At 62.2% G+C, this 57671-nt stretch carries 50 protein-coding genes, 3 tRNA genes and 3 rRNA genes (2 of these 56 only partly in view); 26 read left to right on the top strand and 30 right to left on the bottom strand.

Annotation, left to right across the window (positions count from 1 at the left end):
* A protein-coding gene (locus FTO74_RS01765) for a DUF4097 family beta strand repeat-containing protein (RefSeq protein ID WP_162536603.1) crosses the window boundary here: on the top strand, window positions 1-728 show its end. 913 nt of this gene lie to the left of the window's left edge; the window shows 728 of its 1641 coding nt (coding positions 914-1641); the start codon falls outside the window, past its left edge; it ends in the stop codon at window positions 726-728.
* 729 nt (window positions 729-1457) lie between these two features.
* On the opposite strand, the gene rrf is transcribed toward FTO74_RS01765, so the two are convergent.
* The 6 genes from rrf to FTO74_RS01735 all read right to left on the bottom strand — a co-directional run bounded on the left by rrf (window position 1458) and on the right by FTO74_RS01735 (window position 9127).
* A 5S ribosomal RNA gene (gene rrf, locus FTO74_RS01760) occupies window positions 1458-1574 on the bottom strand.
* 170 nt (window positions 1575-1744) lie between these two features.
* Window positions 1745-4676 (bottom strand): 23S ribosomal RNA (locus FTO74_RS01755).
* A 395-nt stretch (window positions 4677-5071) separates the two neighbouring features.
* Window positions 5072-5147 (bottom strand) — tRNA-Ala (locus FTO74_RS01750).
* 34 nt (window positions 5148-5181) lie between these two features.
* Window positions 5182-5258: transfer RNA gene (locus tag FTO74_RS01745), tRNA-Ile, on the bottom strand.
* Between the two features lie 328 nt (window positions 5259-5586).
* Window positions 5587-7086 (bottom strand): 16S ribosomal RNA (locus FTO74_RS01740).
* Together the 16S, 23S and 5S rRNA genes with 2 tRNA genes alongside form the textbook arrangement of a ribosomal RNA operon.
* Window positions 7087-8374: 1288 nt before the next feature.
* Complete coding sequence (locus FTO74_RS01735) at window positions 8375-9127, bottom strand: MarC family protein (protein ID WP_255462445.1); 753 nt, start codon at window positions 9125-9127, stop codon at window positions 8375-8377.
* 113 nt (window positions 9128-9240) lie between these two features.
* Here FTO74_RS01735 and FTO74_RS01730 point away from each other — a divergent pair, with 113 nt between their 5' ends.
* The 14 genes from FTO74_RS01730 to FTO74_RS01665 all read left to right on the top strand — a co-directional run bounded on the left by FTO74_RS01730 (window position 9241) and on the right by FTO74_RS01665 (window position 23903).
* Entirely contained in the window at window positions 9241-10197 is a 957-nt protein-coding gene (locus FTO74_RS01730) for a branched-chain amino acid transaminase (protein ID WP_162536602.1), read from the top strand.
* A gap of 502 nt (window positions 10198-10699) precedes the next feature.
* A complete protein-coding gene (locus FTO74_RS01725) occupies window positions 10700-12157 on the top strand; it encodes a M20 family peptidase (protein WP_162536601.1) in 1458 nt (485 codons plus the stop codon).
* Window positions 12158-12323: 166 nt separating this feature from the next.
* A complete protein-coding gene (gene tldD / locus FTO74_RS01720) occupies window positions 12324-13778 on the top strand; it encodes a metalloprotease TldD (protein WP_162536600.1) in 1455 nt (484 codons plus the stop codon).
* A 4-nt stretch (window positions 13779-13782) separates the two neighbouring features.
* Entirely contained in the window at window positions 13783-14091 is a 309-nt protein-coding gene (locus FTO74_RS01715) for a hypothetical protein (protein ID WP_162536599.1), read from the top strand.
* Window positions 14092-14162: 71 nt separating this feature from the next.
* Window positions 14163-14471 carry a hypothetical protein gene (locus FTO74_RS01710; RefSeq protein WP_162536598.1) on the top strand — a complete coding sequence of 103 codons (309 nt, stop codon included), beginning with the start codon at window positions 14163-14165 and terminating at the stop codon, window positions 14469-14471.
* A 10-nt stretch (window positions 14472-14481) separates the two neighbouring features.
* Complete coding sequence (locus tag FTO74_RS01705) at window positions 14482-14973, top strand: DUF1493 family protein (protein WP_162536597.1); 492 nt, start codon at window positions 14482-14484, stop codon at window positions 14971-14973.
* A 1-nt stretch (window position 14974) separates the two neighbouring features.
* A complete protein-coding gene (locus FTO74_RS01700) occupies window positions 14975-16366 on the top strand; it encodes a TldD/PmbA family protein (RefSeq protein WP_162536596.1) in 1392 nt (463 codons plus the stop codon).
* 97 nt (window positions 16367-16463) lie between these two features.
* On the top strand, window positions 16464-17231 hold the full coding sequence (locus tag FTO74_RS01695; protein WP_162536595.1) for an electron transfer flavoprotein subunit beta/FixA family protein: 768 nt from the start codon (window positions 16464-16466) through the stop codon (window positions 17229-17231).
* Window positions 17228-18193 (top strand): electron transfer flavoprotein subunit alpha/FixB family protein, encoded by a 966-nt coding sequence (locus tag FTO74_RS01690; RefSeq protein WP_162536594.1) that lies wholly within the window; start codon window positions 17228-17230, stop codon window positions 18191-18193. The genes FTO74_RS01695 and FTO74_RS01690 overlap by 4 nt, the downstream gene beginning before the upstream one ends.
* A gap of 241 nt (window positions 18194-18434) precedes the next feature.
* A complete protein-coding gene (locus FTO74_RS01685) occupies window positions 18435-19355 on the top strand; it encodes a hypothetical protein (RefSeq protein ID WP_255462444.1) in 921 nt (306 codons plus the stop codon).
* A complete protein-coding gene (locus FTO74_RS01680; protein ID WP_162536593.1) occupies window positions 19349-20029 on the top strand; it encodes a class I SAM-dependent methyltransferase in 681 nt (226 codons plus the stop codon). Before FTO74_RS01685 ends, FTO74_RS01680 begins: the two co-directional genes overlap by 7 nt.
* Before the next feature lie 51 nt (window positions 20030-20080).
* Complete coding sequence (locus FTO74_RS01675; protein WP_162536592.1) at window positions 20081-22153, top strand: M1 family metallopeptidase; 2073 nt, start codon at window positions 20081-20083, stop codon at window positions 22151-22153.
* 26 nt (window positions 22154-22179) lie between these two features.
* On the top strand, window positions 22180-23298 hold the full coding sequence (locus tag FTO74_RS01670) for a hypothetical protein (RefSeq protein WP_162536591.1): 1119 nt from the start codon (window positions 22180-22182) through the stop codon (window positions 23296-23298).
* A 56-nt stretch (window positions 23299-23354) separates the two neighbouring features.
* Entirely contained in the window at window positions 23355-23903 is a 549-nt protein-coding gene (locus FTO74_RS01665) for a phosphoglycerate mutase family protein (RefSeq protein WP_162536590.1), read from the top strand.
* On the opposite strand, the gene FTO74_RS01660 is transcribed toward FTO74_RS01665, so the two are convergent.
* Window positions 23855-25414 (bottom strand): Ppx/GppA phosphatase family protein, encoded by a 1560-nt coding sequence (locus FTO74_RS01660; protein ID WP_162539637.1) that lies wholly within the window; start codon window positions 25412-25414, stop codon window positions 23855-23857. The genes FTO74_RS01665 and FTO74_RS01660 overlap by 49 nt on opposite strands.
* 165 nt (window positions 25415-25579) lie before the next feature.
* On the opposite strand from FTO74_RS01660, the gene FTO74_RS01655 reads away from it, so the two are divergent.
* The 3 genes from FTO74_RS01655 to FTO74_RS19615 all read left to right on the top strand — a co-directional run bounded on the left by FTO74_RS01655 (window position 25580) and on the right by FTO74_RS19615 (window position 29444).
* Window positions 25580-27448 (top strand): glycosyltransferase family 39 protein, encoded by a 1869-nt coding sequence (locus FTO74_RS01655; RefSeq protein WP_162536589.1) that lies wholly within the window; start codon window positions 25580-25582, stop codon window positions 27446-27448.
* Window positions 27449-27537: 89 nt separating this feature from the next.
* The gene (locus FTO74_RS01650) at window positions 27538-28878 is read left to right on the top strand and encodes a glycosyltransferase family 39 protein (protein WP_255462443.1); all 1341 of its coding nucleotides are present in this window, start codon (window positions 27538-27540) and stop codon (window positions 28876-28878) included.
* Window positions 28879-28907: 29 nt separating this feature from the next.
* The gene (locus FTO74_RS19615; protein WP_255462442.1) at window positions 28908-29444 is read left to right on the top strand and encodes a hypothetical protein; all 537 of its coding nucleotides are present in this window, start codon (window positions 28908-28910) and stop codon (window positions 29442-29444) included.
* A gap of 172 nt (window positions 29445-29616) precedes the next feature.
* Here FTO74_RS19615 and FTO74_RS01645 read toward each other — a convergent pair whose 3' ends face one another.
* The 7 genes from FTO74_RS01645 to FTO74_RS01615 all read right to left on the bottom strand — a co-directional run bounded on the left by FTO74_RS01645 (window position 29617) and on the right by FTO74_RS01615 (window position 36218).
* Window positions 29617-30804, bottom strand: coding sequence for a glycosyltransferase (locus FTO74_RS01645; protein WP_162536588.1), 1188 nt, complete (start codon window positions 30802-30804; stop codon window positions 29617-29619).
* Between the two features lie 399 nt (window positions 30805-31203).
* Window positions 31204-31752, bottom strand: coding sequence for a peroxiredoxin (locus FTO74_RS01640; RefSeq protein ID WP_162536587.1), 549 nt, complete (start codon window positions 31750-31752; stop codon window positions 31204-31206).
* Window positions 31753-31899: 147 nt separating this feature from the next.
* Complete coding sequence (gene lpxI / locus FTO74_RS01635) at window positions 31900-32742, bottom strand: UDP-2,3-diacylglucosamine diphosphatase LpxI (RefSeq protein ID WP_162536586.1); 843 nt, start codon at window positions 32740-32742, stop codon at window positions 31900-31902.
* A 62-nt stretch (window positions 32743-32804) separates the two neighbouring features.
* The gene (gene zwf / locus FTO74_RS01630) at window positions 32805-34172 is read right to left on the bottom strand and encodes a glucose-6-phosphate dehydrogenase (protein ID WP_162536585.1); all 1368 of its coding nucleotides are present in this window, start codon (window positions 34170-34172) and stop codon (window positions 32805-32807) included.
* A gap of 89 nt (window positions 34173-34261) precedes the next feature.
* Window positions 34262-35077 (bottom strand): acyl-ACP--UDP-N-acetylglucosamine O-acyltransferase, encoded by an 816-nt coding sequence (gene lpxA, locus FTO74_RS01625; RefSeq protein WP_162536584.1) that lies wholly within the window; start codon window positions 35075-35077, stop codon window positions 34262-34264.
* Window positions 35074-35595, bottom strand: coding sequence for a 3-hydroxyacyl-ACP dehydratase FabZ (gene fabZ / locus FTO74_RS01620; RefSeq protein ID WP_162536583.1), 522 nt, complete (start codon window positions 35593-35595; stop codon window positions 35074-35076). The genes lpxA and fabZ overlap by 4 nt, the downstream gene beginning before the upstream one ends.
* 194 nt (window positions 35596-35789) lie before the next feature.
* The gene (locus FTO74_RS01615) at window positions 35790-36218 is read right to left on the bottom strand and encodes a helix-turn-helix transcriptional regulator (protein WP_162536582.1); all 429 of its coding nucleotides are present in this window, start codon (window positions 36216-36218) and stop codon (window positions 35790-35792) included.
* Between the two features lie 236 nt (window positions 36219-36454).
* On the opposite strand from FTO74_RS01615, the gene dnaK reads away from it, so the two are divergent.
* The 5 genes from dnaK (at window position 36455) to FTO74_RS01595 (ending at window position 41180) form a co-directional block, all read left to right on the top strand.
* Entirely contained in the window at window positions 36455-38368 is a 1914-nt protein-coding gene (gene dnaK / locus FTO74_RS01610; RefSeq protein WP_162536581.1) for a molecular chaperone DnaK, read from the top strand.
* A 132-nt stretch (window positions 38369-38500) separates the two neighbouring features.
* The gene (locus tag FTO74_RS19345) at window positions 38501-38671 is read left to right on the top strand and encodes a hypothetical protein (RefSeq protein WP_174242204.1); all 171 of its coding nucleotides are present in this window, start codon (window positions 38501-38503) and stop codon (window positions 38669-38671) included.
* Window positions 38672-38694: 23 nt separating this feature from the next.
* Window positions 38695-39582, top strand: coding sequence for an Fpg/Nei family DNA glycosylase (locus tag FTO74_RS01605; protein WP_162536580.1), 888 nt, complete (start codon window positions 38695-38697; stop codon window positions 39580-39582).
* Window positions 39583-39663: 81 nt separating this feature from the next.
* Window positions 39664-39837 (top strand): hypothetical protein, encoded by a 174-nt coding sequence (locus FTO74_RS01600; RefSeq protein WP_162536579.1) that lies wholly within the window; start codon window positions 39664-39666, stop codon window positions 39835-39837.
* A gap of 98 nt (window positions 39838-39935) precedes the next feature.
* The gene (locus FTO74_RS01595; protein WP_162536578.1) at window positions 39936-41180 is read left to right on the top strand and encodes a J domain-containing protein; all 1245 of its coding nucleotides are present in this window, start codon (window positions 39936-39938) and stop codon (window positions 41178-41180) included.
* 93 nt (window positions 41181-41273) lie between these two features.
* Here the strand turns inward: FTO74_RS01595 and FTO74_RS01590 are convergent, their stop codons facing one another.
* From FTO74_RS01590 to FTO74_RS01540, 11 genes are all read right to left on the bottom strand, one after another.
* Complete coding sequence (locus tag FTO74_RS01590) at window positions 41274-42311, bottom strand: type II secretion system protein (protein ID WP_162536577.1); 1038 nt, start codon at window positions 42309-42311, stop codon at window positions 41274-41276.
* A gap of 1 nt (window position 42312) precedes the next feature.
* Window positions 42313-42999 (bottom strand): hypothetical protein, encoded by a 687-nt coding sequence (locus FTO74_RS01585; protein WP_162536576.1) that lies wholly within the window; start codon window positions 42997-42999, stop codon window positions 42313-42315.
* The gene (locus tag FTO74_RS01580) at window positions 42996-43709 is read right to left on the bottom strand and encodes a hypothetical protein (protein WP_181955717.1); all 714 of its coding nucleotides are present in this window, start codon (window positions 43707-43709) and stop codon (window positions 42996-42998) included. The genes FTO74_RS01585 and FTO74_RS01580 overlap by 4 nt, the downstream gene beginning before the upstream one ends.
* Complete coding sequence (locus tag FTO74_RS01575; RefSeq protein ID WP_162536575.1) at window positions 43706-44353, bottom strand: PilN domain-containing protein; 648 nt, start codon at window positions 44351-44353, stop codon at window positions 43706-43708. The genes FTO74_RS01580 and FTO74_RS01575 overlap by 4 nt, the downstream gene beginning before the upstream one ends.
* The gene (locus tag FTO74_RS01570) at window positions 44353-45528 is read right to left on the bottom strand and encodes a hypothetical protein (RefSeq protein ID WP_162536574.1); all 1176 of its coding nucleotides are present in this window, start codon (window positions 45526-45528) and stop codon (window positions 44353-44355) included. The genes FTO74_RS01575 and FTO74_RS01570 overlap by 1 nt, the downstream gene beginning before the upstream one ends.
* 32 nt (window positions 45529-45560) lie before the next feature.
* Window positions 45561-47198, bottom strand: coding sequence for a GspE/PulE family protein (locus FTO74_RS01565; RefSeq protein WP_162536573.1), 1638 nt, complete (start codon window positions 47196-47198; stop codon window positions 45561-45563).
* A 213-nt stretch (window positions 47199-47411) separates the two neighbouring features.
* Complete coding sequence (locus FTO74_RS01560; RefSeq protein ID WP_162536572.1) at window positions 47412-48611, bottom strand: type II secretion system F family protein; 1200 nt, start codon at window positions 48609-48611, stop codon at window positions 47412-47414.
* Between the two features lie 85 nt (window positions 48612-48696).
* Complete coding sequence (locus FTO74_RS01555) at window positions 48697-49938, bottom strand: TlpA disulfide reductase family protein (protein ID WP_162536571.1); 1242 nt, start codon at window positions 49936-49938, stop codon at window positions 48697-48699.
* Window positions 49925-50389 carry a hypothetical protein gene (locus tag FTO74_RS01550; protein ID WP_162536570.1) on the bottom strand — a complete coding sequence of 155 codons (465 nt, stop codon included), beginning with the start codon at window positions 50387-50389 and terminating at the stop codon, window positions 49925-49927. Before FTO74_RS01550 ends, FTO74_RS01555 begins: the two co-directional genes overlap by 14 nt.
* Window positions 50386-50736, bottom strand: coding sequence for a PadR family transcriptional regulator (locus FTO74_RS01545; protein WP_162536569.1), 351 nt, complete (start codon window positions 50734-50736; stop codon window positions 50386-50388). The genes FTO74_RS01550 and FTO74_RS01545 overlap by 4 nt, the downstream gene beginning before the upstream one ends.
* Window positions 50737-50861: 125 nt before the next feature.
* Window positions 50862-51242, bottom strand: coding sequence for an iron-sulfur cluster assembly accessory protein (locus FTO74_RS01540; protein ID WP_162536568.1), 381 nt, complete (start codon window positions 51240-51242; stop codon window positions 50862-50864).
* 161 nt (window positions 51243-51403) lie between these two features.
* On the opposite strand from FTO74_RS01540, the gene FTO74_RS01535 reads away from it, so the two are divergent.
* Both FTO74_RS01535 and FTO74_RS01530 read left to right on the top strand, forming a co-directional pair.
* A complete protein-coding gene (locus FTO74_RS01535; protein WP_162536567.1) occupies window positions 51404-51571 on the top strand; it encodes a hypothetical protein in 168 nt (55 codons plus the stop codon).
* Window positions 51572-51760: 189 nt separating this feature from the next.
* Window positions 51761-52036 (top strand): hypothetical protein, encoded by a 276-nt coding sequence (locus tag FTO74_RS01530; RefSeq protein ID WP_162536566.1) that lies wholly within the window; start codon window positions 51761-51763, stop codon window positions 52034-52036.
* Between the two features lie 132 nt (window positions 52037-52168).
* On the opposite strand, the gene gnd is transcribed toward FTO74_RS01530, so the two are convergent.
* A complete protein-coding gene (gene gnd / locus FTO74_RS01525; RefSeq protein WP_162536565.1) occupies window positions 52169-53635 on the bottom strand; it encodes a decarboxylating NADP(+)-dependent phosphogluconate dehydrogenase in 1467 nt (488 codons plus the stop codon).
* 214 nt (window positions 53636-53849) lie between these two features.
* On the opposite strand from gnd, the gene FTO74_RS01520 reads away from it, so the two are divergent.
* Window positions 53850-53934: transfer RNA gene (locus tag FTO74_RS01520), tRNA-Leu, on the top strand.
* A gap of 33 nt (window positions 53935-53967) precedes the next feature.
* Here FTO74_RS01520 and FTO74_RS01515 read toward each other — a convergent pair.
* The 4 genes in view from FTO74_RS01515 to dapF are tightly spaced (at most 32 nt apart) and all read right to left on the bottom strand, a layout consistent with a single transcriptional unit that may run on beyond the window.
* Window positions 53968-54684: a lysophospholipid acyltransferase family protein gene (locus FTO74_RS01515; protein WP_162536564.1), complete on the bottom strand. Its 717-nt coding sequence runs from the start codon at window positions 54682-54684 to the stop codon at window positions 53968-53970.
* A 32-nt stretch (window positions 54685-54716) separates the two neighbouring features.
* Window positions 54717-56138, bottom strand: coding sequence for a UDP-N-acetylmuramate:L-alanyl-gamma-D-glutamyl-meso-diaminopimelate ligase (gene mpl / locus FTO74_RS01510; protein ID WP_162536563.1), 1422 nt, complete (start codon window positions 56136-56138; stop codon window positions 54717-54719).
* Window positions 56139-56159: 21 nt separating this feature from the next.
* Window positions 56160-57098, bottom strand: coding sequence for an LD-carboxypeptidase (locus FTO74_RS01505; protein WP_255462441.1), 939 nt, complete (start codon window positions 57096-57098; stop codon window positions 56160-56162).
* On the bottom strand, window positions 57095-57671 hold the 3' portion of the coding sequence (gene dapF, locus FTO74_RS01500) for a diaminopimelate epimerase (RefSeq protein WP_162536562.1). 227 nt of this gene lie beyond the right edge of the window; only the last 577 of its 804 coding nucleotides appear in the window; its start codon lies beyond the right edge, outside the window; the stop codon is at window positions 57095-57097. The genes FTO74_RS01505 and dapF overlap by 4 nt, the downstream gene beginning before the upstream one ends.

The raw sequence follows: 57671 nt of genomic DNA, 5'->3' as shown, positions 1-57671 counted from the left end.
TCACGGGCGATGCCACGGCTCGCATCAACCACAGCGATTCCTCTTTCTCCGCCCACAACATCACCGGCGGCGTCTCGCTCAAGGGCCATGTACAGGACCTGAACCTCACCGCCATCAGCGGGCAGGTCTCCCTGGAGGGAGATTTCTACGGAACCACCCACCTCGAGCAGGTCCAAGGAGCGCTCCGCTTCCATACCAGCCGCACCGATCTCCAACTCGCCCGCCTCGATGGCGAGGCAGAGATCAGCTCGGATGCAAGCCTAAGCGTCGACCGTGCCGCCGGGCCGACCCTGCTGACGACCCGCAACCGGAATATCACACTGGACCACATGGCCGGCGACGTGACAGTCACAAACAGCAATGGCTCCGTCGACGTAACCAGCGCACCGCCGTTGGGAGATGTGAAGATCGAGAATCGACACGGCTCAGTAAATTTAACCCTCCCCGATCACCTGGGCTTTACAGTCGATGCCGAAACGACGGACGGCTCACTGCAAAATGAGTTTGGGCTCCCCGTGAACGAGGCGGGACACCAGTCAAGCCTGACCGGCACGGTCGGCAAGGGAGGCCCCAGGATTAAGATCACGAGCAGCCACGGGGATATCGACCTGCGCAAGGCCCTAATTGCCCCACTTCCTCCCCACCACCACCTCAGCCCCCAACTCCTCCAGTCGTCAAAGCACCAGTCCCTCCTACGACTCCCCCGCACGAGCCCTCCCGGAAAGTAACCATTACCCCACAGGGCGTCACAGTCGAAGTCAAATAAGAAATTGTATCTCCCAGATAGATAAAGACTTGGCAATACCTTCGAGATCTCCCATTCCCTCATTGGTCTTTGCCTGTTTACTTGTTTGTCCTGCAGGAGCTGGGCCTAGGAACCTGCTTCTGTCTTTGCTTGTTCCCTTGTCATTGCCGCTGCTTTTGCCTTTATTGCTTCTTCTGCAGTTGTCATTGTTTCTGGGGCAGGTCCGGGCCATAGCCGGATATCAAAACTCACCATCAATGCGGGCCTTAGCCCTCGAGGAATGCTTTCCTCACCCCGGCCACAAATCCAGGGGTCTCATGTCTCGTCTCTGAGAGACGTTTTTGGACGATGTGCAACCACCTTCTAGTTCACAAAATGGCCTTATGCCACAGGGTCCGACCACCGAGACTACATTACCCCTGCATCTTTGCAATGGTAGTTCGGAAGCCAGGTGAGCGTCGGCAATCAAGGGACAATCAGGGAGCAGCCTTTGGGATAGCAATCAGGTTTACAACGAAAGCGGTTCCGCTCAAGCAAGGGATCTCAACATCGAGCCGGGTCTCCGGCCTCCTAGACGATCCACCTTGGATCTTGCCCCGAAGACCACAGAGCAAGGTTCTCAGATCCGAGTATGGTATGCGGCCACATCACAAAAAACGAATTGTAAACGCAAGAAAGCCCACCCGGTTAGGGGTGGGCCTCTTCGATAATATGCCGGCGATCACCTAATCTCCCACACACTTACGCGTGCAGTACCATCGGCCCAACGAGGCTTAACTTCCGTGTTCGGGATGGGAACGGGTGTGACCCTCGCGGTAAACTCACCGGCAAACTTGAGAACATCGCTCTTAGCGATCTTCCACAACTGAATAGATTGGGATTAGACGTCTTACGTTGTTGCGTAGTTTCTTCCAAAAGATATAACTACAAAGCTTGTATTGAGTTTCCTCAGAACAATGGACTGAATCGTTAGATTCATCACTGCGCAGAGTAAATTCTATGGACAAGCCGAACGGGCGATTAGTACTGGTAAGCTACACGCATTACTGCGCTTCAACCTCCAGCCTATCAACCAGGTGGTCTTCCTGGGCCCTTCATTACCCTTTTGGGTTGGGAGATCTCATCTTAGAGCGTGCTTCCCGCTTATATGCATTCAGCGGTTATCACAACCGAACTTCGCTACCCAGCCGTGCCCTTGGCAGGACAACTGGAACACAAGAGGTTCGTCCATCCCGGTCCTCTCGTACTAAGGACAGCCCTCTTCAAATCTCCTACGCCCACAGCAGATAGAGACCGAACTGTCTCGCGACGTTCTGAACCCAGCTCACGTACCACTTTAATAGGCGAACAGCCTAACCCTTGGAACCTTCTACAGCTCCAGGATGTGATGAGCCGACATCGAGGTGCCAAACCGAAGCGTCGATATGAACTCTTGGCTTCGATCAGCCTGTTATCCCCGGCGTACCTTTTATCCGTTGAGCGATGGCCCTTCCATACAGAACCACCGGATCACTAAGGCCTGCTTTCGCATCTGCTCGACTTGTAGGTCTCGCAGTTAACCACACTTATGCCTTTGCACTCGACGGCCGATTTCCAAACGGCCTGAGTGTAGCTTCGCGCGCCTCCGTTACAATTTAGGAGGCGACCGCCCCAGTCAAACTACCCGTCTTACTATGTCCCTCTCCCCGATCAGGGGAGCAGGTTAGAATCACAACAATCGCAGGGTGGTATCTCACCGTTGGCTCCACCAAACCCAAAAGTCTGGTATCAAAGCCTCCCACCTATCCTGCGCAGCAATTGCCGTAACTCATAGTAAAAGTATAGTAAAGGTGCACGGGGTCTTTTCGTCTAGCTGCGGGTAACCGGCATCTTCACCGGTACTACAAGTTCGCCGAGCAACTCGTTAAGACAGTCGAACGATCGTTACTCCATTCGTGCAGGTCGGAACTTACCCGACAAGGAATTTCGCTACCTTAGGACCGTTATTGTTACGGCCGCCGTTCACCGGGGCTTCAATTCAAAGCTTCGCCTTGCGGCTAACCTCTCCTTTTAACCTTCCGGCACCGGGCAGGAGTCAGCCCCTATACGTCGTTTTTGACTTTGCAGAGACCTGTGTTTTTGTTAAACAGTCGCCGTTCGCGTTTCACTGCGGCCCACCAGAGGTGGGCGACCCTTCTCCCGAAGTTACGGGTCTAATTTGCCGAGTTCCTTAACAAGCTTTCACTCGAGCGCCTTTGGATATTCTCCTCGTCTACCTGTGTCGGTTTGTGGTACGGTTCCCAATCTCTCTCCTTAGAGGTTTTTCTTGGCACCATGAAATCAGCTGCTTTCAGCCATACGGCTTACTGCTTTACGCCTCACTGTTAAGACCAGACGGATTTGCCTATCTGATCCAGCTTACGCGTATCGAACCCCATAGCCATAGGAGGTCCAGCTTATCCTTATGCGTCACCCCATCGTGATAACGAAAAATCGGGAGTTCCGGAATATTAACCGGACATCCATCGTCTACGCCTTTCGGCCTCGACTTAGGGACCGACTAACCCTGAGCGGATTAACCTTCCTCAGGAAACCTTAGACTTTCGGCGTGAAGGGTTCTCACCTTCATTATCGCTACTTATGCCGGCAGGGTCTCTTCTCTAATGTCCACGTATCTTCCCAGTTACGCTTCATCCACGAGAGAATGCTCTCCTACCACGTCATTTCTGACATCCGCAGCTTCGGTATACAGTTTTAGCCCCGTTGTATTGTCGGCACCGGACCCCTTGACCAGTGAGCTATTACGCTTTCTTTAAAGGATGGCTGCTTCTAAGCCAACCTCCTGGCTGTCTGAGGGTTCCGACTTCCTTTCCCACTTAACTGTAATTTTGGGACCTTAGCTGGCGGTCTGGACTGTTTTCCTCTCGACTGTGAAGCTTAGCCCCCACAGTCTGACTGCCGTACTGGTTGTGATCGGCATTCGAAGTTTGGTTGGATTCAGTAAGCCGGAAAGCCCCCTAGTCCATCCATGTCTCTACCACCGATCCAAATCATACGACGCTAGCCCTAAAGCTATTTCGGAGAGAACGAGCTATCACGGAATTTGATTAGCCTTTCACCCCTACCCTCAGCTCATCCGAGCTTTTTTCAACAAACACCGGTTCGGTCCTCCAGTGAGTGTTACCTCACCTTCAACCTGGCCAAGGGTAGATCATCCCGCTTCGCGTCTATTCCTGCCAACTTAACGCCCTATTCAGACTCGCTTTCGCTGCGGCTCGCTCACGCTTAACCTTGCTGACAAGAATAACTAGCCGGCTCATTATGCAATAGGCACGCGGTCAGACATTCCCTTACGGGCATAGTCCTCCCACTGCTTGTAGGCACACGGTTTCAGGTACTTTTCACTCCCCTCAATGGGGTGCTTTTCGCCTTTCCCTCACGGTACTGGTTCACTATCGGTCAGAAACGAGTATTTAGCCTTACGGGATGGTCCCCGTGGATTCAAGCAGGGTTTCTCGTGCCCCGCCTTACTCAGGTACCTGCTTCGAGTCTGGATCGCTTTCGCCTACGCGTCTGTCACGCTCTTTGGATCCCCTTTCCAGAGGATTCAGCTAGCAACCAGATTGGTAACTCTACTGTTGCAGGCCCTACAACCCCCGATACACCTTGATGCAACGGGTTTGGGCTGTTCCGATTTCGCTCGCCACTACTCTCGGAATCGAGGTTTCTTTCTTCTCCTGGAGGTACTGAGATGGTTCACTTCCCTCCGTTCGCTTGTTCCAACCTATGTATTCAGTTGGACATACCTGGGTTTTGCCCAGGTGGGTTTCCCCATTCGGAAATCTCCGGATCAACGCCTGTGTGCGGCTCCCCGAAGCTTATCGCAGCTTGCCACGTCCTTCATCGCCTGTTTCTGCCAAGGCATCCACCGTGCGCCCTTAGTAGCTTGACCATAGAATTTACTCGCACGCAGCAGTGAAACAACCACTACATCGTTTGCAAGAATCGTAGTCTCTGTGTGTGTTGTCTCTTTCGAGACGTCCATTATTCGCCGGTACAGCAGACATAAGCCAAATGTTATGACTTACTCCCTGTACGAATATTCTAAAGACACTCAATAACTGACAGCTTCCTTCAGTATCAACCTGAAGGCGTGCTGCTCAGCCTTGTAGTTATATTTACCCAATCTATTCAGTTGTCAAAAATCGTAGAGCAGATCGCATTGCTGCGTCACTGCTTTATCGCGCCCTTAGGCGGCTTGAGCTTCCGCTCAAGGTTCAACCTCGGATTTGGCCGTGGTTCAACCTCAAGCAGATTGCTTGATTCGTTGCCTCTTCGAGATGGTAATGGTGGAGCTGACCGGGATCGAACCGATGACATCCTGCTTGCAAAGCAGGCGCTCTCCCAACTGAGCTACAGCCCCATCGCTATCCAGTATATCTGATAGTTAAGATAAATGGTGGGCCTGGGTAGATTCGAACTACCGACCTCACCCTTATCAGGGGTGCGCTCTAACCAACTGAGCTACAGGCCCGGCTGCCCATCGGGATTCAACTCCCCGCTGGATCGGCTTGCTCTGTCGTCGGTCTTCATTTTACTGCAGACCGACATTTGAGCTCTCTCGAAAGGTTTCGAGGACACAGTTGAACATGCAGAGCGGCTACGCCGCTCGGGACCATCGTTGTTGACCTAAGATCCGAAGATCAAGTGCGAAAAAGAGAAGGTTTAGTTCAGGCTCATCTGGATTTGCCGAAGCTTATCCAGATGGTACTCGGCAACGTCACTCTAACTCGGGTGATCGTGAGATCAGAGCCGTCTGCGTTCGCAGATCGTTTTGAGTGTGCCGAGACGTTCTCTCTTAGAAAGGAGGTGATCCAGCCGCAGGTTCTCCTACGGCTACCTTGTTACGACTTCACCCCAATCATGAATTACACCTTGGGCGGCTGCTCCCTTGCGGTTAGCGCACCGACTTCTAGTGCAACCCACTTTCGTGATGTGACGGGCGGTGTGTACAAGGCCCGGGAACGTATTCACCGTGGCATGCTGATCCACGATTACTAGCGATTCCAGCTTCATGGAGTCGAGTTGCAGACTCCAATCCGAACTGAGGCCGGCTTTTTCCGATTAGCTCACCCTCGCGGGGTTGCAGCGGTTTGTACCGGCCATTGTAGCACGTGTGTAGCCCTGGACATAAAGGCCATGAGGACTTGACGTCATCCCCACCTTCCTCCCCGTTATCCGAGGCGGTTTCGTCAGAGTGCTCAACTAAATGGTAGCAACTGAAGATAAGGGTTGCGCTCGTTGCGGGACTTAACCCAACATCTCACGACACGAGCTGACGACAGCCATGCAGCACCTATATAGCGGTCTATTGCTAGACGCCGACGTTTCTGCCGGATTCCACTACATTTCGAGCCCAGGTAAGGTTCTTCGCGTTGCGTCGAATTAAACCACATGCTCCACCGCTTGTGCGGGCCCCCGTCAATTCCTTTGAGTTTCAGCCTTGCGACCGTACTCCCCAGGCGGATTGCTTATCGCGTTAGCTTCGGCACGGCAGGATTGGGTACCTGCCACACCAAGCAATCATCGTTTAGGGCTAGGACTACCAGGGTATCTAATCCTGTTTGCTCCCCTAGCTTTCGTGCATCAGCGTCAGTTATTGTCCAGTGAGCCGCTTTCGCCACAGGTGTTCCTTCCGATATCTACGCATTTCACCGCTACACCGGAAATTCCACTCACCTCTCCAATACTCAAGCCCGGTAGTTTCTCGTGCAGGCTATGGGTTGAGCCCATAGATTTCACACGAGACTTGCCAAACCGCCTACGCACCCTTTACGCCCAATAAATCCGAACAACGCTTGCCCCCCTCGTATTACCGCGGCTGCTGGCACGAAGTTAGCCGGGGCTTCTTCTATGGGTACCGTCATAATCTTCCCCATCGAAAGGAGTTTACGTACCAAGATACTTCATCCTCCACGCGGCGTTGCTGCGTCAGGGTTTCCCCCATTGCGCAAAATTCCCCACTGCTGCCTCCCGTAGGAGTCTGGACCGTGTTTCAGTTCCAGTGTGTCCGTGCGCCCTCTCAGGCCGGATACCGATCATCGCCTTGGTGGGCCATTACCCCGCCAACTAGCTAATCGGCCGCGAACTCCTCTCCAAGCGCATTACTGCTTTGACTCGTAAGTGTTATGCGGTATTAGCCCAGATTTCTCTAGGTTATTCCCCACTCGGAGGTAGATAATTCACGTGTTACTCACCCGTGCGCCACTTTACTCAGGGCCGAAGCCCCTTTCTCGTGCGACTTGCATGTGTTAGGCACGCCGCCAGCGTTGATTCTGAGCCAGGATCAAACTCTCGTTTAATCTTGGTTTGCATGCCATCCAGCGACAGGGGTCGGGATGGTTATCATGCGCCCCCGAACTCGAAAGTTCCGGAGGTTTATAACTAGTGAGAATGACTAAACCAGATTTCGCATCATCTCACGACTGGCATGTTCAACTATGTTGTCAAAGATCCTGACTCATCTCGCCTAAGCGGTGAGTTTTGGATCAAGGACGATCGGGCTGAGCCACGATTGTGTCCTCGAACTTGATTGCGCTGTTTGCGTCTTTACTTGCCGCTTACTCGGTCTACATAACCTGATAACTCACAAGCTATCGGGCGAATCACTCAACCCATCCGAGCCGCTCAGCGGCGCTTGACGTTTAGCACGAACTTTCTAAGAATATCGAACTTCTTTATTCTTGTCAACCCTTTATTTTCCGCCCTCTCAAGCTCGAGAGTAACGATAAAGGAATCAACCAGGCTCGTACAGCGACTGCAAATATCATAACGGCGTAGTTTGCCGCGGGACACTAAGCCCCTTAGCTCCGAAGAGCGCTATCGACAAGCGATAGTGAACCGTGAGGTTCAGTACATCCAATCAACTGCAGTGGCTTGGGTTTAGATCTTGGAGGACGTAGCTCTCACTCGCGATCTTCACGCTTGGACTGCGCTTCAACTTGCTTCATCGACCCGCCATAATCAAGGTCAGCAGCGAAGCTCATTTCTTCAACTTTATTAGTGTATCAAGGTTTGGTAAATCTTGCAACCTCGATACTTACTTCGAAAATCTCAGCTTAGCTTTATTTACCAGCCACACTTAGTGTGCTATTCGCCAAGTTACTACTTACTGCAATTTTTCAATTCTATCAAAGCTTCGTAAGTCTTGCAAGCTTGATACTTACCGGCTTCGCTTTACCTTTATCTATCCGCCACACTTAGTGGCCAGGCGCTTAGCTCATTACTGCTTTACTGCAACTTTTCGATCTTATCAAAGCTTAGTGAATCTTGCAAGCTTGATACTTTGTTTCCAACTACTTACTGCCTTATCGCTTCAGGTCCTGTCCGCTTCCGCGCAGGTCGCTCCTGTTTGCGACTTCCTGAGATTATCAGCGACCACGGCTTCATGCAACCTTAACGCTGTGAATAAGCGGCACTTACCTGTTCAAATCGCGAAATCTCCAGCAATGAAGCGGGTTCCAGAAAGCAAAGAATTTCACCGTTTCCGTTCCATTACGGACAAAGAAGCTCAAACAGCGATAAAACCCCCTCGCGCCGAGTCACTTTAGTACTGCACGAAGCTGGCTTTCTTACTTCAAACAAGCTGTTTCACTCCGCAGGATGAGCAATCACGCCGAGGTCCGCCATTCCGTTGACGAAGTACTGCACCGCCAGAGCCACCAGCAACAGCCCCATAATGCGGATCAGGATACGAATCCCCGTCTCCCCCAGCGCATTGGCCACACGGTCCGAATTCCCTAGCACCAGATAACAGACCAGCGCCGTAATGAAGATAGCCCCAAGAATCGCGATCAACTGCCAGCTGGTCTGCGCCTGGCCAACCAGCACCATCACACTAGTAATAGACCCCGGCCCGGCGAGCATCGGAATACCCAACGGCACGATGCCCGCGTCTTCCTTATGGGACGCCGCCTCGGTGTCACCGCCGGTCTCCTGCGTGGGGGAGCGCTTGGCCGCCAGCATATCCAGCCCAATCAACAGCAGAATGATGCCACCCGCGATCTCGAACGCAGGCAGAGTAATCCCAAATAGATGGAAGATGTACTGGCCCGCGACGGCAAAGGCCGAGAGCACCACCCATGCGGTGATGCTGGCCTTACGGGCCATCCCCCGGCGGCGGCGCGGATCGACCCCGGCCGTTACGGCAAGAAAGGTAGGCAGCGCAGCGAAGGGATCGACCAGGAAGAAGATGGAGCTGAGCGCCAGCAGAGAGAACCGCACATAGATGGAGTGCTGGATTCCGTACAGGCTGACCCCGTGCGGCTCAAAGGCCATCGCAAGCCCGGCCGGAGAGACAGGCAGGTGCTGCATTAGCAGATCGGCGATAGCAAAGGCAGCCACACCGTAATTGTTTCACGCGGCAGCCTATCTCCCGTGCGGCATAATCGCGAAATCCCCGATTTCTCGCTCCTTTGCGCCTTATAATCATTGGCGAACCCTTCAGGAGTTTTTCCATGCCTATACAGACGACCTCTCATATCTGGCACAATGGCCAGCTCATTCCCTGGGATAAAGCTCAGATTCACGTGATGTCGCACGTAGTCCACTACGGCTCATCCGTATTCGAAGGCATCCGCTGCTACCCGCAGCCTGCCCCTGCCGGCTCCACCGAGCCCGGCGCTGCCGTCTTCCGTCTGCGCGAGCACATGCAGCGTCTGCTCGACTCCGCCAAGATCTACCGTATGCCGCTCGGCTACACCGTCGACGAGCTGGTCGACGCCGTCGTCCAGGTGATCGAGGCCAACGGCGTCTCGCCCTGCTATATCCGTCCCATCGCCTTCCGCGGCTACGGCGAGATCGGCGTCAACCCGCTCAAGTCGCCGGTTGAGGTCTACATCGCGAACTTCCCCTGGGGCAAGTACTTCCACGGCAACGAAGGCGCGGACGTCTGCGTCTCGAGCTGGAGCCGCCTGGCCCCGAACACCATGCCTTCGATGGCAAAGGCCGGTGCCAACTATATGAACTCGCAGCTCATCCGCATGGAGGCCGAGGTCAACGGCTACTCCGAGGGCATCGCGCTCGACGTGAACGGCTACCTCTCCGAGGGCTCGGGCGAGAACCTCTTCATCGTGCGCGGCGGCGTCCTGTACACCACGCCGCTGGCCAATTCGGTGCTGAACGGCATCACGCGCAACTCGGTCATCTCCATCGCCCGCGATCTGGGAATCACGGTTGTCGAGCAGGCCATGCCGCGCGAGATGCTCTACATCGCCGACGAGGCCTTCTTCACCGGCACCGCCGCCGAGGTCACCCACCTGCGCTCGGTCGACCGCATCCTGGTCGGCGACGGCAGCATCGGCCCGATCACCCAGAAGATCCACGCCGAGTTCTTCGCGCTGGTCAACGGTACCAAGCCTGACCGCTACAACTGGCTGACGCCGGTGACGCTCAAGGTCCCGGTCACCGCCTAATCGCTGCAAATCCCAAAGCGCCCTCTGCCGATCACTCCGGCCGAGGGCGTTTTTTGCTGTTGCCTCTGCTTTTGCTGTTGCCCGTTCTTTTGGTTGTCATTCAGGAGCGAAGCGGAGGAATCTGCTTCTGTCGTTGCCGTTGCCGTTGTCGTTGCCCTTGTTCTTGCTGTTGCCTCTGGGGTAGGTCCGGGCTTTAGCCCGGACATCAAAACTCTCCACCAATGCGGGCTTTAGCCCCCAAGGTATGCTTTCTTCCCCCCATGCACAACTCTCGGATGCCCATTCATCAGCGGCCCTGATGGGCGGCTATACCACCTCCCGGCCTTAAAAACCCAACCCGGATAAGACGGATCAAGGCGGATTAAAAACAAAGAACCTGCCGTTGCTTGTTCTATCCGCTCTTATCCGTTTTGATCCGTCTTACCCGCGTTAGGCTTTTCTTCTACCCAGCCGCCCCCATTCCCCATAGACTGTTACTCATTCCGAATCGGCAGGTACGTCTATGAAGCGACTGGTCTCCCTCCTTCTTCTGGTGATCCTTGTACTGGCCCTGATCGCGCTTACCCGCGCCGCCCTGCTGAAGCCGCAGTCCATCCCCACCGCCTCCATGACGCCCATCGCGCTCGACAACGACGGCGCCATCAAACGCTTCATCGGAGCCATCCAGATCCCCACCGAGTCGAAGTCCGAGCAGCCGCCCGACCTCGCCGTCATGCAGCAGATGCACTCCTACCTGCAGCAGAGCTTCCCCAAGGTCCACGCCACATTGCAGCGCGAGGTGCTGCCCGACGGCGCACTCCTCTACACCTGGAAGGGCAAAGACCCGTCCGCCAAGCCCGTTATCCTGATGGGCCACTTCGACGTGGTCCCCGCCGCCGCCGAGACCCTCTCCCAGTGGAAGCACAGCCCCTACTCTGGAGACGTAGCCGACGGCTTCATCTGGGGCCGCGGCACCATCGACGACAAGATCCACGTCCTCTCCCTGCTCGAAGCTGCCGAGACCATGATCGGCAAGGGCTTCACTCCATCGCGCACCATCCTCTTCGCCTTCGGGGACGACGAGGAGAACGGCGGCAGCCATGGCGCAGTCAACATCGTAAAACTGCTCCAGCAGCGCGGCGTCCAGCCCGAGTTCGTCGTGGACGAGGGCGGCATGGTCGTCACCGGCGCGACCCCCGGCCTCACGATGCCGCTCGCTCTCATCGGCACCTCTGAAAAGGGCATCCTCGGCCTGACCCTGAGCACCACCGGCACCGGCGGCCACTCCTCCGAGCCTCCACCCCACACCGCCATCGGCCAGCTCAGCGCGGCGATCACCAAGCTGGAAGCACACCCCATGCCCGCCTCCCTGCCCAGCGTCCTTACCGACCAGTACGCCGCCGTCGCTCCCTATCTGCCCTTCTCGAAGCGCCTGCTCCTGGCTAACCTCTGGCTCTTCAAGCCGCTCATCATCAGCCAGGGCCTCAAAAACCAGACGCAGGCCGGAAACTTCCACACCACCACCGCCGTGGACATGATCAGCGGCGGCTTCAAGGACAACGCCCTGCCCACCAGCGCCCGCGCCGTGGTCAACTTCCGCATCCTGCCGGGCGACACCGCCGCCACGGTCACCGATCATGTCCGCAAGGTCATCAACGATCCCGGCGTCTCCGTTAGCGCGGGCAGCTTCGCCCAGCGCGACCCCAGCCCCATCTCGCCGCTCGACTCGGCTGGCTACCGCACGCTATCCACGACGATCCACCAGCTCTTCCCCGAAGCCGTCATCGTGCCCAACCTGCTGAACGCCGCCACCGACTCCAGCTACTACACCGTCCTGACACCGAACGTCTACCGCTTCCTGGCGCTCGAGATCGACACCTCCGTACTGGGGCAGATCCACGGCATCAACGAGCGGGTAGCCCCTGACAAGTACCTGAAAACAGTTCAGTTCAACGCGCAACTGCTTAAGAACATTCAGTAAAGCCTCTGTCCTGCCGGGCGGGCCTCCTGCGCAGAGAGCGCTTGGAAGAAATATGCTCGCTGCCGACCAGCGGGAGACCCTCAGGAGATCACTCACCCATGCCTCCCCAAGAACGGTACAAAGTACAGAGTTGCCGCAGCCCCCTGCGAAGCCTATCATGGACGTAATGACCTTGCCAGTGCCGGACCTTACTCCCGACCACAAACGCTACTTTATCGATAAGCTGGGGGTCTCGGAGCGGCTGATGGAGCGCTGCCTGGGCGAGGCGCTCTCCGCCGGTGGCGACTACGCCGACCTCTACTTCGAATCCGTCACCTCCACCTCACTCGGCATCGACGAGTCCCTCGTCAAAACCGCCAGCCAGGGCATCAGTGTCGGCTGCGGTATCCGCGTCGTCTCGGGCGAGCGCACCGGCTTCGCCTTCACCGACGACCTCTCCAGCGAGCGCCTGCTGCGAGCGGCCCGTACCGCGGCCCTCATCGCCAGCGGCCCGGCCAAGGAGCTGGTCAGCGGCTTCCGCCACACCGAAACCCCGTCGCTCTACCCCATCGCGGGCGTCGGCTCCGACGGCGAGATCGCCGCTAAGCTCCAGCTCATCCAAAGAGCCGATAAAGCCGCACGAGACTTCGACCCGCGCATCACTCAGGTCCGCGCCAGCATCAACGACGAGCTGCGCCGCATCCTGGTCTGCGCCTCCGACGGCACCTACGCCAGCGACACCCAGCCCCTGGCCCGGCTGAACGTCTTCGTCATCGCCAAAGACTCGCAGAACACCGCCCGCGGCACCTCCGGCGGCGGCGGCCGCGTCACGCTCGACTTCTTCGAAGGCCCCAAGAGCCCCGAGCACTTCGCCCGCGAGGCCGCCCGCACCGCCCTCTTGCAGCTCGGCGCAGCCGAAGCCCCTGCCGGTGAGATGGAGGTCGTCCTCGGCCCCGGCTGGCCCGGCGTGCTGCTGCACGAGGCCGTCGGCCACGGACTCGAAGCCGACTTCAACCGCAAGAAGACCTCGGCCTTCGCCGGTCTGATCGGCCAGCAGGTCGCTTCGTCGAAGGTCACTGTCGTGGACAACGGCACCATGCCCAACCGCCGCGGCTCCCTCAACGTCGACGACGAGGGCGTGCCCACGCGCGAGACCGTGCTGATCGAGAACGGCATCCTCAAGGGCTTCCTCTCGGACAAGATGAACGGCAGCCTGATGGGTCAGACCAGCACCGGCTCGGGCCGTCGTGAGAGCTACCAGCACATCCCCATGCCCCGCATGACCAACACCTACATGCTCAACGGCGACGATGTCCCCGAGGACATCATCAAGAGCGTGAAGCGCGGCCTCTACGCGGTCAACTTCGGCGGTGGCCAGGTGGACATCACCAACGGCAAGTTCGTCTTTTCCGCGAGTGAAGCGTACCTCATTGAAGACGGCAAGGTCACCCGGCCGGTGAAGGGCGCAACCCTGATCGGCAACGGTCCGGAGGCGTTGAAGTACGTGTCTATGGTTGGGAATGACCTGGCCTTAGACGAGGGCATCGGCACCTGCGGCAAGGCGGGGCAGAGCGTGCCCGTCGGCGTAGGAATGCCCACAATCAAGCTCGACCGCATGACGGTCGGGGGAACGGGACGATAAGCAAATGGCAGCCGAGCGCGAGAAGATCTACGAGTGTGAAGTGAAGCGCAAACGGCTGAAGACGGGCGGCGGCTACGAGCCCTTCTGGAAGGTCAAGACAGTCGCCGTGGCCCTGTCCGACAGCGACACCGAGTTCCGCTGCAAGGACTGCTTCGGCGAGGTAAAGCTGCTGGGCCGCAACAGCAAGACCGGCACCGCTCCCTACGTCGAGCACAAGGCCCCTGCCGACTCCGAGTTCTGCCCCAACGGCCTGCTCTTCAAGAAGGCCACCGACGGCCGCGAGCCCAAAATCTCCGCACATCCGGTCGAATAAGCCCGCACCAGACCTTACAGAAAAGAACCTCCAGCGCAGCATCTCCACAACACGTCCCAAGGGGGAAATATATGGCAGTCGAACGCGAGATGATCTTTGAGTGTCAGGTAAAACGCCGCCGTGTCCGCGCCACCGGAGGCTACGAACCGTTCTGGAAGCTCAAGTCCGTCATTGAGGCGATCGAGGACAGCGACACCGAGTTCCGCTGCAAGGACTGCTTCGGCGCGGTCAAGCTGAACGTGAAGACGATAGCCGAAGGCTCGGTCCGGCACATGAAGCACAAGCTCCGCACGGACTCCGAGTACTGCGTCAGTGGCCTGCACTTCCGCGCCGCCACCGACGGCCGCCAGCCCCGCATTTCGCAGACCCCAGTCCGGTAAACAACTGAGCGTGAAAGAACCTGAACATATTGAGACCCGCATCAAGCAGATTGTGGCCGCCCAAATCTCGACCTCACCGGACGAGATTCATGATTGGGACACGATTGACCACAGCCTTGGTTTAGCAGGTGACGATGTGGATGAAATTTTCAAAAGCATCGCGGACGAATTCAACGTGGACTTCAGCGAACTGGACAATCTCTGGCAAGAATATTTCCTGCCAGAGGTCTCTCCTTCAGGAAGTCATATGATCGTCGTCCTTCTTGCAAGCGTGCCGGGTTTTATCGTTGCAATGCTCACTCGGGTCATCCGAAACAACCTTCCCCATTCTGCTTTTGTATCTATATGGATTACTGTTTCCGTAGCTTCTACGTTTGCCTGGGGTTGGGTAAGCCGCGTAAGAGAGAAAAAATCTCCTCCAGTAAGGCCCCAGATTTCGATAGCGGATCTTGTGGCTGCAGCGCGTACTGGCAAATTGGATCTTCACAGGAGTAACTCCTAGCATGTTCTCAATCGAGCAAACGACTGACCTCAAAACCCTGGCCACCGACGCCCTGAACCGCGCTCTCCACGCCGGGGCCACCGACGCCGAGGCAGTAGCCTACGAGGGCGACGAGTTCTCCGCGCTCGTCCGACTGGGCCAGGTCGAGACTCTCAAGGAGTCCGGCTCCCGCGCCATCGGCCTGCGCGTCTTCATCGGCCAGCGCGTCGCCAGCACCTCCTCCTCCGACCTCTCGCCCGAGGGCATCGAGAAGCTGGTCGAAGGAGCGATCATGCTGGCCAAGATCACCAGCGAAGACCCCTACGCGGGCCTGCCCGAAGCTGGCGAGTTCGGCCAGTTGGCTGGCGATCTCGGCCTCTACTTCGAGGACGTCAACGAGCAGCCGCCCGCCGAGCGCATCGAGATAGCCCGCCGCTGCGAGGCCGCTGCGATGGCCTACGACACCCGCATCCAGAACTCCGGCGGCGGCGACTTCGACACCGCCACCTCGCACAAAGTGCTGGTCAACTCGCGCGGATTCGCGGGCCAGTACCGCCGCTCCTACTGCGGCTTCTCCGCCGCCCCCATCGCCATCGACGAGCACGGCAAGATGCAGCGCAACTACTGGTACTCGAGCGCCCGCACCACACGCCTGCTGGAGTCGCCGGAGGAAATCGGCCGCATCGCCGCACAGCGGACTTTACGCCGCATGGGTGCCCGGCAGGTCAAGACGCAGCGCGTCCCCGTCGTCTTCTCGCCCGAGATCTCCCGCTCCATCATCGGCAACATCTTCGAAGCCGCCAATGGCGATTCCATCTACCGCCACGCCACCTTCTTCGACGGGATGCTCGGCGAGCGCGTAGCCGGAGAAAACATCACCGTCATCGACGACGGCACGCTCCTCTTCAACAAAGACGGTCTCTCCGTAGGCGGCTTCGGCACCTCACCCTTCGACGGCGAGGGTCTGCCCACACGCCGCACCGTGCTGGTCGAGCGCGGCATCCTGAAGAGCTACGTGCTGAACAGCTACACCGGCCGCAAGCTCGGCCTGCCCTCTACCGGCAACGCCTCAAGGGGCCTCGCGGGCAACCCCGGCATCGGCGCGGGCAACTTCTACCTGGAAGCAGGAACGCTCACGCCGGAGGAACTGATCGGCGACGTAAAGGACGGCCTCTACGTCACCGAGACGATGGGCTTCGGCGTCAACATGGTCACCGGCGACTACAGCCAGGGCGCCAGCGGCCTTTGGATCGAGAACGGCGAGCTGGCCTACCCGGTCGAGGAGATCACCATCGCCGGAAACCTGAAGGACATGTACCAGAACATCTCGGCCATCGCCAATGATCTGGTCTTCCGCGGCTCCAGCGCAGCCCCCACCATCCGGGTCGAGGGCATGACCATCGCCGGGTCCTAACCGGCGGCGAGTTAGCCAGCAGTAAAGCGGATGCGCTACACTCTCGCACTGAACGGCCATTCACTTTTCCGGCCGCCACTGTGGGAGCGAACTTCGCATGAAGATCATCGTAGCCATCAAGCAGGTTCCGGAGCGTGACGCCCAGATCGCCATCGCGCCGGATGGAAAGTGGATCGACGAGGACGACCTCGCCTACACGATCAACGAGCCGGACGCCTATGCGCTCGAAGAGGCGTTGCAGCTAAAGGAAAAGACCGGCGAGGGCGAAGTAGTCGTCCTCTGCGCCGGGCCTGAGCGCGTCACCAGCACGTTGCGCGAGGCGCTGGCCAAGGGCGCGGATCGCGCGATCCACGTCGAGTCCGACGATCTCGGCTCTCTGGACACACTGGGCGTCGCCCGTATGCTGGCCGATGCGATCCGGGCCGAGTCACCCGACCTGATCCTGACCGGGCTGCAATCCGACGACCTCGGCCTCGGCCAGACCGGCGTCGTGTTGGCCGAGTTGCTCGGCATCCCTCACGCCACCATCATCATGCAGGTGGAAAAGACCGACACCGGCCTGCTCGTGAAGCGCGAGCTGGAGGACGGCTGGTTCCAGCACGTCGAGATGCCGCTGCCCGCGCTGCTGACGATCCAGTCCGGCGGCAACAAGCTGCGCTACGCCACGCTGATGGGGATCAAGAAGTCCAAGGGCAAGGAGACCACGACCGTAACTCCAGCGGCTGCAACCGTGGCTCCGGCGGTCGTACTGGAGCAGGTATACCTGCCGGAGAAGCAGAAGAAGACCGAAAGAATCACCGGCTCGGCGGCGGAGATAGCGGCCACGCTAGTCGAGAAGCTGAAGTTCGAGGTGAGAGTGATATGAGCGGCATACTCGTCATCATGGAGCAGCGAGCAGGCGCGTGGAGCCGCATGAGCTTCGAGGCGCTGGCGGCGGCCCAGCAACTGGCCACAGCCCTCGGGCTTCCCTGCTCGGCTGCAGTCATCGGAGCCTCCGCATTAGCCGGGGAGCTGGCTACGCATAAGCTGGCAGAGGTCTACTCGGTCGAGCACAATCTCCTCAGCGTCTACACCGCCGATGGCTACGTTATCGCGCTGGAGCAGTTGGTACGGCAGCTCTCCCCGGCCTACGTCCTCTTCCCCCACACCTATCAGGTGCGCGACTTCGCCCCCGCACTCGCGACCCGCTTCGGGCAGGTGCTGATCTCGGACGTCATCGCGATCAAGGAAGGCCCGGTCTTCGTGCGCCAACTGCTCCAGGGCAAACTAAACGCAGACTACCGCCAAGTTGGCACAGGCCCTTGCTTCGTCTCTATCCAGGCAGGCTCCTTCCGCGCCGATGCCGTGGAATCCGGCACAACCAGCATCCATCGGTTTCAGCCGCTCCTCGATGCCGAGCAGATTCGCAACAAGCCTGGCCAGCCCTTCCGCGAGTCCGCCCAGACAGTCGATCTCTCCGCTGCGCCGGTCATCGTCTCGGTGGGTCGCGGCATCGGCGAAGAGGAGAACATCTCCATCGTGCAGGAGCTGGCCGACGCCCTGGGAGCCGAGCTGGCCGCCTCGCGCCCCATCTGCGACAACGGCTGGCTCCCCATGGAGCGGCAGGTCGGCAGCTCCGGCCAGACCGTCGCCCCGAAACTCTACCTCGCGGTCGGCATCTCGGGCGCGATCCAGCACCTGGTCGGCATGAAGGGCTCGAAGACCGTCATCGCCATCAACAAGGATGAGAACGCACCGATCTTCGAGGTGGCCGACTACGGCGTGGTGGGAGATCTATTCGAGATCGTCCCCGCCCTGACCAAGGCCGTGCTCGCCGCGAAGTCGTAAAACCAGGGAGACCCACGCGAAGCGTCCAAGACCGCACGAAGTGCCGCCCGCCCGGCGCAAGGGCGCCCTTGCCGTTGCCTGTTTTCCTGGTTGTCATTCAGAAGCGCAGCGGAGGAATCTGCCGTTGCTGTTGTTCTTGCCATTGCTTCTGGGATAGGTCCAGGCTTTAGCCCTCGAGGTCTGCCTTCCTCACCCCAGCCCCGACCATCCCCCGCCTCCAAACCTCTCCTACAATAAAAGCGTGGCACTCCTCGCACCATCAACCCGCGCTCACCACCGCGCCCCTGCGACGCAGCGCACCCCACGGCTCGCAAGGCCCCTGATCCTCTGGCACCTCTGCTCCCTCGACGCCCCCACAGTCGCCGCGCTGTGGACCGCCTTCATCGCCCACTCATCCGGCATCTCCCTGCCGGTCATGGCTCCTGTGGCGATGGCGCTCGCCGTCTGGATCCTCTATGCAGCCGACCGCCTGCTCGACGCGCGCCTCCTCAACACCCTCCCGCTAACCCCACTCACCGAGCACACCGACGAGCTTGAGGCACGCCATCTCTTTCACCATCGCCACCGGACGCTCTTCCTCGGCGGCATCGTGCTCTGCTCGCTCGCCCTGGCCCCGCTGTTACTGCGGATTCCCCCTGCCGCCCTGCGTCTCTACCTCGTCGAAGGCGCGCTGCTGGTCGCATGGTTCCTACTCATCCACGCAACACGCAGCTCCCTCCGGCTACCGAAGGAGCTTGGCGTGGGCGTCTTCTTCGCCGCCGCCGTCTTCATCCCCACGGTCGCCCGCGGCCCGCAGCTACGGCTCGAGCTGCTGCCCCCCGCGCTGCTCTTTGCGGCGTTATGCAGCCTCAACTGCCTGTTCATCTACGCGTGGGAGCACGAGCAAAGCGTCGCCCCGGATCGCGCCCATCCCACCACCCGGCTCGCCCTGAGCCATCTCACCTGGCTCTCCGCCGCACTTATCCTAACCAGCGCCACCCTCGCAGTCTGGCAGCGCGCCGCAGGTATGCTCTGGACACTCCCCACCGCCTGCGCCCTGTCTCTCGGCATGCTGCTCCTGCTCCACGCGAATCGGAGCCACATCCACCGGACGAGCCTCCGCGCCGCCGCCGATCTGGCTCTCCTGACACCGCTACTCCTACTAGGCACAGCCCGGTGGTAGAACCCAACTTCGACCTCATCGCCCGCCCCTACCGCTGGCTCGAGTACCTCACCCTGGGCCGCACGCTCGAGCGCGCCCGCGAGCACTTTCTCCCACGCCTCACCACCTCCACCCAAGCCCTCATCCTCGGCGACGGCGACGGCCGCTTCACCGCCCGCCTGCTCCGTCAGAACGCCTCCATCCGCATCGACGCCGTAGACATCAGCGCCGCCATGCTCCATCTGCTGCGCCAACGCGCCCAAACCAGCCGCCTCACCACGCACCACACCAGCGCCCTCACCTACGCCCCCAGCAGTACTCCCGACCTCATCGCAACCCACTTCTTCCTCGACTGCCTCACCCAGCCTCAAGTGGACGAGCTAACCGCCTGTCTCGCCGCCACACTCCCACCCACAGGCCGCTGGCTGGTCTCCGACTTCCGCATCCCAACCGGCCTCATGCGCGCACCCGCATGGCTCCTCATCCGCAGCCTCTACGCGGCCTTCCGCCTCCTGACCGGCCTGCGCACCAGCGCCCTGCCCGACCACTCCGCAGCCCTTGAACGCTCCGGACTCACCCGCATCGCTATGCATCGCTCTCTCTTCGGACTCATCACCAGCGAGCTGTGGCAAAAAGACCTTGTCCTGCCGGACGGGCCGCCTGCGCGGCGGGCGGGCGTTCACACGCCTTCTTAAAGCTTCGCGTGGCCCTCCCGTTGGTCGGAAGAAAACATCTACAATCCCTGCATGGCGAGACTCCTCCTTTCCGCGCTCCTGCTGGCCGCCGCCCTTCCCCTGCACGCCGGAAGCATCGCGACCAACTCCGCCACCCCACTCTCACCCCGCGTCGTCGACTACACCATAGACGCCAAAATCGACACCACCCACAAATCGCTCGACGCCACCGAGACCCTGACCTACCACAATCTCACCGGCCAAACCCTCACCACCTTCCCCTTCCACCTCTACCTCAACGGCTTCCGCCCCGAGGCCAGCTTTACCTCCGAGACCCACTTCGGCGGCGGCATCCGCGACTCCGACGCCGACGACGAGTACCCCAAAGAGAAGCTCGGCAGCATCACCATCTCGCACATCTCCGCCGACGGCCAGGGCGACCTCGCTCTGCACTTCATCGCGCCCGACGACGGCAACCTCAACGACCACACCGTAGCCGAGGTGAAGCTGCCCCACCCGCTCGCCCCCGGCGGCTCCATCACCTTCCACATCACCTTCCACGACCAGTTCCCGCTCTCCGTCGCCCGCAACGGCTACAAGCGCGACTTCCTGATGGGCGGCCAGTGGTACCCCAAGCCCGGCGTCTTCTGGCATGGCGCCTGGAACTGCCACCAGTACCACGCCACCACCGAGTTCTTCTCCGACTTCGCCACCTTCCACATCTCGCTCACGCTGCCGAAGAACTACATCGTCGGAGCCTCCGGCGTACCCACCGGCGACACGCCCCAGGCGAACGGAACAAAAACAGTTACATACTACGGAGAGGACATCGGCGACTTCGCCTGGGCTGCCAGCCCCCGCTTCCAGGTCACCACCGGAACCTACCTCTCCTCCATGGGGCCGGTCGAGATCCGCGTCCTCGCCCACGCCTCTCACCCCCACGCCGGGCCGCGTTATCTGGCGGCCGCGCAGGCCAGCATGAAGCAGTTCGAAGCCTGGTACGGCCCCTATCCCTACAAGGTCCTCACCGTCGTCGATCCTGAGCCGGAGTCCGAGATCGGCGGCATGGAGTACCCCACGCTTATCACCGGCGACACCGGCAACTTCGACTTCACCCATGAAACAGAAGCTGTTACAGAACACGAGTTCGGCCACCAGTACTGGTACGGCATGGTCGCGACCAACGAGTTCGAAGACGCGTGGCTCGACGAGGGCATCAACCAGTACACCGAGGGCAACGTGATGGCCGCGATCTACGGGCGCAATACGTCTTTCCTCGACCTCCCCTGGGCCAGCGCGTCCGACTACGCGCTCTCGCGCGTGCAGTACCTCAGCGCGCCGGATCTCGACCCCGTCACCCGTCACGCGTGGCAGTTCCGCGACGCCGCCTCCTACGGCGACATCACCTACGGCAAGACCGCGATGCTGCTCAAGACGCTCGAAGGCATCATCGGCGCGGATACCATGCGCGAGGCCATGCACGTCTACTTCATGCGCTATCGCTTCACCCACCCCACCACCGAAGACTTCCTCCAGACCATCGAAGAGGTCGCCGTCAAGAACGGCCGCGCCACCCGCAGCATCGCCGACCTTACCCACAACGGCAGCATTACCCTGCTTCCGCAAAATGTAACTTCTTCAATACTAAATGCATCTGTACCGAAGCCTCTTCAATCCATCGCCGGAACGCCTCCCCCGCTAGCCGGTGCCGGATCGAGCCTCCGCTCGTTCTTCAATCAAGCCATCTACGGCACCGAGGTGCTCGACTACGCGATCGACGGCATCGACTCCGGCCCCGAACGCTGGTGGCTTCCCAACACCAAGCAGAGCAGCTTCCGCAGCACGGTCACGATTCGCCGCAGGGGAGACTTTATCCTGCCCGTGACCCTCGAGGTCCGCTTCAGCGACGGCTCCAAGCTCCGCGAACAGTGGGACGGGGCCGACCGCTGGAAGACCTTCACCTACCTGCGCGGAGCCAAGGTAATCTCGGCTGAGATCGACCCAGATCACACCGTCTGGCTCGACAAGAACTTCTTCAACAACAGCCGCAGCACCACGGAGAACGCCATACCCGCACGCAAGATGGCCACACTCTACGCCAGCGCGCTGCAACTGGTCTCGCAGCTCATCACCTGGGTCATCTAGGAACCGGACCATCGAAAGCAGGCCCCATGCTGAATGACTTCACGCGCGATCCCCTAACCTCCGACTACGCCGCCCCGCGCCGCCGCAGCCTGCTCCTGCACGGCCTCGGCATCACGCTCCGACGCCCTGGAGCCGTCCTCTGGACCTACGCCTTCAACCTCGCGCTGGCACTGCTCTTCGCCCTTCGCTTCGGAACCCAGCTCGGCTCGATCCTCACCCACTCGCTCGCCGGACAGCGCCTTACCAGCGCCTTCGACATCGGCACCGCGGGCGACGCCCTCATCCGCCTGAGCGACAACGCGCCCAGCGCCGGTAACACCAACTACCTCGGCCTGCCCCTCTACGCGCTCGTCTACTTCATCCTGGTTCCGGGCACGCTCTTCTGCTACATCGACGGCGCGCCGTCACGGCTCTCGACGCTCCTCGGCGCGGGGCTGCTGCACTTCTGGCGATTCATCCGCATCACCCTGCTCACGGTCATCGTCTCCGGCATCGTCCTCGGCCCGCTCCTCACGCTTCAGGACAAATGGAGCGACTACGTCGACGATCACTTCACCGGCTATCCCGCGCTGGGCCGCGAGGCTGCCGCATACCTCCTCATCGGGCTGGTGGCCGCGCTGCTCCGTCTCTACTTCGATCTGGTGACAGCCTATACAGTACAGATTGGGTTACAAATTCGACCCGATGGCAAACCCGACCACCGCGTCCGCCGCACCCTCCTCCCAGCCCTGCGCGTGCTTCGCCGTAACTTCCTGCGCACCTACGGCAGCTTCCTCCTGCTGAGCGTCGTAGGTCTCGCCGCACTCGCGCTCGGGCTGAGCTACAGCCTCGCTCATCTCGCCCGCCCGCACGTCTGGCCAATCTTCGTGCTGGCGCAGCTCGGCCTCTTCGCCAACCTCTTCGCCCGCTTCTGGCAGCGCGGGGCCGAGAGCATACTGGTCCTCGACAACCCTATCCCTCCGCAAGCCATACCAACCTTCGACCCCGAACCCCGCATCGAACTCGTTACTGAGCCAGTAACAGAACCCGTTCGACAGCATGTGATCGACCCCATCCCCGATCCAGAGCCGGCCAGCCCCTCGCTCGCCGAACCCGACCAGCAAGTCTTTCTGGACGACAGACCGCCGAATAGCTCAGGAAGTTAACATGAAGAGTTTGCAACAGAGGCCAACGCCCGAACCCGACGGATTACCCTAGAGCCATGAATCTGTACTTTCTTCGCCACGCCAGCGCCGGAGTCCGCCGCAAGAACCCCTTGCTCGACGTGAAGCGCCCCATCGACCGCGAGGGCAAGCAGCACTGCCTGGAGTTGGCGCACGTGATGAACGCGCTCAAGATCAACTTCGATCTGATCGTCTCGAGCCCGCTCAAACGCTCGCTCCAGACGGCCTCCCTGCTCGCCACCGAGACCGGCTATGAGGCCGCCATCCTGCAAACAAAGTGCCTCGAGCCCGAGGCCACGATGGACGACTTCCAGCAGCTGCTGAAGGAGGTTCGCGACCGAGAGAACATCCTGCTGGTCGGCCACAATCCCAACCTCACCCAGTTTCTCGGCGCGCTTCTGGTGCCGCACGGACCGCGCCAGAAGGACGCCCCCATCGCCATGATTCGGCTGCGCAAGGGAGCGCTGGGCCGCGTCTCCATCACTCAAGGCCCAGCCGTACTGATGAGCCTGCTCGACCCCCGCACCGTCAAGGCTCTCTACGCCACCTCGACAAAAAGCTCGCGCCGGAAGACCTCGAAGAAGTAGTCGGCTTCCTTCTTCAGCGCCCACCCCTCCAGCTCCGCGCCGCCGCGCCCGGGCACGATATCCAGCACGATCCGCTTCGGATACACCGACGTCTTGAGCCCCACCACGGCCGAGGCGCGGTCCTGGTTGAGCGCCGCCGCCAGCCGCAGCAACACACCCGCCCGGATCACATGCTGGTGCTCCTCCACCGGCACCGCGCGCATCACCCGGTCCAGCGGGTCCGGGCGGCTCTTGCCCAGATAGCGGGCGATGGCGCTCACAATGGCGCGTTGTTCGGGCGAGAAGCCCGGAATCTCCGAGTTGGCGATGATGTACTGCGTATGCCGATGGTGACCCTGGTGGCTCATAAACTTGCCCACTTCCTGCATCATCGCCGCGGCCTGCAACCACGTCCGATACTCGGGCGGCAGCTCGTGAACCTTGGCCAGCGCGTCGAAGAGCTGGGTCGCGTGCAGGCGCACCGGCTCGGCGGTCTTCAGAGCGATCCCGTAGCGGTGGCAGACCTCCAGCACACCCGCCCAGCGCTCGTCCTCGATCTTCTTGTGCACCTCGGTGCGCAGGTCCACCTCGCCCAGCATCTGCGCCAGCATCCCATCGCGCAGCCCCAGCGGCGAGTAGCGGAAACCCGGCAGCTCGAACCGCTCCAGCAGCGCCGCATATACCTGCGCGCCGCCGACGATGATCTCCGACCGCCGCGGCCCGATTCCCGGCACCGCCTCGCGCTGCAACTTGTTCATCTTCAGCAGCTTGTCGGCCAGCTTGCGCACGTAGGGCGTCGCGGCCTCCTGCGGCTTGATGCGCACAAACTGCTTGGGTGGAGTCTTCCTGACCGGCAGCTTGGCCGCCACGGCCATGCTGCCCTCGGCCAGCGCCGCCGCCGTACCCGAGGTCGCGATGACGAGCTGCACCTTGGGCTTGCCCAGCTTGCGCTCGGCCCGCGCCAACTCGCGGTGGATAAACTGCCGCAGCCGCGCAATGTCTTCTTTCCCCGGCGGGTCCACCTGCAAAAACTCCTGTTGCAACCGCACCGCGCCCAGAGGCAGACTCACCATCTGTTTCACCCGCCCGCCGTGCGAGACCGTGACCTCGCAGCTTCCGCCGCCGAGATCGATCAGCACGCACGATCCCTTGGCCCCCGGCTCGTACGTCACCACGCCCAGGTGGATCAGCCGCCCCTCCTCAATGCCCGAGATCACCTCGACGTCCCAGCCCGTCGCCGAGCGCACCCACTCCCGAAAGGCCGAGGCGTTGCGAGCGTCGCGCATGGCGCTGGTCGCCACAACCCGCACCTTATCCACCACATGCAGTTGCACCGCCTTGTGGAAGCGCTTCAGCGCCTTGATCGTATTGGCCATCGACTCCGGCGAGATAACCCCGGTCTGGAAGACACTTTCTCCCAGCCGCGTCACCTCCCGATCCTCGTACAGCGTCTTTAACTTATGCTGCACCACCGACGCAATCTTCAGACGGCACGAGTTCGATCCGATATCGATCGCCGCAAACGTAGGCATTCCAACCCCCAGCGTCCGGCCGCCGCCCTGGCGCACACCATGTGCAGGCAGGGAAATCACCGGATATAAGCAAGATACATGGTGCAGTATTTATGGTCCGCGACCGGACCGCACTCCACCGCAGCCCACACACAGCCACTCTCCGCTATTCTAAGGTTCGCAGCAATGATGAATGAAAACCCACCCAGCTTCCCCCCCGCGGCCGCGCCTGCCGGAGCCCCCCGCAACGCCGCGACTATCCTGATCCTGGGTGCACTCTGGCTGCTCCTCTTCTTCGCCGCGCTCTTCTCGCCGCCGCTGCTGGACGACGCCGACGCCACCCACGCCCAGGCCGCGCGCGCCATGGTCACCACCGGCGACCTCGTCACCCTGCATGTAGACGGCATCCGCTACCTCGAAAAGGCCCCGCTCCCCTACTGGCTCGTAGCCATCTGCTATCGCCTCTTCGGCTTCAACACCTTCGCCACCCACCTCCCCCAGGCCGTAGCCGTGCTGCTGCTGGCGCTGCTGGGCTGGCACTGGGGCACCCAGAGCTTCGGTGAGCGCACCGGCTTCTACACGGGCCTCTCAGTCCTGACCTCTGCGGGCATCTTCCTCTTCACCCGCATCTTTATCCCCGAAGTGCTGCTCTCGCTGCTGCTGGCCGTGGCACTCTTCAGCTTCCTCAAGACACTCACGCCCCCCAGCCCGCGATGCTGGCCCTACGCCATGTGGGCCGCACTGGCCCTGGCCGTCCTGACCAAGGGCCTCGTCGCCCTGGTCTTCTTCTTCGGAGCCGCAGCCGCCTATCTCCTCCTGACCCGCGAGCTGAGCCGCTGGCGTCTGCTCCGGCCTCTCACCGGCGGGTTGCTCCTACTGGCCATCGCCGCTCCGTGGCACGTACTAGCGGGACTGCGCAACACCGGCGGAGCCGACGGCCACGGCTTCCTCTGGTTCTACTTCGTCAACGAGCACTTCCTCCGCTTCCTCGGCCGCCGCATCCCGCGCGACTACAACAAGCTCCCCGGTTCCCTCTTCTGGAGCCTGCACCTGGTCTGGCTCTTCCCCTGGTCGCTCTTCGCTCCGCTGGCCCTCGACGCGGCCCGGCGGCGCTGGCGCAGCCTGACCGCCAATACGTTCCAGCAGCGCAGCGTCCTCCTTCTGGGCATCTTCTCCTCGCTGGTCCTCGTCTTCTTCTCCCTTTCGACCAACCAGGAGTACTACACCTTCCCGGCCTATCTTCCCCTGCTGCTGCTGCTCTCGGCAGCCCTCGCCCGCGCCGAGCAGACCTACCCCACCAACGCCCGCTGGATCACCTTCGCCCACGCCGCCCTCACCCTCCTCGGCGCAGCCTTTGCCCTCACCCTCGGCTACGGCCTCTGGACCTCCCGCCACCTGCCCTTCGTGCCCGACATCGGTGCTCTGCTCGCCCACCGCGGCGTGGGCGACTATACCCTCTCCATGTCGCACCTCTTCGACCTGACCGGCCCCTCCTTCGCCGCGCTCCGCCTGCCCGCCGCCCTGGCCGCCGCGGCCTTCGCCTGCGGCCCCGCGCTGGCGTGGACGCTGCGACACCAGCGCCGCCACATCGCCGCCACCAGCGCCATCGCCCTCACCTCAGCGGTCTTCCTCATCGCGGCCCACATCGCCCTCACGCGCTTCGCCCCCATGCTCTCCAGCCAGTCCATCGCGGCGAAGATCCAGACCCTCCGCGCCACCCACTCCATCGCCCCCGACACCCGCATCCTGCTCTTCGGCGACCAGTCCTACGGCTCGTCCATTCCCTTCTACCTCGGCCGGCAGGTCGCTCTCGTCGATGGCCGCAGCTCCTCCATGCTCTTCGGCTCCAGTTTTTCCGACGCGCCGCCCATCTTCCTCACCAGCTCGCAGCTAGCCGCCGAGTGGGGCACCGGAGCCCGCAAGCTACTCTTCGTGCCGCTCGAAGAACGCGACACCGTAGACCATCTCCTCGGCCCCCGTCAGATCCTCCTCGAAGAGATCAGCGGCAAGGCACTCGTTACCGACCGGCCACTCGATCCTCCGCCGCAGCGTTGACAGGCCCCAGACCATCGCCGATCATAGCCCCACGCCGCATTCACCTATAACCCTTCGCCCAGCCTGGTAAGAATCCAGCCACCATTCTCTTGAACGCAACCTCCGCGCCTACCTCCGACCCGACCCTCGCCATCGCCCCCACCCGCCGCTGGAGCCTGCGCTCGCTGGCCCTCATCGTCGCCGCATGGCTCATCCTGCAGATCGGCGGCCTCTTCTCGCCCGGCCTGCTCGACGACGTGGACTCGGTCTACCTCGAGGTCGCCCGCGAGATGCTGCACCGCCACGACTTCGTCACTCCCTACGTCAACGGCATCCGCTTCTTCGACAAGCCGCCGCTGATGTACTGGATGGCCTCCTCCTCGATGTCGATCTTCGGCGAGTCCGACTGGGCAGGACGCCTGCCGCTCGCGTTGGCAGTGCTGACGCTACTCTTCGCGGTCTACGCCCTCGGCCTGAGGCTCTTCGCGGCTGAGTCGCCTGCCCTTCACCCCGACCTGGGAGCCCTCTACTCAGCGCTGGCCGTGGCCACCGGCATCGGTCCCTACCTCTACACCCGCTTCTACATCCCGGACATCCTCATCGCCCTGTGGATGACGCTTGGAGTCCACCTCTTCCTCATCGCGCTGGACCGCATCGCAGCCAAACGGAGCGGTCTGCTCCCCTGCCTCCTCTTCGCCGCCACCCTGGCTCTGAACCTGCTCACCAAGGGCCTCATCGGACTGGTCTTCCCCATCGGCTTCGTCTTCTGCTACCTCGTCCTCACCCGCCAGCTCCGGCTGCTGGGCCGGATGCACCTGCTGGCCTCAACCGCGATCTTCGCCGCCATCGCGCTACCTTGGCATATTCTGGCCGCGATCAGAAACCCCGCCATCGCCCTGCCGAGCGGCCTCGGCCTGCCCGCGCGCGGCGGCTGGGCCTGGTTCTACCTCTACAACGAGCACTTCGCCCGCTTCCTCGGCAAGCGCATCCCCCACGACTACGGCCAGACCCCCGTCTGGCTCTTCTGGCTCTACGCCGTTATCTGGGTCATGCCCTGGTCGGCCTTCCTGCCCGGAGCCATCACCACGCTGCGCCACCACCTCGGCCACCGCTTCCCCAGCACCGTCCGCCAGCGCGAGGCCGCGCTCGCCCTCACCCTCTGGGCCCTGATCGTGATGGTCTTCTTCACCCTTTCGAGCCGTCAGGAGTACTACTCCATCCCCGCGCTGCCTGCGCTCTTCCTGATGGCCGGTGGCCTGTTAGCCCGCGCCGACAGCGCCTCCCCAGCCTCCAAGAGCGCCTTACTCTGGCACCGCTGGGCCTTGCTGCCTCTGGCCACGCTCGTCACGATCGTCTGCGGCTGGTTCGCCATCACAGCTCCCATCCCCCCGCCCGGGCCGACCTCTCCGGCCTCCTCGCCAGCAACCCCGACCTGTACAACGTCTCGCTAGGCCACCTCTTCGACCTGACCGGAGCCGCGATGGGGCTGTTTCGCGCTCCGCTGGCCGCCACCGCAGCCGGATTCCTGCTCCTCGGCCCCGTGGCTTACCTGCTGCGCAGCCGCGCCCGCACCTACGCGGCCAACCTGACGCTGGCCGCTGGAATGATCGTCGTGCTACTCGCCGCTCATGAGGGATTGGTCCGGTTCAACCCCATCCTCGGCTCGAAAGACCTCGCTGCCAGCATCTCCAAACTCGCGCAGAAGAGCCCCGACCAGATGACTATTCTAGATGGCGAGTTCACCTCGGGCAGCAGCGTCGTCTTCTACACCCACCAGCCCGTCCACCTCATCAACGGCCGCGTCAACGGCCTCTGGTACGGCAGCTTCTGGCCCGACGCCCCGCAGATCTTCGAGGACGAAGCCTCGCTGGACCGCCTCTGGACCGGCCCGCGCCGCATCAACCTCTTCACCTACAACCCCACCGCCCGCATCAAGGACCTCAGCCGCCTCGGCCCGGTCTTCACCGTCGCCAGCGCCGGAGGCAAGACCCTGCTGACCAACCAGCCCATCGGATAAAAAGACTTGCCTGCCGGATGGGCCTCCTGCGCGGAGAGCGGGCGTTCACACGCCTTTTTAGAGCTTCGCGTGGTCCTCCCGTTGGTCGGGAATAAACATTTTCGCTGCCGACCAGCGAGAGGCCCCATGCTGATTACTCACCCATGCAACCCCGAGAACGGTACGAAGTACCCTATTTGGAGGCTTCTACCCTTCCGCCGTCTTTCATCCGGTAGATCGTTCCACGGTAGTAGAACTTGTCGCCGCCATAGCTGCCAGCCCACAGGATGCTTCCCAGCAGATCGCGCAGCGGATAGATAAAGACCGAGCGCAGCAGGTCCGGATCGCGCATCACCCCCAGGATCGCCCACGCCTGCAGCCACCGGTTGACGACCATCGCCCCCAGCCACAGCAGCCCGGCCACCGGACGGCCCGACGCCAGCTCCCACACCAGCCCCATCAGTCCAAACGGCATCGCAAACGTAAGCCCCGACCCCAGATGCCCCCACGGACGCGACCGCCGCGTGCTCTGCATCCAGCGCAATTGGTTCCGGAACGAGAGCCGGAAGGGCGTATCCTGCACCATCAACTGAATGACGTGGGTCGCCATCTTGACCCCCGCACCCTGCTTCGCCAGCCGGTTGCCCAGCTCGAAGTCATCGGCGTAGAACTCGCCCAGCAGACCGAAGCCGCCGACCCGCTCGAACGAGCTGCGGCGCGTCGCCATCGTAGCGCCCAGCGCGAACTTGGTGCCCTCGATCATGTCCGCCACCAGCACGCCGGAGGTCATCTCGACCGACTTGCCCACCGCGTCCAGGTGCGAGGCGAAGCTGGCTTCATCCCCCCCGTATGCTGTCCCAAGATAGACGCACGAGGCCAGGGCGCAGTTGGGGTCCTTCAGGTTCTGCACCATCCGCCGCAGGTAATCCGGCGCCACGCGCACATCGGCGTCGCTGGTGATGTAGAGGTCGTGCCGGGCCACCGAATCCAGCTTCTCCAGCGAGAAGACCTTGGCGTTGTGGAACTTCGGCATCGGCTCGCCGCAGGTGACGAAGCGGGCGTCCACGTGGGGATAGCGCTGGGCCACGCGCCGCGCCAGTTGCATTCCCTCGTCGCTCTCGTGCCGGGTGCAGAAGAGCAGCTCGAACTCGGGGTAGTCCTGCTCGAAGAAGGTCTCGAGGTTGCGCTCGAGGCCCGGCTCGGTGCCATGCAGCGGCTTCAGCACGCTGAGCGGAGGAAGAAAATCAGCGGGTGTACGCTCGTCCCGGCGTTTGCGCAGCCCGAACCGCGCGGCAGCCACCATCACCATTCCGCAGTAGATTGACGACGTAACCGACCCGGTCAACGCGATATAAAACAGCAGGTGCAACAACACATTCATGGGAAAAACCTTACCGGGGAGGACTAATCGTACATCCAAGTGTACTTCGGGTGCTTCGTACCGTTCTTGGGAAGGTAGAGGGAAATTATCTTCTGAGGCCCCGCTGTCGGCCGCGCATATTTTATTTCCGACCAGCGGGAGGACCGCGCAACGCTCTAAAAAGACGTGCCAACGCCCGCTCTCCGCGTAGGAGGCCCGTCCGGCAGGACAAATCTGTGGCAGAGAGCAGAGAAAGGTCGAGCCTTCAGCGTTCTTCGGATACACGTCGTGCTGTGAGCGTGCCCCATATCTCAGAATCGAGATATGGGGCACGTGGATTCTTGCTTCCGACCAGCGGGAGGACTGATGCGGCTGATCCTGCCCATGCAGTCCCTAGAACCGGACGAAGAGCCGGAGTACCTACTTCTTGGCTTCCTCGATGGCGGCGAGGACTTCGTCGCTGTGGGCCTGAATGTCCTTGACCTGCCAGACCTTCAGGATCTTGCCCTTGGGGCTGATGAGGAACGTATCCCGCTGGGCGAACTTCATATCGCCGTGCGAGGCGACCGGCACGCCGTAGGCGTCGATGACCTTGTGGTCCGGGTCAGCGAGCAGCTTGAAGGTGAGCGAGTCCTTGGAGCAGAAGGTCTTGTGGCTCTCCACCGTGTCGAGCGAGACGCCGAGCACGACCGCGTTGGCGGCCTCGTACTTGGCCTGGTCGCGCTGGAAGTTATGCGCCTCGATGGTGCAGCCGGTGGTCATGTCCTTGGGGTAGAAGTAGAGGACGACGTACTTGCCCTTGTAGGCAGAGAGAGAGACCGGCTTCTCTTCCTGCGAGGGGAGCGTGAAGGCAGGAGCAGACGCGCCGGGTTGGAGGGTGGTGGCGTCGGCAGCGGCGCGGGCCTTGATGCCAAGGGTGCCGATGGCCAAAGTGCCGAGGGTAAGGGCTGACAGAAGGGTTTTACGCATCGCTTTTTCCTCTTTCGAAGTTCCTGAATTTCGGAGACATAGATATGTATTGGACGTACGAGATCAGAACCTGTGTTTGCGCGGCTAACTCGGCTGATGACAAGGTTTGGCCCTGGCCGATGCGCAACGCAATTCTACTCTGCGGAACTACTCCACGACGATAGCGATCCCGCAGGAATCGGCAAGTCCTTTCATGGCATCGCGATCGAAGATCAAGGTACGGCCTGCCTCGAGCGAAAGGCAGGTGGCTCCGGCGCGGTGCATGGTCTCGATAGTGGGGACGCCGACGACGGGGACGTCGAATCGCATATCCTGATTCGGCTTGGCTACCTTGACGACGGTCAGCGAACGGCTAAGGGTAGTGTCACCCGTATCCAGCGTGCGGAAGAGTTCGCCCGCGCGGGTGATGGTAGCGTCGGTACCCTCCATCGCCTCGACCGCGACGCAGGCCTGAGCGGCGATGACGACGGTCTGGCCGAGGTCGAAGCCGGCGATGCCGCGAGCCACGGTGCGCCCGTAGGCGATGTCCTTGCGTTCGTCTTCGCTGGGCTGGCGCGTGGTCAGGACGCCGGGCTGGGCGAGGAGCGGCTCCAGATACTGGGTGGAGGAGATCAGCTCGATGCCCTCGTCAGCCAGCACCTTGGCGATGGCTCCGAGGAGCATGTCGGTGTTGCGCGTGCGCAGGTTCAGGAGCAGCTTGGCGAGACGCCAGTCAGGACGGATGGAGGAGAAGATCTGCTTGTGGCGGACCTGCCCGGCCATGGTGGCGCGGGTGACGCCCTCGCGCTGGAAGGTCTCGATGAGCTTTGAGAGTTCCCCCAGAGAGAGCCAGTGGACGCGGATGTTGGGGTCGGCGGCGGCGCGCGCGTCGATCTCGGGGTCGGTCTCCTCCTTGATGGCCGCGACGACGACGGTGAGGCCGTGGGCGCGGGCCGCATCGAGGAGCAGGAAGGGAAAGCGGCCGTTACCGGCGATGAGGCCGAGGAGCATGAGGGGTCTCTGCTGTGGGTTATGGGTTGTGTCACACACAACCCATAACCTACAGCATACGACTAGGCGGGGTCCTGCCAGCCGCCGAAGTCATTCATCAGGTCGGTGGCGGCCTGCGGGCCCCAGGTGCCGGGGGTGTACTCGTGGACGGGCGTGGGCTGGGCGAAAATGGGGTCGATGATACGCCAGGACTCTTCGACGTAATCCTGCCGGGCGAACCAGACGGGGTTGCCGCGCATGGCGTCTTCGAGCAGCTCCTCGTAGGGCAGCAGATTGACGGCGTCGGGCCGGGGAACGGCCGCCAGCTCCGTCATGTGGCCGCGCAGGCCGTCGCCCGCCTCCTTGACCGAGGCCCCGATGGCGATCATGGGATCGGGGCCGACGCGGAAGCGGATGTAGTTGGGCGGGGTGTTCTCGTCGGAGAAGACGGCGGGCGTCTGGCGCAGCTTGGCGAGTACCTCGGTGGCCGTGATGGGCAGGAGCTTGCCGGTGCGGACGAAGAAGGGGACGTCGCGCCAGCGCCAGGAGTTGACGCGCAGGCGCATGGAGGTGAAGGTCTCGACCGTGGAGCCGGGCCGGACGCCGGGCTCGTCGTGGTAGCCCGCGAACTGGCCGAGGACGACATCCTGTGGGCGCAGCGCGTGGACGCTCTTGAGCACCTTGACGCGCTCGTCGCGCAGGGCCTCGACGTCAGGACACGGCGGCGGCTCCATCGCGAGGTTGCTGATGAGCTGCATGATGTGGTTCTGCACTACATCGCGAGTAGACCCGACGCCATCGTAGAAGGCTCCGCGGCCCTGGACGCCGAACTGCTCCGCCATCGTGATCTGGACCGACTCGATGTACTGGCGGTTCCAGATGGGCTCGAGGAAGGAGTTGGCGAAGCGGAAGAAGATGAGGTTCTGCACGGCGTTCTTGCCGAGGTAGTGGTCGATGCGGTAGATATCCGTCTCGGCGAAGACCTTTCCGATCTCGGCGTTGAGGGCGCGGGCGGAGTTGAGATCGCGGCCGAAGGGCTTTTCGACGACGACGCGCGCACCCTCCGCGCAGCCGGAGACCTTGAGCTGACCGATAACCTGGCCGAAGAGACTGGGCGGGATGGCGAGGTAGTGGATCGGGTGCTTCGCCTCACCCAGCTCCTTGCGGACCTGGGTAAAGGTGGCCGGGTCGCCGTAGTCGCCGTCAACGTAACGCATGACGGAGAGGAGCCGCTCGAGGCCCTCCGGGTCGATGCCGCCGTGCTTGGCGACGCTGTCTTTAGCGCGCTCCTTGAGCTGGTCGAGGTTCCAGCCCGCCTTGGCTACGCCGATGACCGGCCCCTTGAGGACGCCGCGTTTGGCCAGCCGCTGGAGCGAGGGGAAGATCTGCTTGTAGGCCAGGTCGCCGGTAGCGCCGAAGAATACGAGTGCGTCTGAGTGTGGCTGATCCATTACTCACCTTGGATGACGGGTTGACGCGAGACGATGCGCCGCTCTGAAGTTCTACTGCATGTTTCTACTGCATGTTTGATACAGGGTGGTTACTTGATGAAGCCGCGCTCGCTGGAGGCGACGAAGTCGACGAGGTAGCGGACGTGCTCGCCGGGGGTGCCGGAGGCGAGTTGCTCACGCAGGGCCTCGAGGGCCTGCGTGGTGTTCAGCTTCGATCCGGTGAGGGTGCGGTAGGCCTGGCGCAGCTCCTGTAGCTGCTCGGGGGTGAAGCCTTTACGCTCGAGGCCGACCTTGTTGAGACCGTAGGCGTGGTTGTCGCGGGCGATGGAGGTGAGCGAGTAGGGGAGCACGTCCTGCGTGATGGTGGTGCCGCCGCCGATGTAGGCGTAGCGGCCGATGCGGCAGAACTGGTGGACCGGGCAGAGCGCGCCGACGGAGGCGTAGTCCTCCACCGTGACGTGGCCGGCGAGCGTGGCCGCGTTGGCCAGGATGCAGCCGTTGCCGATGGAGCTGTCGTGGCCGATGTGGGTGTAGGCCATGATGAGGCAGTCGCTTCCAACGCGGGTGGTGCCGCCGCCGCCGACCGTGCCGCGCGAGATGGTGACGTACTCGCGGATGTCGTTGTGGTCGCCGATGGTGACGCGGGTGGGTTCGCCGCGGTACTTCAGGTCTTGCGGGGCGATGCCGACGCAGGCGAAGGAGAAGATGCGGTTGCCGCGGCCGAGCGTGGTGTGGCCCGCGAGGACGACGTGCGAGACCAGCTCGCACTCTTCTCCGAGCACGACATCCGGCCCGATGGTGCAGTAGGGGCCGATGGTGCAACTGGCCGGGACGACCGCGCCGGGCTCGATGATGGCGGTCGGGTGGATGCTGACTTCCGGCTTTGTGCCCGGCGCTCCGCTCATTCGGCCGGCTCCGGGATAGCTTCAGAGGCGGCTGCGGGCTGCGCTGTGCCGCGCGGGACGACCATGCAGGTGACCGTGGCCTCGCAGACGACCTTGCCTTCGACCGTGATGACGCCCTGCATCTTGACCGCTCGGGTGCGCCAGTTGAGCACGGAGACCTCGATGCGGAGCTGATCGCCGGGGATGACGGGGCGCTTGAACTTGGCGTTGTCGATGCCGGTAAAGACCATGAGCTTGGAGTCGCGGTCGGGGATCTCGGTGAGCAGGAGCGCGCCGCCGGTCTGGGCGATAGCCTCGACCATAAGGACACCGGGCATGATGGGGTAGTTGGGGAAGTGGCCGGTGAAGTGCGGCTCGTTGATGGTGACGTTTTTGATGGCGACGATGCGGGTCTTGCGCTCCATCTCGATGACCCGGTCGATGAGCAGGAACGGGAAGCGGTGGGGCAGGATCGCCATGATTTCGGTGATGTTCAGCGTGGTAGGCGACGGATTGGACGGCTCAGAAGAAAGACTCATGGCAACCCTGAGTATAAAGGTACTTCGTACGGTTCTCGGGGCGGTATGGGGAAGGTATCTTCTGTGGGCCTCCCGTTGGTCGGCAGCGAGAATTTTTGTTTCCGACCAACGGGAGGAGCACGCGAAGCATTAAAAAGGCGTGCAAACGCCCGCCCTCCGCGCAGGAGGCCCGTCCGGCAGGACAGTCTTTGCAGTTACTTCTTCTTCGTTGTCTTGGAGCGTGGCGCGGCCTTCTCGACCGCGGGCATCACCACCACGGGCTGCCGCCGTAGTGGGATCAACCCCGCGCCGGGGTTCTGCTGCTGCTGCATCCGGCTCAACATCTCGTCGCGTACGTAGTCGACGAAGCCCTGCATCTGCCGGTTCATCTCCTCCATGCGCTCGCGCATCTGCAATACGATGGCGATTCCGGCGATGTTGACCCCGAGGTCTCGCGCTAGGTTCAGGATGAACTCCAGCCGCTCCAGATCCTCGTCGGTGTAGAGCCGGGTGTTGCCCTCACTGCGCGAGGGCCGCAACAGCCCCTCCCGCTCGTAGAGCCGGAGCGTCTGGGGGTGGATCTCGTACATCTCCGCCACCACCGAGATCATGTATCCGCCGCGAGATTTGCGCCTGGTCGCCATGGCCGTAACTTATACCCTGCATAGAGATTACATCCAAAACCCCGCAGAAATCATCACGGCGGGTTATCAGCCGGGATGCAGGGCGGGGCGAAACGCACTATTCATTGTGCATCATATAACTTGACAATAACTCACTCACATCAGATACTAATTTTGTCAGGCAGAACCACCGGGCGACCACGCCCAGCATCAGAATTAAAGGGCATCCGCCCGATTACGACGAGGACTGCATCCATATGGCAAAGATTATCGGTATCGACCTGGGAACCACCAACAGCTGCGTGGCAGTGATGGAAGGCGGCGAACCCAAGGTCATCGCGAACGAAGAGGGCGGACGCACCACGCCGTCCATTGTGGCCTTCACCAAGTCCGGCGAGCGCCTCGTCGGCCAGGTTGCCAAGCGCCAGGCCATCACCAACCCCGAGAACACCATCTTCTCGGTGAAGCGCTTCATGGGCCGCCGCCTCAACGAGGTCGGCGACGAGATGAAGATGGTCCCGTACAAGGTAGTCGCCAAGGGCGATAACGTCGCCATCGTGGCCCAGGGCAAGGAGTTTACCGCGCCCGAGGTCTCGGCGATGATCCTGCAGAAGCTCAAGAAGGCTGCGGAAGACTATCTCGGCACCTCGGTCACCGAGGCCGTCATCACCGTGCCCGCGTACTTCAACGACGCGCAGCGCCAGGCCACCAAGGACGCCGGACGCATCGCCGGTCTCGACGTGAAGCGCATCGTCAACGAGCCGACGGCGGCTGCTCTGGCCTACGGTCTCGACAAGAAGAAGGACGAGACCATCGCGGTCTACGACTTCGGCGGCGGTACCTTCGACGTCTCGATCCTTGAGGTCGGCGAGGGCGTCATCGAGGTGAAGTCCACCAACGGCGACACCCACCTGGGCGGCGATAACCTCGACCAGCGCATCGTCGAGTGGCTCATCTCCGAGTTCAAGACCGAGTCCGGTCTCGACCTGAGCGCCAAGGGCAACGAGATGGCCCTGCAGCGCCTGAAGGACGCGGCCGAGCGCGCCAAGATCGAGCTTTCGACCGCGCAGGAGACCGAGATCAACCTGCCCTTCATCACGGCTGATGCCAGCGGACCGAAGCACCTTGTCCGCAAGCTGACCCGCGCCAAGCTGGAGTCGCTGGTCGACGATCTGCTCCAGAAGTCGATCGCGCCCTGCCGCCAGGCCTTGAAGGATGCAGGTATCGACGCGAGCAAGATCGACGAGGTCGTCCTCGTCGGCGGCCAGACCCGTATGCCGAAGATCCAGCAGTTGGTCAAGGAGCTGTTCGGCAAGGAGCCCAACAAGGGCGTCAACCCGGATGAGGTCGTGGCCATCGGCGCGGCGGTTCAGGCAGGCGTGCTCGCGGGCGAGGTCAAGGATCTGTTGCTGCTCGACGTGACCCCTCTGACGCTCTCCATCGAGACGATGGGCGGCGTGGCCACCAGCATGATCGCGCGCAACACCACGATCCCTACCCGCAAGACCGAGACCTTCTCGACCGCGGCTGACAGCCAGACCGAAGTCGAAGTCCACGTCCTGCAGGGCGAGCGTCCGATGGCGGCGCAGAACCGCACCCTCGGCAAGTTCAAGCTGAGCGGCATCCCCACCGCACCGCGCGGAGTTCCGCAGATCGAGGTCACCTTCGACATCGACGCCAACGGAATCCTGAACGTGACGGCGAAGGATAACGCCACCGGCAAGGACCAGAAGATCACCATCACCAGCAGCTCGGGACTCAGCAAGGAAGAGGTCGAGCGCATGGCGAAGGATGCCGAGGCGCACGCCGCCGAGGACAAGGAGCAGCGCGATGCCGTCGAGGCTCGCAATGGTCTGGACTCGCTGGTCTACAACGTCGAGAAGATGGTGAAGGAGTCTGCCGATAAGGTCTCGGAGGCCGAGAAGGGCGAGGTTGAATCCGCTCTCGCAGCCGCCAAGGAGACCCTGGCCGGTACGCCCAATGCCGCCGATCTGAACGCGGCCAAGGACAAGCTGACGGCGGTAAGCCACAAGCTCGCCGAGGCCATGTACAAGGCTGGCGCGAGCGCCCCGACCGACGGAGACGCCTCCGCCGCCGGGACGACCGATGAGGCGCCCAAGCAGGACGAGGGTGTCATCGATGCCGAGTATGTGGATGTCGACAAGAAGTAAGCACTAGAACGAACCGCAGTAAGGAAGGGCGCTCCACTCGCAGGATCTGGAGCGCCCTTCTGTATACCACCGCATCAAGCGGCCAAAAGCCGTGTTGTATTCAGAAGCAGGAACGAAGACGGAGGTTAGGCGATGAGCAATCTTGTATGGAAGTGCGAGCAGTGGTTCGCCGGTCAGATGCAGCAGTCCGAGGTCTTCTTCAGCGAAGACCAGGCCCGCGACTTCGCCCGCAAACTCTCCGGCGTCGCTCCTGACCTGGTGCTGAAGATCGAGCCGATGCCGATTCAGCATGTGTGGAACTAAAGGCTCTCTGAGGCGCAACGACGATGCCTGAAGGAAATGAGATCCATCGCTGGGCCGAGCGCCATGCCTCTGCATTCGCGGGCAAGATCGTGCGCGTCGATGGGCCGCAGGGCCGCTTCACCGACAGCGAGCTGCTCGACGGGCGCAAGCTGAAGCAGGTGATGGCCGTGGGCAAGCATCTCGGCTACGACTTCGGCACTGACCGCATCCTGCACGTCCACCTCGGGCTGCAGGGCGACTTCACCGAAGGCTCGGGACCATTGCCGCCGGTGAAAGGCGCGCTGCGGCTGCGGCTTTGGAACGACGCCGCCATCAAGCGTCCCGCCGAGCCGGGCGAGGCCAAGCGCCACGGCTGGTACTCGGAGGACGACGGCACCGGCCACATCGCTCCTGAGAAGATCGCATGGGTGGAGCTGCGCGGACCGATGGACTGCACCGTCTACACACAGGCACAGTGGGAGAAGCTGCTGGCGCGGCTGGGGCCGGACCCGCTCAATGGAGACAAGCCGGATGAGTTCATCGCCAAGGTCCGCAAGAGTAAGAAACCCATCGCCGCGCTGCTGATGGACCAGTCGGTCGCCGCGGGAATCGGCAACATCTACCGGGCGGAGCTGCTCTTCCGGGCCAGGCTCAACCCGTTCGTGCTCGGCAAGGATATACCGGAAGAGACACTGCGGGCGATCTGGAAGGACGCTATCCCTCTGATGAAAGCGGGCATGATCGACCGCCGCATCGTAACGACGCGGCCTAAAGATCGTCCAACCAAAAAGACGGGAACACCGCTCAAGGAAGAGGCGCACTACGTCTATCGACGCCACGGCAAGCCCTGCTTCGTCTGCGGGACCAAGATCGAGCGCCGGGAGATGGCAGCGAGGAATCTTTATTGGTGCCCCACCTGCCAAGCGGCGTAGAACCTGCCCGCAGGATGCGTCGAACCGGGTAGGCTGTGAATCAAACAGTTGTACGGAACTCAATCTGGTGAAGGAGAACCAATGATGAACGAGATGGTTTGGAGATGCGATCAGACGCGAGCCGGACAGCTCTACAACCGCATGACCTTCAACACGAAGAGTGAGGCGGAGCAGTTCATGCAGCGGATGCAGCAGATGGAGCCCGATCAGACCTTCTCGATCGAGGCCGTCGACCCACGTACGATCTGGAACTAGACTCTCCGCACCAGCAGCCGATGAACCACGAATACGCGATTTACTGAGCGCCGGGTCGGGTGATCCCTCCCGGCGTCTCGCATGAAAGAATATTGACCATGCCACCTACCCAGACCAAGGACTACTACGGCACGCTCGGCGTCAAGAAGGGCGCTACTGCGGATGAGATCCGCAAGGCCTTCCGCAAGCTCGCGCGCAAGTACCACCCCGATGTGAACCCCGGCGACAAGAAGGCCGAGGAGAAGTTCAAAGAGATCTCCGAGGCCAACGACGTCCTCTCCGACGACAAGAAGCGCAAGGTCTACGACCAGCTCGGCTTCTACTCGGACTCCATCGACCCGGCTGCGGCTGAGGCCGCAGCGCGAGGTGGATACGGTGGTGGCGGCGGCGCGGCACGCGGTGGACGCGGCGCGGCCCAGGAGGTTCCGTTCGACTTCGGCGGCTTCGACTTTTCGGACTTCGCCAACGCCCAGCAGGGACGCGGCGGTGCAGCTCAGAACGGCTCCGGCGGAGGCTTCGGCGGCTCCTTCAAGGACATCTTCTCCGGCATGTTTAGCGGCGGCAAACAGGGCGCGCAGCGCGGTCCCCAAAATGGCCCCCAGAACGGCAGCGACCTCGAGTACCAGGTCGCCGTGGACTTCTGGACAGCCGTTCGCGGCGGCGTGACCCGCCTCGAAATTACGCGCCAGGAGATCTGCCCCACCTGCAAGGGCCGCGCCACCACCGGCGGCTCCATCGAGTGCCCCGAGTGCCACGGCTCCGGCCAGGTGACGCAGATGGGCGGGCGGATGAAGTTCAACATCCAGTGCCCGCGCTGCGGCGGCTCGGGCACCATCCAGAACACCTGCGCCACCTGCGACGGCGCGGGCGTGGTTACGCGCAAGGAACCGCTGGAGTTCCGGATCAAGCCCGGCACCCGCGACGGCCAGCGCATCCGGCTCGCGGGCAAGGGCAACGCGGGCGTCAACGGCGGCGCGCCCGGCGACCTCTTCCTCATCATCAAGGCAGGGCCGCACCCGGTCTTTACCCGCACGGCCGACGATATTTATGTAGCAGTTCCGGTTACGATCACCGAGGCCGCGCTCGGAGCCAAGGTGGATGTCCCCACCATCGACGGTCGCACGCAGTTAAAGATTCCGCCGGGGACGCAAACTGGGCAGAAGCTGCGCCTGCGGGAGAAGGGCGTACCTTCAGCCACTCGGGAGGGGACGCGCGGAGACCAGATCGTCGAGGTCAAGATCGTGGTGCCCAAGGTGCAGGATGAGCGGTCGAAGGAGATTCTGCGCGAGTTCGCCAAGCTGAATCCCGAAGATCCTCGTGCGGAGATTCTTGCCGAGGTCTAGCAAGCGTCGGGTAAAAAAGCACGCGCAGCGTCGAGGACCGCACGAAGTGCCGCCCGCCCGGCGTTAGGGCGCTGTTGTCTTTGGTCTTTTAGATCAAGGCGGCGTTGTGCCCGTAGTCCCGGTACCGCTCGTGGGGTTTGTTCCCGTGCTGGATGTGCCCGATCCGGAAGACGACCCAAAGCCGGAGCTTGAAGAGCCGAAGCCCGAATTGGATGAGCCCGAAGAGGAGCCAAACCCGGGCGTAGAGCTGCCGAAGCCGCTGCTACCCGGTGCTGTTCCGGGTGTCGAGCCACCGATGCTGTTCGACGACCCGCCCGTGGGCGGGCCGCCGCCGCCAAAGATGCTCACTTGGGCCTTCAGCAGCTCGACGCGTGGGTCGTAGAGGAACTCCCAGTCCTGATAGTGCGCCTGCTGATTGACGGTCAGCATCGCCGAGCCGGAGCGTGCCGTGCCCACGCCCATAAAGGGCCCGCCGATCCCCTTGGCATCGGTCGCCGACTGACTCGGCAGGCCTGAGCCGGACAACCCCGAGCCGCTACTCGTTCCCGTGCTGCTCGTCGTACCGGAGCTGTCTGTGCCAGTTGCGGTCGTGGTACCCGTAGGCGAGGAGCTGGTAGGGCTCGAGGAGCCACCTAGCCCCAACCCCGAAGTTCCCCCCGGGCCGGAGCTGCCCGGACCACCAAATGCAGAGGCCGAGCCCGCCGCCGAGCCGAGGTTCGCGCCCCCACCCATACCCGCTGCACTGCCCATCCCCGGCGCGATGCCCGGCAGATCCTGCCCGAAGAATCCTTTTACCGTCGTCTTGTTCTGGCCGACCAGGATCAGCCGCCAGTTGGACTCGCCCGTCATCGGGTCCTTGTAACGCTGGCGCAGGAACCGCCGGTTGTTTGTCTTCTCGAGCTGCTCCATCGAAGCCGGATACTGGTTGCCGTTCTGGATGTAATACTCCCGGATGGCGCGGACGTACTGGTTGGCGCGGTGCGCGGTCTCGATCTCGCGCTCGTGCTTCAGCTCCATCGCCACCTTTGGAGCCGCCACGCTCAGGGCCAGCAGGATCAGGAAGATGGCGACGATGAGGGCGACCAAAGCGAAGCCCTCGTCCTGCCTCCTTTTGGCGACCGGGGCGGACATCTCAGTGCACCTGCAGCGGGAGCGTCTGCCGGTTGCTGTTCGGCAGGTCCTCGATCACGATGGAGCCCGCCGCAATCGTGATGACCTTGTAGCGTCGCTCGACGATATCGCCGGGCGAGGCCAGAAATACATCCTCGCCGTGCAGCAGCATGGCGCGGCGGTCGCCGTTGGCACGGGAGGCCGTGCCGAAGAACTTCAGGTCGATGGGCGGTGGAGGCGGCGGCCCCAGGTCGGCCACGCGCACCGGCGCAATCGGCTGCGGCAGAGGCTTGCGGTCGTGCTTCACCTCGGCGAGCGCCGTCTCGGCAACGTACGGCCCTGCCGCGAAGATGTTGCGGCCCTTGCCCGTGTAGACCAGCGACTCGGTGATCCGCATGGCCTCCATGTGCAGGGTCGGGTCGAGCGCGACGCTGGCCGTGCCCACTTTGACAGCCTCGCCCTTGACGGGAGCACCCTTGACCACAAATCCCGGCGGTGCCGCCACAGTCGCGGAGTTGCCGTGCGTCGCCGGAGCAACGGCAGGCTTGCTGACGATGACCGGAGCAGGCGGGGGCGGGGGAGTCGAGCCGAAGAAGAGATCCTTCAGCTCGTAGCCCATCACTCCGACGCCGACCAGCACGAAAGCCACGACAGCTATGTTCTTCTTCTGCTGCTCGGTGAGACCGCCACCCTGCTGTACCGCGCTCATCGGGGGCCTCCCGTCTTTGCCTGCACGGCCTTCACAGGCTTGGCCTTAGCGTCAGAAGCTGCCTCGTCCTCAGCCTCGGGCTTGATCTCCACCTTCTTCATCTCTTCTTCCGACGCCGGAGCCCGCAGGTACGTTGTCAGCCGCAGGCGCAGGTTCACCGTACCCGACTGCGCCCCGGTCAGGGTCACGCCATTAATCAGGAAGAACTGCCGGTCACGCTCGAGGCCGTTGATGAACTCCACCAGCTCGCGGTAATCGCCGCTTAGGCTCGCGTCCATCAGCACCTCGGTCAGCGCACCATCCTCGTCGCCCAGCACGGGGGCCTGCGCGTACTGCACACGGGTCAGCTTCACCACGCTCTTCTTCGAGAGTACGCCCAGCTCCGCCGCCACCTGCGAGTAGCTGATCGGCAGCCGCCGCTGGTAGAACTTGTCCGCATCGCCCTTGGCGCTGGCCAGCTTCGCATCCAGCCCCTGCAAGGGCTTGGCCGCAATCTCGGCGGTCTTCAACGACACCCTCTGCGCGGCCAGCGCGTCGGCATCCTGGCTGCTTGCCTCGCGCCAACTGAAGCCGATGTGGACCAGCAGATACAGGTTCAGCAGCGCCAGCGCTCCAACGCCCGCATAGTGCAGGTTCAACTGGCTCAACAGCTCTCGCGCTCGCTCGACCAGACTGGCCAGCTCGCCTTTTTCCGGCAGCTTCAGCTTCATTTGGCACCTCCGTCGGAGGCAGGCTTCTGAGCTGCTACAGCAGCTTCCGGCAGCGGATTGTAGCCGCTGATGATATCGAACTCGACCTTCGGCGGTCCCTGCGGCGTGTTCACGTTCGCGACCTTCGCGGTATCGCTGGCCTGCGCAGCCTCGCCGCTCAGGCGCGGCTCCAGAAAGCGCTGCGAGCGTTCGAGGTTGCGAACAAGCTGCACCGCCAGATCGCGCTCGCCGCTTACCCGCAGACGTATGCTCACCTCGCCATCCGGAGTGATGAGCGGCTCGATGCTGGTCACCTGCACACCGCCCGGCAGCACCCGCTCGAGGTCCATCATCACCGCCGTCCAGCTGAAGCTCTTGCGCGCGAAGACCTCGTTCAGGAACTGCGAGCGGTCGAGCACCGCGCGATTCTGCGGCTGCTTCATCCGGGCCTCGTTGCGCAGGCGCTCGTTTTCAAACTTCTGGGTGCGGTTGCGCAACGCCGTCATCTGGGCCTCGGCCTTGGCGGCCTTCACGTTCAGGGTCTGGAGCCAGAGGCCCAGACCGACAGCCAACACCGCCAGCGCAACCATCGCCAGCCGCAGCCGCGCATACAGCGGGCGCAACTCGACAAACGGGCGGGTCGCGAGATTGATCGAGATCTTCACTAGCTTCTCAAGGCCCCCCGTACGCCCGCCAGCCAGCCCATGGGGGCTCGCGTCGTCGTTGCTCCTGCGGCCAGCATCGAGGCGTCGAACATGGCGCGCACCCGCACCTCCTGCTCGCTGAACCCAGCCTCGGCGATCATGCCGCCCAGCGTCTCCGCAGCCAGAGAGCCGGCAGCGAGTACCGTCCCCGGCGCGCGCTGCAAGGTGTCTTCAAAGTAGGCCGTGGCTACGCTGACGGCCTGCGTCACCTCTCGCGCCACGCCCGCGGACCTCACCGAGACCGGCTCGGCGGATGGGGCCTCGTACGCAAACTCGCGCTCGATCTCCTCCCGCAGTCGCCGGGCCTGCACGTTCGCCTCGGCGCTGATGTGGTCATCGTCAAGCACACCATAGCCCGCAACCGGCTGCTGCATCGTCCACTCGGCGGAGCTGCTCTCGACATCCACCAGCGGCAGCGCCAGCAGTTCCTGCGGGATCGCCGGGGCCACCGCAGCCACCACCGGCGGCGCGATCTCAACGCCCTCGGCGGCGAAGTCCACCATCCGATGCAGCAGCAGCACATTACCCTGCACGATGGCCGTGGTCACCGAGCTGTCGCCCGCGTTCACCACCAGCGTCGACTCCTCGTCGTCTCCTAAACCGCTCAGCGCCGCCAACGTGCTGGGCAGCACCGCTCCCGGCTCGAACCCGGCCTCGCGCACGACACCCTCGTACTCGGCCAGCACCTCGCGCGGCACCGCCACTGCGACCACCCGCACCATCCCCTTCGCGCTCGACATCACTTGATAGCTCACGGCTGCGTCATCAGGGTCGAACGGCAGCAGCTTCTTCAGCCGGAAGCGCACCACCGGCAGCGCCTCCACGGGCTTCGGCGGCAGCGTATCGAAGTCCAACAGCAGCACCCGCACCGCCGCGTCGGGCAGCACCAGCGAGGTCTGCCGCTCCCGCAGCATCACAGCCTCGAGCGCCTTGCGCACCGCCGCGACCACCGCCGCACGGTTCACGAGATTGCCGTGCTTCAGCCCCGGCAGTACCGCGCCCGGAGCCAGCTCACCGTACGCAACCGCCGTGACCTGCGCGGCAGCATCCTCCGCACGCGCCGCCACCACGCCCTCGGGCCTGATCTCCAGCGCGAGACGCGGGCGCGTTCCTAAACTTGTCGGTAACAGATCCATCCTGTTTCAGCCTACCAATCCCGTAACTCGCGTTACCGTCCCGCCTCGATAAAGGTCACTTTATTAATCTCTTTCAGCGTCGTAATGCCCGCGCGCACCCGCTCCAGCGCCGAGTCGCGCAAAAACGCCATGCCCTTGTCCTTGGCCCGCTTGCGAATCTCGCTGCCCGGCTTCTTCGCCAGCAGCATCTCACGTATCTCATCGTCCAGCTCGAGCAACTCATGAATCGCCGAGCGCCCGCGATACCCCGTTCCGCCGCACTCGATACAGCCTGGGCCTTCCTTGAAGACGTGGCCCACCCACTCGCTAGGCACCAGCCCGTTCAACTCCAGCTCGGCATCGGTGTAGTGCACGTCCTGCACGCAGAACTCGCACACCTGCCGCACCAGCCGCTGTGCCAGGATGCAGTTTAGCGCGCTCACAAAGTTGTATGGCTCGACGCCCATGTTCAGGAAGCGTCCCAGCACATCGACCACGTTATTGGCGTGGACGGTCGTGAACACCAGGTGCCCGGTCAGCGCCGAGTTGATCGCGATCTGCGCCGTCTCCGCGTCGCGGATCTCTCCCACCAGGATCTTGTCGGGGTCGTGCCGCAGGATCGAGCGCAGCCCGCGGGCGAACGTCAGCCCCTTCTTCTCGTTCACCGGAATCTGCGTGATGCCTCGGATCTGGTACTCGACCGGGTCTTCGATGGTGATGATCTTGTCCTCTTCGCTCTTGATCTCGTTTAGCGCGGCGTAGAGCGTCGTGGTCTTGCCCGAACCCGTCGGTCCGGTGACCAGCACCATCCCGTACGGCTCCTTGATGTAGCGGCGGAAGCGTGTCAGATCCTTCTCGGCAAAGCCCACCACGTCGAGCGAGAGCTTGGTGAACTTCTCGCTCATCGACTCTTTATCGAGCACGCGCAGCACGGCGTTTTCGCCATGCACCGTGGGCATGATGCTGACGCGGAAGTCGATCAGGCGGCCCTTGTACCGGACCCGGAAGCGACCGTCCTGGGGCACGCGCCGCTCGGCGATATCCAGCTCGCTCATGACCTTGATGCGCGAGAGGATCGTCTGGTGATGCTCGCGCGCGATGGGTGCCATCGCCTGTTGCAACACGCCGTCGATCCGGTACTTCACCAGCAATGAATCGTCGAAGGTCTCAAGGTGAATATCGCTGGCGCGCCGCTCGAGCGCGGTGAAGATCGTCGTATCCACCAGCCGGATGATCGGAGAGATGTCTTCATCCGCCGTCAGGCGCTCGATGGAGATATTCGAGTCCGAGTTCTCGTCGCTCGAGAGCACGTCGAAGGCCAGGCCCTCGCTGGCCTCGTCGAGCACGCGCTGCGACTGCTCGGTCTTCTTCAACAGATCGGTGATCTGCGAGAGTGTCGCCACCCGCGTGATGAGCCGCGTCCCCAGGAGCCCCGAGATCTCATCGAGCACCATCAGCTTCGAAGGGTCTGAGACCGCGATGGCCAGCTTGCCGTCGGCCTGCTCGAGCGGCACGAAGTTGTAGCGGAACATCATGTCCACGGGCACGCTCTTGAACAGCTCGTGCTGGATCTTGAAGTTCTTCAGGTCCACGAACTCCGAGTGATACCGCCGCGCCAGCGCCCGTGCCCGGTCCACCTCGCTCAGGGACATATCGTTCATCGGAATCGGAACTGCTACTGGTGCCGCCATATGCTTAAGACTCCCCGCTGCCTAACTCGTTATACAGATTCTGTCCTGCCGGACGTGCCCCGCTGCGCGCGGGGCGGGCGTTTACACGCCTTTTTACTGCTTCGCTGGGTCCTCCCGTTGGTCGGAAATAAAAAAATCGCTGCCGACCAACGGGAGGCCCCATACAGATTACTTCCCTATGCCACCCCGAGAACCGCACGAAGTGCCGAAGTGCTACTGGCCGCCGCTTGCGCTCAGGCTGAAGATCGGCAGATACAGCGCGATCAGGATCGTGACCACCACGCCGCCCATTACCACCAGAATCAGCGGCTCAATCAGGCTCATCGCTGCCGTCAGGTTCGTCTGCACGTCCTCCTCGAAGAACTCCGCCACCGAGTTGAGCATCTGCGGCAGCGCGCCCGTGCTTTCGCCCACCTCGATCATCTCAATCGCCAGTTCAGGAAACACCTTCGTCGACGCCAGACTGGTCGACAACCCCTTGCCTTCTCGCACCGACTCCACCGAACGAAAGACCGCGCTGCCGATCTGCCGCGAATCAATCGCGCGCGCCGCCGTCTCCAGCGACGGCACCAGCGGCAGACCGCCGGTGAGCAGCGTGGAGAGCGTCCGCGAGAACAGCCCCACCTGATACTTCAGCCACACGTTACCAAAGATCGGCAGCGCGATGCGGATGCGGTCGACGGTGACCGCCCCCGTGTCCGTTTTGATCCACCGCGACAGCAGAAAGATGATCGCCGCCACCACAATCGCCGCGTAGACACCGTAGCTCTGCGCGTACCGCCCCAGGTCGAGCAGGAAGGTGGTCAGCGCGGGCAGGTGCGTGCCCAACTGGTCGTAGAGCTGCGCGAACCGCGGCACCACGAACGTAATCAGAAAGATAAACAAGCCAATGACCATGATGACCAGCATCGCCGGATAGATCAGGCTGGCCTTCAGCTTCTTGCGAAAGGTCAGCGAGACCCGCTGGAAATCCAGAAACCGCTGCAAGACCTCTTCGAGATTGCCCGACCGCTCGCCAGCCAGCAGGGTCGTCGTGTATACCAGCGGAAACCCGCCCTGCGCCTCGAACGAGGCCGAGATCGACTCTCCGTTCTTGACCCGCGTGGCCACATCCTCCAACCGCCCCCGAAAGTTCAGATCCTTCTGGCGCTTGGACAGAAGCTCCAGCGACCCCAGGATCGGCAATCCAGCCTTGATGAGCGTCAGAAACTGCTGGTTGAAGACCAGAAACGTCTCCAACTTCACCGGCTTCTTCCGGGAGTTGCCCCCCAGAACGCCGCGCGCCTTCACCGAGTAGACGTAATAGCCGGACTGCGTAAACCGCGCCCGCAACTCCTCGGCAGTCGCCGCGGCATGGGTCTGCTCCTGCACCCGCCCCCGCTCATCCGCCAGCCTGACGACAAACTCGGTCAAAGTCCGCTCACTCCCTGTGGTATCTCCAGTTTAGACGCGGCTCGCTCGTCATCGTCAAACCAGCCCCAATGGGAACCCGCGGGAATCATCGCCCGTTCATCAACGACTCCAATGTGGAGAACAGGTGTTCGCCATCCAGCGAAAGATGCTGCGCTGCCCCCACCGAGACGATCTTCCCGCGCTCGTCGATCAGGATCATCGTCGGCCACTGGACTATCTGAAATCGGCTCCCGTAGAGGTCATTGTCCATCCGGGCCTGCTCCCAACCGATACCCTGCCTCTGCAACATCTTCGCCGCCTTCTCGAAACTCTCATCGCCGTTCATTCCCAGAATCTCGAATCCCCGGGCATGAAACGCCTCGTAGGCCCTCTTCTGGTATGGAAGGTCCTCAACGCAGGGACGGCACCACGTCGCCCAGAAATCAATCAAACGATACCTCCCCTTCACATCCGAAAAGTGCCGCTTTACCCCGGCAAAGTCCGTAAACTCAAAGTCCGGCAACGTAGTTCCAACCACCAGTTGAAAACGCCGATCCTTCGTGGCCGAAGCCGTCCTCAAAATAAAACTCTTCCTCTCCAGATCGACCGATTGCACCTGGAGCAACAGCCCCTCTGTCGAAAACACAGGAGCGCTTCCCCGAGCCCGCAGCATCTCGGGGCTTCTCGCCGTCAGGTCCAGCCTGCCGTCGGCGTTCACATCCATCCACTCCATAGCGCTCGAAAGGTCGATCTCCCGCTTGTCGAAGTTGTACGAAAGCCTTACCAGCATCTTTCTCCTCGGCAGTTGCGCATACCCTTCTACAAACGCCAGCGAGGTATACAGAACCGCCAGTTGCCCCGGTTTCGCCAGCCCCGGAGGCGTGGGCACCCCATCCGGAACCAATCCCACCTGCATTGGACAGCTCTTGAACGGGCCATCCGGCAGTGACACCTCAAACTCCGCCGCATCTTTAAGGAACCCCGCTGGTTTCAACGCATGAAAAGTAATGCGCTCCGCATCTCCGAATCGTCCGTCCCGATCCGCATCGACATAGAGCACGTCCGTCCCATTCGGCGACCGCACGATCAGAGCCTTGTATTGCAGCGATCCACCCTTCGGAAACGCCAGCACGCCGGTAAAGACCTTATCGCCAGCCCCTGCCATCACGCCGAGCAACGTCGTATCGTCGCTCGCGACCGGATCGAAGACCGTTACTCCCATCCCGTCGGGATCGACGTGCAACCCTGCATTCAGCCGTCCTGAAAACGTCGTCTGCGCCTGGGACACACCAGCCGACATAGCGGCGATCAAAACGACCGCCACGCGCAATGAACTAATACCGGCCATGCTGCCCTCCCCGTAACGGGTTTGTGCGATGTCTCACCACACCGGGCGCGGGATTGAGTCTCCGGCTCAGCGCAGCGTCGTGATGCAGGCGGACCGAGAGGAACTCTTCGGTAGCCGGATGTATCGCTACCCCAAAGGCTCCGACCACCACCGTCGCCAGAACCGCTCCCTGCATCAGGTCGAGCAACGTCAATCCTCGCTCGGCTACTGCCACGTACTGGCCGCCGAGCAGCGAAGGAAGAGCCACAGCTCTCCGCTCCATCGCCTCGGAGGAAGATCGCACCGCCCACTGTCTCACCAGCGAAACCAAAGCATCGCGGTAGATCGCCAACGCTCCAAACTGCTGCACGGCCTCCTCAAAGTCCCGCGCCATCTCGCCGCCAAACTCGCTCCGGAACGCCGCCGGATGCAGCCATAGGATCACCCCATACAGCCAGCCTCGGCCCGTCATGCCTGCTCTTCCTCGTGCAGGCGTAAACTCCGCCGCGCCTCGCGCAACACCCCATCCAGACGCTCGATCTCCGCGGCCAGCACCTCGCCTCCCAACTCGTTCAGGTGGTAGGTCCGACGCGCCTGTGCGTCCGAAGCCTCCCCTTGCGAGTCTTCGATTAAACCGGCACTCATTAGCTTTTTGAGGTTGTCATAGAGAGTTCCCGGCCCAATCTTGTACTGGCCACCCGCCTGGCGAGCCACCGCGAGCATGATTCCGTATCCGTGCAGATCGCCACTGCTGAGCGCCAGCAGAACGTGAAGAGTAGCAGGGGAAAGCGGTAGATGTTTTGCGACGTCAGGCTTCATATTCGAAAAACGATATATCGGATTCCGAATAATCGTCAAGCAGAATAACCGACCTCAAAATGAAAAAGCACCGCCAGCCCGAAGTGGGCCGGCGGTGCTCTTCAATATGGAACCTGAAATCGAATTTAGACGCTGAAGCTGGAGCCGCAGCCGCAGGTGCTCTTCACGGTCGGGTTCTCGAACTTGAAGCCGGCGGCCTCGAGCGTCTCGACGTAGTCGACCACGCAGCCGTTCAGGTACATGGCGCTGGTCGCGTCCACGAAGACCTTCAGGTCGTCGAACTTCATCACCTTGTCCATCATGCCGCTCGCGTTCTCGAACGACATCGAGTACTGGAAGCCCGAACATCCGCCGCCGACGACGCCGATGCGCAGCCCGGCAGGAATTGGATCCTGCGTCGACATGATCTCCCGAACCTTGGCGATCGCCTGGGCGGTCAGCACAACCGGCTTGACGGCCGCTGCCGGCGCTTCAACAACCTCGGGGGTAACAGTAGCGGTGGACATGGATGACTCTCCTTAGAAACGGCATATGCGACAAAATATGTCTGCATTCAAGTGTATTCCTCGGCAACACGCACAGCAAGCCGATTAACACTCACAAAATTCTAGATGCGCCCGCCAGAAAATGGATGCAAAGCCTGCACCGCTGCCCGCATAATGGGTCCATGGCTCTGCTCTACTTCCTCGCCGATGCCTTCATCAACACCTTCGGCATCACCCAGCCGACCGAAAAGGCGCGTAAGCAGGCTGCTTTCTTCATTCTCGGCCTTATCCTGATCGCGCTCGGAGCCATGGCCACCGTCGCCTACGTCTTCCATCTGATGGCGCACTGATTCCCGCAAAATAATCGCAAATTCCGTAGCGCACCGCTCCCCAACAGGCGTATGCTTCCAGCCGGACGGCCCAGTGTACCCTCCGGGCCCGCGAAACTCCCCCCTCCCCTGGTCGCGAGTTTCACCCGCCCGCCCTGTATCCCGGACCGGCCGACCAACGTTGCACCCCGACAAGGGGGGAGGATCCATATGAGCACGAACCAGATCTTGCTCACCGTCTGGGCGGTACTGGCAGCCTGCTTCCTGGCGCTGCTCGTGTATCGCGGCCAACTCACCCGTTATGAGGATGAACAGCTTTTCCTCAGCGAAGGCGTCAACACTAACGAACAGAATGAGCAACAGGACCTTGTCCGCCGCGTCAACCGTCTGACCCCGATCGTGAACCTCTTTGGAGGCGCGGCCGGACTGGCCACCGCCAGCATCGTCGGCACCTACGTCTGGGACGCCTGGCAGCACCTTCGCTAGGGCACTTCGTGCGGTTCTCGGGACGGTATGGGGGAATGATTCGCATGGGGTCTCCCGCTGGTCGGAAGAGAAATCTCTTCCGACCAGCGCGAGGACCGCGCGAAACTCTGGAAAGGCCTGTGAACGCCCCCTCTACGCGTTATAGGTAGAAGAAGCGACCCGCCCTCCGTGCCCGGTCCAGTTGGTGTGGAAGAACTCGCCCCGGGGCTTGTCCACACGCTCGTACGTATGCGCGCCGAAGAAGTCGCGCTGAGCCTGCAACAGGTTCGCGGGCAAACGTTCCGTGCGGTAGCCGTCGTAGAACGCCAGCGCACTCGAAAACGCGGGCGTCGGCACGCCCATCTCAACCGCGTGGATCTGTGCCTTGCGCCAGCTCGCCTCGTACTTGTTCAGAGCACTCGAGAAGAACTCGGCCAGCAGCAGATTCTCCAGCTTCGGGTCCTTGTCGAAGGCTTTCTTGATGTCGCCCAGGAACGCCGAGCGAATGATGCAGCCACCGCGCCACATCAGCGCCACGCCACCCATGTTCAAGGTCCAACCCTGCTCTTTTTCGGCGGCGCGCAGCAGCATGTAACCCTGCGCGTAGCTGATGATCTTGGAGCAGTAGAGCGCCCGCCGCACCTCTTCGATGAACTCCGCCTTGTGCTCCGGGCTGATGGTCTGCTTCGCCGGTCCGGTCAGCACCTTCGCAGCCTGCATGCGCTGCTCCTTGATCGCGGAGAGGCAGCGCGCAAAGACACTCTCGCCGATCAACGTCAGCGGCATCCCCACGTCCAGTGCCGCGATCGCCGTCCACTTGCCCGTGCCCTTTTGCCCGGCCGTGTCCAGGATCACGTCCACCATCGGGGTCTTGCCGTCGTCGTCCTTCTTGGCGAAGATCTTCGCCGTAATCTCGATCAGGAAGCTGTCCAGCTCGCCCTTGTTCCAGTCGGTGAAGACCTCGGCCAGTTCGTCCGGCGTCAGCCCCAGCCCGTCCTGCAAGAGCTGGTAAGCCTCGCCGATCAGTTGCATGTCGCCGTACTCGATACCGTTGTGGACCATCTTCACGTAGTGGCCCGCGCCGTCCTCGCCCACCCAGTCGCAGCACGGCGTGCCGTCCTCCACCTTGGCCGCGATGGCCTGGAAGATATCCTTCACGTGCGGCCACGCGGCGGGGTTGCCGCCGGGCATGATCGACGGGCCGAACCGCGCACCCTCCTCACCACCCGAGACGCCCGTGCCGATGAACAGAATCCCCTTCTCCGCCAGCTCCTTCGTCCTCCGGGTCGAGTCGGTGTAGAGCGAGTTGCCACCGTCGATGATAATGTCGCCCTTTTCGAGGAAGGGCACAATCTGCTCGATGGTGTGGTCCACGATCTCGCCCGCCTTCACCATCAGCATCACGCGCCGCGGCGACTTCAGCAGGCCGCACAGCTCCTCGATCGAGTGAGCACCGGCGATCGGCGTTCCCTTGGCCTCGTCGTTGAGAAAGTCATCCACCTTGGAGACAGTGCGGTTAAAAACGGCCACCTTGAACCCGTGGTCGTTCATGTTCAGGACCAGATTCTGTCCCATCACGGCCAGGCCGATCAGGCCGATATCGCAGCTTCCCTTTTCCATTGCTTCTCCTTGAAGTTTCCAGAACTTTCCGGGGTATAAAACTCAGGCGCGGGCCATTGATACGCTCCGCTGGCATTGAGATGCACTCCCACCACCCTGCCGAGAGGTTCTAACATAAAAAAACAACGAAAAGCCAGAGCGCCGGAGAGCAGCCCGGTTGGCACGGTACAATTAACTTGTCCATGCGGTATCGAGCCGCCGCTGGAACCACCGTGCGAAAGTGGCGAAATTGGCAGACGCACCAGACTTAGGATCTGGCGGAGCAATCCGTGGGGGTTCAAGTCCCCCCTTTCGCACCAATTTTTCTAGAACTTGCACGACGCTTTAGGCAGCTAGAGCAGAGGCTTCATCTCGCTCGGCAGGGCATCCGCAATAGCCTGCCGCACGGCCACCAACAGAGCTTCACGCGTTGGGTAATCCTCCGGCTCGATGGCCGCCAGCATCTGCACCCGCACCACGCCCGGCGTAATCAGCGCGCTCCCCTTGCGCATCAACCGCTCGGTGCCCGAGATCGCAATGGGCACAATGGGCGCGCCGGTCTCCTTGGCCAGATAGAACGGCCCCTTTTTGAAGGTCGCCAGATGGCCGTCCTTCGATCGCGTCCCCTCGGGAAAGACCAGCATATGCAGCCCTTCGCGCAGTGCCTCGCCAGCGGCCAGCACGCTGGCCTGCGCCGCCTCCCGCCGCGACCCGCGCTCCACCGGCACGAACTTGCCCATGCGCATGGCCGTGCCCAGGATCGGAATCCTCATCAGCTCCTTCTTCAGCAGCACGGACGAGCGCCCCGGCAGGATCGGCATCAGCACCGGCGGGTCGAGGTTCGAGACGTGGTTGCTCATAAAGATGCAGCTCTTGCCCGCGGGAATATTCTCCCGCCCCGTGACCTCCACCCGTATGCCGCCCGCGTTCAGGCCGGTGCGTACGATCCACATCGCCACCCGGTACAGGAGGCTGATGTCTCGCCGCAAAAACGAGTATGGAATCCCCACGATCCCGGCTAACGGCCCCAGGGTTAGATACACAAACAGCAGCTTGAAAGTTGAAAACATCCCGTAGTTAAGGATATCTCACCCGTGTTGCTTTAGCGCGACTCCAGAGCCTCGGGTAGCAAGCGGTAGATCCCGCCGAAGCCGCCGTTGGAAAGAATCGCTACCACGTCTCCGCTCAGCAGCCGTGGCGCAATCGCCGCCACAATCGCCGCTGCATCCTCGTGCACCTCTGCGGGCGTTCCCTGCCCATGCAGCCGCGCAGCCACCGTCTCCGGCACCAGACGCTCCGCCTCTGGGATGTTGCCCGACTGGTAGACCGCCGCCAGCACCACCTCATCGGCCAGCGCCAGGCTCTCCACCAGCGCGTCCTCGAAGACGTTGCGCCGCAGCGTGTTCGAACGCGGCTCCAGCACCGCCCATAGGCGACGCCCCGGATAGGCACTTCGCAGCGCCCGCAGGGTCTCACGAATCGCCGTCGGATGATGCGCGAAGTCGTCGATCACGGTGATCCCGCCGACCTCCGCGCGAACCTCCAGACGCCGCTTCACGCTACGGAAGCTCGCGATGGCCTCGACGATGGCCGCCACCGGCACACCCTGCCCCGCCGCCAGAGCCGCAGCAGCCGTGGCATTCAGCGCGTTATGCTCGCCCGGCATCGGCAGCGTCATGCTGGCGAAGGGCTCTCCGGCGCGTGCGATCTCCCAGTGCGTTCCCGTTGCGTCGTGACGCATCCCGCTTACACGCCAGTGCGAGTCTACTGCGAATCCGTAACGCTCCACAGTGCAAAATGCTTTTGCAACACATTCAGTTACGTTTTCACTTCCGTCAAAAGCCACTAACCGCCCACGCCGCGGAATCAGGTTGACCAGCCGCTTGAACGCGGTCTTCACCGCGGGCAGATCCGCGTAGATATCGGCGTGATCGAACTCCACGTGCGTCAGGATGGCAGCGTCGGGAAAGTAGTGCAGGAACTTCGGCCCCTTGTCGAAGAAGGCCGTGTCGTACTCATCGCCCTCGATCAGAAACGGGTGCGTATCCCGCACCATGAAGCTCGTGCCGAAGTTCTCGGCCACGCCGCCGATCAGGAACGAAGGTGCCAGCTCAGGATTAGTACGCGAAGCAACTTCATAGATCCACGCCAGCATACTGGTCGTGGTGGTCTTGCCGTGCGTGCCCGCGACCACCAACGGCTCGCGGCCCAGCAGGAACTCATCGTGCAGGATCGCCGCCATGGAGCAGAACGGGATGCGCTGGTCCAGCACGTACTCCAGCTCGGCGTTGCCGCGAGAGATCGCGTTCCCCACCACCACCAGGTCCGGCCTTGGCTCAAGGTTAGCCTCGCGATACGGCTCGTACACCGGGATCTTCATGGCCGCGAGCTGCTCGCTCATCGGCGGGTAAGCGGCGTTGTCCGAGCCTGTGACCCGGTGCCCTACCGCCTGCAACATACCGGCCAGCGAGGCCATCGCCGTGCCGCAGATGCCAATCAGATGAATGTGTTTGCCGCCCTGCATCGCCGCTCCTATACCTAAACCCTAAACCGTAACCGCCGCCTCGAGAAACTCTACGCGCGGACCTGCGACGCTCTTGAGATCGAGCCGCGCCCGTATGCCCAGAGGCACCGTTACATTGCCCTCGCTTACGTGCCCACTCTTCAATCCAATCGCAATCGGCCCTTTGAAATCGCGGAGTGCATGCAGCAGAGCTGACTCCAGCAAGGCGTCCTCCTCGGGCGCGCAACACTGCCGCATATCACCGAAGACGATGCCACGCACCTCGTCCAGCACACCCGCATAGCGCAGATGCAGCAGCATCCGATCCCACTGGTAAGGCTTCGTTCCTACGTCCTCGAGGAAGAGGATGCTGTCCTTCATCACTGGCGCATACGGCGTGCCCAGAGCCTCGGCAAAGATCGAAAGGCACCCACCCGTGAACACACCTTCCGTCGTTCCAGGCCTTAACGCCCGCAAGCCCTGCTCACTTCCTAATGACCAGCTCTCTGCGCCGGCCAGAGCGTTCTGCCAGCTCGTCATCTCCGCGCCGTCCGGGCGAGAAAAGTCAGCCGCGACCATCGGACCATAAAAAGTAACCATTCCGGTTACCTGCTGCAACCATATATGTAACGAAGTATGGTCGCTGTAGCCGACGAAGGGTTTTGCGTGCGCTCGAATCAGCTCCGCATCGAGCAGGGGCAGCAGCTCCGCTGATCCCCAGCCGCCTCGAGTACACAGGATCGCGTCGATGGACGGGTCCGCGAACGCCGCGTGCAGGTCCGCCACACGCTGCTCCGCTGTGCCCGCATAGTAGAGCGGACCCCGCGCCAGCGCGCTGGGAAATAACACGGGGGCGTAGCCGAGTTCGCGGAGATGCTGCATCCCGGTCTCGACCAGCTCCGCCCGCGCGGCGCTGGCCGGGGAGACGACAGCAACGCGTGCCCCAGCCTTCAGCGCCTTTGGCTTCTTCAACTGGATCAAAGTCCCAGCACCTCGCCCGTGCAGATAATCTCTGCCGGCCCGGTCAGACGCATCGCCTCACCTCTTGCGGGCCACACCACCGACTGCGCACCACCCTCGGCCAGCGCCGTCAACTCCGGGTTGGCGTCGCGCAGAGCAATCGACGCCGCTGAAGAAGCGCAGGTGCCGGTGCCCGAAGAGGTCGTCGGCCCGCAGCCGCGCTCGAAGATGCGGAACTCGATCTCACTCGCCGACTTTACATGGACGAACTCCACATTGGTCCCGTGCGGGAAGAGCGGGCTGACGCTGATCTTCTCGCCCAGCGCCTGCCAACTGAGGCCGTGCGCGCTGAAGTCCGGCGTGTCCACGAAGAGAACGAAGTGAGGGTTGCCCACCTTGACCATGGCTCCCGGCACCTCGCCCACACCGTCCAGCACGATGGTCCGGGGCATCACGCGCGGCACACCCATGCCGCTCTCGATCAGGAACTCCTCGCCCTTGCGGCCAATCAACTTGCAGGTGCGCACGCCGCCGTGCGTGCCCAGCGCGACCTCGTTCAGTCCCTCGCTCTGCGCCAGCCACGCCGCCACGCAA

This window comes from Granulicella sp. WH15 (assembly GCF_009914315.1).
GTDB lineage: Bacteria > Acidobacteriota > Terriglobia > Terriglobales > Acidobacteriaceae > Edaphobacter.
Note: the sequence above shows the minus strand (reverse complement) of the source record. Positions and strands in the feature narration are given on the sequence as shown.

Excerpts from the sequence above, each read along its gene's own strand:
- FTO74_RS01730 (WP_162536602.1), top strand. The coding sequence starts at position 9,241 with ATGCCTATACAGACGACCTCTCATATCTGGCACAATGGCCAGCTCATT.
- FTO74_RS01725 (WP_162536601.1), top strand. The coding sequence starts at position 10,700 with ATGAAGCGACTGGTCTCCCTCCTTCTTCTGGTGATCCTTGTACTGGCC.
- tldD (WP_162536600.1), top strand. The coding sequence starts at position 12,324 with ATGACCTTGCCAGTGCCGGACCTTACTCCCGACCACAAACGCTACTTT.
- FTO74_RS01715 (WP_162536599.1), top strand. The coding sequence starts at position 13,783 with ATGGCAGCCGAGCGCGAGAAGATCTACGAGTGTGAAGTGAAGCGCAAA.
- FTO74_RS01710 (WP_162536598.1), top strand. The coding sequence starts at position 14,163 with ATGGCAGTCGAACGCGAGATGATCTTTGAGTGTCAGGTAAAACGCCGC.
- FTO74_RS01700 (WP_162536596.1), top strand. The coding sequence starts at position 14,975 with ATGTTCTCAATCGAGCAAACGACTGACCTCAAAACCCTGGCCACCGAC.
- FTO74_RS01695 (WP_162536595.1), top strand. The coding sequence starts at position 16,464 with ATGAAGATCATCGTAGCCATCAAGCAGGTTCCGGAGCGTGACGCCCAG.
- FTO74_RS01690 (WP_162536594.1), top strand. The coding sequence starts at position 17,228 with ATGAGCGGCATACTCGTCATCATGGAGCAGCGAGCAGGCGCGTGGAGC.
- FTO74_RS01675 (WP_162536592.1), top strand. The coding sequence starts at position 20,081 with ATGGCGAGACTCCTCCTTTCCGCGCTCCTGCTGGCCGCCGCCCTTCCC.
- FTO74_RS01670 (WP_162536591.1), top strand. The coding sequence starts at position 22,180 with ATGCTGAATGACTTCACGCGCGATCCCCTAACCTCCGACTACGCCGCC.
- FTO74_RS01665 (WP_162536590.1), top strand. The coding sequence starts at position 23,355 with ATGAATCTGTACTTTCTTCGCCACGCCAGCGCCGGAGTCCGCCGCAAG.
- FTO74_RS01660 (WP_162539637.1), bottom strand. The coding sequence starts at position 25,414 with ATGCCTACGTTTGCGGCGATCGATATCGGATCGAACTCGTGCCGTCTG.
- FTO74_RS01655 (WP_162536589.1), top strand. The coding sequence starts at position 25,580 with ATGATGAATGAAAACCCACCCAGCTTCCCCCCCGCGGCCGCGCCTGCC.
- FTO74_RS19615 (WP_255462442.1), top strand. The coding sequence starts at position 28,908 with ATGGGGCTGTTTCGCGCTCCGCTGGCCGCCACCGCAGCCGGATTCCTG.
- FTO74_RS01645 (WP_162536588.1), bottom strand. The coding sequence starts at position 30,804 with ATGAATGTGTTGTTGCACCTGCTGTTTTATATCGCGTTGACCGGGTCG.
- FTO74_RS01640 (WP_162536587.1), bottom strand. The coding sequence starts at position 31,752 with ATGCGTAAAACCCTTCTGTCAGCCCTTACCCTCGGCACTTTGGCCATC.
- lpxI (WP_162536586.1), bottom strand. The coding sequence starts at position 32,742 with ATGCTCCTCGGCCTCATCGCCGGTAACGGCCGCTTTCCCTTCCTGCTC.
- zwf (WP_162536585.1), bottom strand. The coding sequence starts at position 34,172 with ATGGATCAGCCACACTCAGACGCACTCGTATTCTTCGGCGCTACCGGC.
- lpxA (WP_162536584.1), bottom strand. The coding sequence starts at position 35,077 with ATGAGCGGAGCGCCGGGCACAAAGCCGGAAGTCAGCATCCACCCGACC.
- fabZ (WP_162536583.1), bottom strand. The coding sequence starts at position 35,595 with ATGAGTCTTTCTTCTGAGCCGTCCAATCCGTCGCCTACCACGCTGAAC.
- FTO74_RS01615 (WP_162536582.1), bottom strand. The coding sequence starts at position 36,218 with ATGGCGACCAGGCGCAAATCTCGCGGCGGATACATGATCTCGGTGGTG.
- dnaK (WP_162536581.1), top strand. The coding sequence starts at position 36,455 with ATGGCAAAGATTATCGGTATCGACCTGGGAACCACCAACAGCTGCGTG.
- FTO74_RS19345 (WP_174242204.1), top strand. The coding sequence starts at position 38,501 with ATGAGCAATCTTGTATGGAAGTGCGAGCAGTGGTTCGCCGGTCAGATG.
- FTO74_RS01605 (WP_162536580.1), top strand. The coding sequence starts at position 38,695 with ATGCCTGAAGGAAATGAGATCCATCGCTGGGCCGAGCGCCATGCCTCT.
- FTO74_RS01600 (WP_162536579.1), top strand. The coding sequence starts at position 39,664 with ATGATGAACGAGATGGTTTGGAGATGCGATCAGACGCGAGCCGGACAG.
- FTO74_RS01595 (WP_162536578.1), top strand. The coding sequence starts at position 39,936 with ATGCCACCTACCCAGACCAAGGACTACTACGGCACGCTCGGCGTCAAG.
- FTO74_RS01590 (WP_162536577.1), bottom strand. The coding sequence starts at position 42,311 with ATGTCCGCCCCGGTCGCCAAAAGGAGGCAGGACGAGGGCTTCGCTTTG.
- FTO74_RS01585 (WP_162536576.1), bottom strand. The coding sequence starts at position 42,999 with ATGAGCGCGGTACAGCAGGGTGGCGGTCTCACCGAGCAGCAGAAGAAG.
- FTO74_RS01580 (WP_181955717.1), bottom strand. The coding sequence starts at position 43,709 with ATGAAGCTGAAGCTGCCGGAAAAAGGCGAGCTGGCCAGTCTGGTCGAG.
- FTO74_RS01570 (WP_162536574.1), bottom strand. The coding sequence starts at position 45,528 with ATGGATCTGTTACCGACAAGTTTAGGAACGCGCCCGCGTCTCGCGCTG.
- FTO74_RS01565 (WP_162536573.1), bottom strand. The coding sequence starts at position 47,198 with ATGGCGGCACCAGTAGCAGTTCCGATTCCGATGAACGATATGTCCCTG.
- FTO74_RS01555 (WP_162536571.1), bottom strand. The coding sequence starts at position 49,938 with ATGGCCGGTATTAGTTCATTGCGCGTGGCGGTCGTTTTGATCGCCGCT.
- FTO74_RS01550 (WP_162536570.1), bottom strand. The coding sequence starts at position 50,389 with ATGACGGGCCGAGGCTGGCTGTATGGGGTGATCCTATGGCTGCATCCG.
- FTO74_RS01545 (WP_162536569.1), bottom strand. The coding sequence starts at position 50,736 with ATGAAGCCTGACGTCGCAAAACATCTACCGCTTTCCCCTGCTACTCTT.
- FTO74_RS01540 (WP_162536568.1), bottom strand. The coding sequence starts at position 51,242 with ATGTCCACCGCTACTGTTACCCCCGAGGTTGTTGAAGCGCCGGCAGCG.
- FTO74_RS01535 (WP_162536567.1), top strand. The coding sequence starts at position 51,404 with ATGGCTCTGCTCTACTTCCTCGCCGATGCCTTCATCAACACCTTCGGC.
- FTO74_RS01530 (WP_162536566.1), top strand. The coding sequence starts at position 51,761 with ATGAGCACGAACCAGATCTTGCTCACCGTCTGGGCGGTACTGGCAGCC.
- gnd (WP_162536565.1), bottom strand. The coding sequence starts at position 53,635 with ATGGAAAAGGGAAGCTGCGATATCGGCCTGATCGGCCTGGCCGTGATG.
- FTO74_RS01515 (WP_162536564.1), bottom strand. The coding sequence starts at position 54,684 with ATGTTTTCAACTTTCAAGCTGCTGTTTGTGTATCTAACCCTGGGGCCG.
- mpl (WP_162536563.1), bottom strand. The coding sequence starts at position 56,138 with ATGCAGGGCGGCAAACACATTCATCTGATTGGCATCTGCGGCACGGCG.